We start from the raw sequence: 57,671 nt of genomic DNA on the forward strand, positions 1-57,671 counted from the left end.
TCGGTACGTATGCAAAACAGAGCAGACAGCCTCGCCCTTCTGGATACGATAGGAGCGGAAAGACAACGACGCATAGAGGCTCTGGAAGCACCGGTCGACACGACCCAACTGGCTCAACAAAACGACTCGGTGCAAAAAGCCCTTCCAAGCCCCGAAGTTCCCAAACGTTGGATTCCGAACTCGAACAAAACAGTATGGCTGGGCTTGGTTATTCCGGGAGCAGGGCAAATCTATAACCGCAAGTATTGGAAACTGCCCATCGTATATGGAGGTTTCGTAGGATGTGCATACGCCCTGACATGGAACGGCAAAATGTATAAAGATTATTCGCAAGCGTATCAAGACATCATGAGCGATAATCCGAACAACGACAGTTACATGGATTTCGTAGGAGCCGGAACGACTAAAGAAGACATACAAAACAATTTGTCGTTTTACCAAGAACGATTCAGGAGAGGTAAAGATACATACCGCCGCCAGCGCGACTTGAGTATCTTTGTGTTTATCGGAGTATATCTTTTATCGGTTATCGACGCTTATGTGGATGCCGAACTGTCGGACTTCGATATCTCGAAAGATTTAGGATTGAATTTTGAACCCACTATATTTAATGATGCTTACCGTAACCGTCCGCAAGGAATCGGCATACAGTGTAACATCAAATTTTAATACCGACATGAAGAAATTAGCCGTTACTCTATTAACCATTCTAAGCACGTCAATACTCCCGGCTCAAAACACCGTGGAAAGTATCACCGTAGAATCCGGAGCAGGAAAAGAAGAAGTGATAGGTCTGCCCGAAGGAATGCTTTCGGAAACAGACAGTCTGTATTTGGACTGGATTTCAAAAAACTATATCACGCCGAACGAGAACTGCACCATGACGGCGGAAAATCCGCAGATTAGCGACTCGCTTTACATCGACCGCTTACAGCGCATCCCTGCCATCATCGAAATGCCGTTTAACGACATTGTGAAAAAGTTTATCGAAATGTATGCTACCCGCCTGCGGCAAAAGGTTTCGTTCATGCTGAGTGCCAATAACTTCTACATGCCCATCTTTGAAGAAGCGCTCGACCTGAACGACCTCCCGCTTGAACTGAAATATCTTCCCGTGATAGAGTCCGGCTTAAACCCCACGGCTACTTCGCGACAGGGAGCTGTAGGATTGTGGCAATTCATGCTGCGCACAGGAAAGGTGTACGGACTGGAAACCACCACGCTGATAGACGAACGCCGCGACCCGATAAAATCAACACGGGCTGCCGCACGGTATCTGAAAGATTTATACGAAATATACCACGACTGGAACTTGGTTTTAGCTGCATATAACTGCGGACCGGGCACTATCAACAAAGCCATCCGCCGAGCAGGAGGTGAAACCGATTTCTGGACTATCTACAATTACCTGCCCAAAGAAACACGCGGATATGTACCTGCTTTCATCGCGGCTAACTATATCATGACCTACTATTGTGAACATAACATCAGTCCGATGGACATGACCATGCCCGAAGGCACAGATACCATCCACATCTCACGTTCACTCAATCTGAACCAAATAGCCGATGTATGTAAAATAAACATCGACAAGTTGCGCGCTTTGAATCCAGAATTCAAAAAAGATATTATCCCCGGCAATGAAAAGCCATACGCCCTGCGTTTGCCAAGCAATATGGTAAGCTATTTTATCGACCATGAGGATAGCATTTACAATTACAAACCGGAAGTATATCAAAAACGCCGCAGCACGGTAGATGTAAAAGACATTCCGGCAAGCAAAGCCGTATACCACCGCATCCGCAATGGAGAAACTTTAGGCGGAATAGCCCAACGTTACGGAGTAAGCGTAAATCAGCTTCGGCGGCTGAATGGAATCAGAGGAAGCAACATCCGTGCAGGAAAATCAATTCGCATCCGTTAAAAGTTAAGTATATTCTTGCATATTTCTTTATTTTCCCTATTTTTGCATTATTGATTATAGGAAAGGGAGAAGTATGACTGACGACGACAAACTTACACAGGAACAGGCAGATGAAAAACAAATAAACGAGGCCTTTCAAGAATTACTTGACAGATATTTAGAAAGTAAACATCGCAAGAAAGTTGAAATCATAACCAAAGCTTTCAACTTCGCCAAACAAGCTCACAAAGGAGTACGCAGACGTTCTGGAGAACCTTATATCCTGCATCCGATAGCAGTCGCACGTATTGCCTGCTGCGAAATAGGATTAGGCTCTACTTCCATTTGTTCTGCCCTGCTGCATGACGTCGTAGAGGATACTGACTATACCGTAGAAGACATCGAAAACCTGTTTGGACATAAAATTGCCCAAATCGTAGACGGACTGACCAAAATATCAGGTGGAATATTCGGCGATCGGGCTTCGGCACAGGCTGAAAACTTCAAAAAGCTGTTGCTGACCATGAATGACGATATCCGGGTTATCCTGATAAAGATAGCCGACCGTCTTCATAACATGCGTACGCTTGGCTCCATGCTGCCGAGCAAACAATATAAGATAGCCGGGGAAACCCTTTATATTTATGCACCTTTGGCGAACCGATTAGGGCTAAACCGCATCAAAACAGAATTAGAAGATTTAAGTTTCAAGTACGAACATCCGGAAACTTACCAGCAGATACAAAGCAAACTGCAAGCCACTCAAGCCGAACGCGAAAGTGTATTCGAAGAATTCACTGCCCCCATCCGTGCCCAATTAGACAAAATGGGTATATCGTACCGGATCATGGCACGAATCAAATCTCCCTATTCCATTTGGAATAAGATGCAGAATAAGCATATCACGTTCGAGGAAATCTACGATATCTTGGCGGTACGTATCATCTTCACTCCCCGCAACGAAGAAGAAGAGTTAAACGACTGTTTCGATATTTATGTAGCAATATCGAAAATATACAAGCCGCATCCCGACCGACTACGCGACTGGGTAAGCCATCCCAAAGCCAATGGTTATCAGGCACTCCACGTTACCCTTATGAGTAATAAAGGACAATGGATAGAGGTTCAAATCCGAAGCGAACGCATGAATGATGTTGCAGAACAAGGATTTGCCGCACATTGGAAATACAAAGAAGGTGGAGGAAGCGAAGACGAAGGCGAACTCAGCAAGTGGCTGAAGACCATTAAGGAAATATTGGACGACCCGCAACCCGACGCTTTGGATTTTCTCGATACCATCAAGTTAAATCTTTTTGCTTCGGAAATATTCGTATTTACCCCCAAAGGAGAAATCAAAACCATGCCACAAAACTGTACGGCATTAGACTTTGCGTTCTCTATCCATACGTTCTTGGGAAGTCACTGTATCGGTGCCAAAGTCAATCACAAACTGGTTCCGCTCAGCCATAAATTGCAAAGCGGAGACCAAGTGGAAATCTTAACTTCAAAGTCTCAGAAAGTTCAGCCCGCATGGATAAACTTTGCTACAACCGCTAAGGCCAAAGCAAAGATTTTATCTATACTGAAACGTGAACGCCGTGAGTTCCAGCAGCAAGGAGAAGATTTGTTGCACGACTTCTTCCAAAATGAAGGTATCGAAGCCAGCGAAGAAAACATTCAAAAGCTATGCAAACTCCACAATGTAAAATCAACGGAGGAATTGCATTACCAGATTGGACAGAAGATTATCACCTTAGGTGATGCCGACCGTAACGAACTGAAGGAAAAGCCCTCTCCTACCAGTTGGAAGAAATATATCTCTTTTGCTTTCGGAAACAATAAGACGAAAGGCACGGAACAGACATCAAGCGAACCTACACCGGAAATCGACAAGAAAAAAGTAGTAAAACTTACGCCCGATGCCATTCAGAAAAACTACATCATAGCCGATTGCTGCAAACCGATACCGGGCGATGACGTGTTAGGATATATCGACGATAACAACCGGATTATTATCCATAAACGCCAGTGTCCGATAGCCACGCAACTGAAAACCAGCTTCGGGAACCGCTTGCTTGCCGTACAGTGGGAAACAGGAAAAGCATTGTATTTTCCGGTTAATGTTTATTTGAAAGGGATTGACAGCATTGGTATATTAAACCAAGTTACTCAAATCATATCCCAACAGTTGAATGTGAATATTCATAAGTTGAATATTGAATCGAATGATGGCATTTTTGAAGGACGTATCCAACTATATGTCCACGACGTAGATGATGTCAATACCATTTGCTCGAATCTCAAAAAGATTGAAAATATCAAGAAAGTAACCCGCATCGAGAATTTCGAAGACCAAATAACGGATTAATCAGCAGCAATACAGGACAGATTATCAACGTTTGCTGCGAAAAAAATCTTTCATCAAGCGGGTACATTCATCAACTAAAACGCCTTTCACCACTTCTGTTTTGGGGTGTAAGGCGTTTGGTGCATATTTCTGATAGCCCCGCTTTTCATCGCCCGCTCCAAACACCAGACGGCGTGTCTGCGCCCACGCTATTGCTCCCGCACACATCACGCAAGGTTCTACTGTCACGTATAGCGTACAGTCGTTCAAGTATTTCCCACCCAACGCATTGGCAGCAGCCGTTATCGCCTGCATTTCGGCATGGGCTGTTACATCCGTCAGCGTCTCTGTAAGATTATGCGCACGGGCTATGATGCGGTCACGGCAAACCACCACCGCCCCTACCGGCACCTCACCTTCTTCAGCCGCTTTTTGTGCCTCCATCAGTGCCTGCTTCATATAATACGTATCGTCTGCCATAGCTTTATCTGCGCATATCGTGTTCTTTAAACAAAGTAGGATAATCTTCTTCCATTTTCTGATGAATAAACGCAAGAATCGTCTCCCGAAGCCAGCGAGCCTTGTTCGTTATCTGATATTTCTCCAGATAACGATCTACTATCTGTACTTCTTCTTCGCTCATCAGGCAAACCATCCGCTGCTTCCGTGGCGGAACCGATGAGGGTACTTTTTTTCTCTTTTTCCCGTTATTCACCATAATTGATACAAAATTAATGCACTTTTGTCAAATTCAAAGCACAAAAATGTCTATTTTTGCAGAAAAAGGGAATAATGGCGGAACACAATGAATTAGGCAAGAAAGGTGAAGACGAAGCTGTTGCTTACCTGCAAGACCGGGGATATACGATTATTCACCGAAACTGGCATTCGGGAAAGCGTGAGCTGGACATCGTGGCGGAAAAAGACCGTGAGCTAATAGTAGCGGAAGTGAAAACACGGCGCAACGAAAGATACGGATTGCCGGAAGATGCCGTTACCAACCAGAAAATCCGCAGCATTGTAGCCTCAACGGATGCCTATCTCAAAAAATTCCAAATAGACCTGCCTGTACGGTTCGATATCATCACGGTTGTCGGAACAGAACCTCCCTACCACATCGAACACATCAAAGAAGCCTTTTTCCCACCTATCTGGTAGTAATTAAAACAGCAACATTACATTATGGACATAGAAACAATACGAGAATATTGCTTGAAAAAGAAGGCGACCTTCGAGTGTTTTCCTTTCGATGAGGTCAACTTGGTTTTCAAGGTGGTAGACCGCATGTTTTTGCTAATCGACCTTGACAGACCGGAATGGATTTCCATGAAGTGCGATCCGGAATATGCCATCGAATTGCGTGAACATTACCGGGGGATTGAGCCGGCGTATCATTTCAATAAAAAATATTGGAATCAGGTGTCGTTAGAGGCTGATGTCCCAGACCATTTGATTCTGTCGCTAATAGACCATTCTTACGATGAGGTTATCAAGAAGTTTACAAGAAAACAAAGAGTTGCTTACAATGAATTATCCTGATCCTATCCGGCTGGAGGAAACAGTTTCCACCAATTCTTACCTTGCCGACTTATGCCGAAAAGCATCTGTTACGGAACTGACGAGTGTTTATACCGATTTTCAAACCGCAGGACGCGGACAACGGGGAAACAGTTGGGAGTCGGAGGCGGGAAAGAACCTGCTGTTCAGCTTTGTGGTATATCCTGATTTCTTGGAGGCACGCCGACAGTTTTTTCTTTCGCAGGTTACGGCTATCGCGCTTCAGGAGGTACTGTCGCAATACGCAAAAGACATAACCATCAAGTGGCCGAACGATATTTATTGGCGCGACAAAAAGCTCTGCGGAACGCTCATCGAAAATGACCTGACGGGGATGTATATCAGCCGCTCGATTTCGGGCACGGGCGTGAATCTGAATCAGGCACGCTTCACCAGCGACGCCCCTAATCCCGTCTCGCTTTTCCAGATTACCGGACAGCAATACGACCGGCAGGAGATACTCCGCCAGATAATGGAACGTATCGTTCACTATTATGCACTGCTGAAGTCCGGTGAAACCTCGGAGCTGACCACACGTTACCAAGCCGCGCTTTACCGCAAACACGGATTCCATGCGTATAAAGATAACAACGGAATATTCCGGGCGCGCTTCTGCGAAGTGGAACCTTCGGGAAGGCTCATACTTGAAGATGAAGCCGGGCAACAAAGAGCCTATATGTTTAAAGAAGTAACCTTCTTAATTCCTCCGTATGACACCGATAAATAAGCAAATCCTCCATATTGCCATCCCTTCTATCGTTTCAAACATCACCGTACCGCTGTTGGGACTGGTGGATGTTACCATTGTGGGACATTTAGGCTCGGCGTCGTATATCGGTGCCATTGCGGTGGGTGGCATGTTGTTCAGTATGATTTACTGGATATTCGGATTTCTGCGCATGGGTACAGGCGGACTGACGGCACAGGCATACGGAAGTCACAATCTGAAAGAAGCTACGCGCATCCTGCAACGCTCCATTGCCGTAAGCATGTTGCTTGCCCTCGCCCTGCTTATCCTGCAATACCCTATCCGTGTCATTGCTTTTCTAATTATCGATGCCAGTCCCGATGTGCGCCAACTGGCGGCAAGCTATTTCCACATCTGCATTTGGGGCGCCCCTGCCACGCTGGGACTGTACGGCTTTACCGGATGGTTTATCGGGATGCAGAACTCGCGGTTCCCGATGTTCATCGCTATTACTCAAAACATAGTCAACATAGCGGCAAGCCTGTTTTTTGTTTTCGCACTGGGTATGAAAGTCGAGGGTGTGGCATTGGGCACGCTCATCGCCCAATACGCCGGATTGCTGATGGCTTATTTGCTCTGGCTTCGTTATTATCGTCCGCTTCGCAAGCACCTCAGCCGGAAACACATCTTCGAGCGCGAGGCAATGGTTCGTTTCTTCCAAGTAAACCGCGACATTTTCCTGCGCACGCTTTGTTTAGTTGCTGTCACCGTATTTTTCACTTCTACCGGAGCGGCGTATGGCGACGTAACGCTGGCGGTCAACACCCTGCTCATGCAACTCTTTACGTTGTTTTCTTACATCATGGACGGATTTGCATACGCCGGAGAAGCGTTGAGCGGCAAACACATCGGGGCAAATAACCGTATTGCGTTACGCCTCACCGTGCGCAATCTTTTCGGATGGGGACTTGCACTTGCATTGATGTTCACCCTGCTCTACGGCATCGGAGGAAAAGGTTTCCTGCGACTGCTGACGAACGATGAGTCGGTGATTCTTGCCTCTGCCACCTATTTCTACTGGGTATTGGCCATCCCGCTGGTAGGATTTTCCGCTTTCCTGCTCGACGGGATTTGTATCGGAGCCACTGCCACACGCCTGATGCTACGCGCCATGATAGTGGCTTCCGCCAGCTTCTTCCTTGTGTACTACGGTTTCCGGTCTTCGTTAGGTAACCATGCGCTCTGGATGGCATTCATCCTGTATCTGTTGCTCCGAGGAGTCGTTCAGGCGATACTAAGCCGTCGGCTCATTAACAAATAAATTGTAGGGGCGTATCGCATACGCTCTGAATGCACCAACTTACCCACGAATATGCTTTCGCGCGTATGCGATACGCCCCTACATTGGTTAATTACGGACATGAATTACTAAACATCCCTAATAGAGTTTGGCGAAACGGAAGGCATGGGAAAACTTAGAGCTTGTCGTAATTTGCACGACAGGCTCTTAAACAGAATCGAAATCTTTGTTTCATACAGATGAATTTTCAGTCTCACAGAGCAGAAAAGACGGGTGTATCGGGTGAAATTCCAGCGGGGAATTTTATCTTTGCCGATACACATATTACCCAACAAGCTTAGAAACTGTATCCTATCCCGTCGGGAACTTGAAAAACGCTACCCATAGAACAGGTCAACACTATGGGTAGAACCGACCAACTCTACCGCATAAGATGACCAACACTAACGGTAGTGTTTTTCGGGAGATGCCATCGGGTGTTTTCTGCTTTTAAGCCGGCGGGTAATAATGTTTAAACAGCTTATAAAACAGAACTTTATGAACACGAAGAAACTTTTTATTACGTGCGTATGCTCGCTCTTCATGCTTGCTGCCCACGCGCAGACACAGGTCATCGCCCATCGCGGATTCTGGAAAGCCGAAGGCTCGGCGCAAAACTCTATCACCGCACTGAAAAAAGCTGCCGAAGCGGGAGTCTACGGCTCGGAGTTTGATGTGCAACTGACGGCTGACGGCGTGATAGTGGTAAACCACGATGAAACAATAGCAGGGCTGACTATCGGGAAAACTCCTTACAACAAGCTGAAGGACTTGAAACTGAAGAACGGAGAAACGCTGCCTACGCTTGCCGATTATCTGAAAGCGGGGAAACAGTTGCCCGACATCCGGCTCATCCTCGAAATCAAGCCGCATTCTACCCAAGCGCAGGAGGACGAGATAGCCGCTTCTGCCGTTAAAATGGTAAAAGAGTACGGGATGGAGAAACAGGTGGAATACATATCCTTCAGCATGAACATCTGCGAACAAATAGCACGGCTTGCACCGGACGCTGAAATCGCTTACTTGGAGGGAGACGTGACTCCCCAAGAAATCAAGGCAAAGGGACTGACGGGAATAGATTATCCGTACGATGCGTTCAACAAACATCCCGAATGGGTGAAAGAGGCTCATGAGTTAGGTTTGAAAGTCAACGCATGGACAGTAAACAAAGAGTCTGACATGCAAAAATTAATTGACCTGAAGGTAGACTATCTGACTACCGACCATCCGCTGAAAGCCAAAGCACTGACCGAAACTCAGGAAGCCTCCAATCGGACAAAATAAACTCCGTGATTTTTATCCCGTTTCTTGGGTTTTATTTTTACCTTTGCGATAAAACCAATAAAAGCAATGATTACTATGGCAAAATTTAAGCGCATTTTATTAAAACTCAGTGGCGAGAGCCTGATGGGAGAAAAGAAATACGGAATTGACGAAAAACGCCTCGGCGAGTATGCCCAACAGATTAAGGAGATTCACGACATGGGCGTACAGATAGGTATCGTTATCGGCGGCGGCAATATTTTCCGCGGACTGAGTGGGGCAGGTAAAGGTTTCGACCGCGTAAAAGGCGACCAAATGGGAATGCTCGCCACGGTTATCAACAGCCTCGGATTAAGCTCGGCGCTGGTGGCCGCGGGCGTAAAGGCGCGTGTGCTGACTGCCATCCGCATGGAGCCTATCGGTGAGTTTTATACGAAATGGAAAGCTATCGAAGCCATGGAAAACGGAGAAGTGGTTATCATGTCGGCAGGCACCGGTAATCCGTTCTTTACCACCGATACGGGTTCATCGCTTCGCGGTATCGAGATAGAGGCTGACGTGATGCTGAAAGGCACGAGAGTGGACGGCATTTATACTGCCGACCCGGAGAAAGACCCCACAGCAACGAAGTTTGATGACATTACGTATGATGAGGTTTTGGCACGCGGCTTGAAGGTTATGGACCTGACGGCTACCTGCATGTGTAAGGAAAATAACCTCCCCATCATCGTATTCGACATGGATACCGTGGGTAATCTGAAGAAAGTAATGTCGGGCGACAACATCGGCACATTGGTACATAATTAAACATACTAAAACAAGCGGCGCAATTCGCTATCCCTTCGTTCATGTAACGGAATTCGAATTGCGCCCTATTTGTTTAATATTGCAGTGCTGACCGCAACATTCCATCAGCCCTTCAATACGTCCTGTAATGCATCCGATACACGGGTCAAAGCATCTTTTCTTACCAATCCATCCACGTAACGAGTAGGAATATTACTATATCCAAACCTTGCCCCTAACAAACTTCCGGCTACAGCACCATTCGTATCAGCATCACCTCCGGCATTGACTACCTCTAATAATCCTTTTTCAAAGCTGTCGGCATGATAAACGCTCCATAATCCGGCTGCCATTGTTTTCAGGGTATATCCCATCGCTTCATCATCTAAATTAAGTACATTCAGCGTTTCACTCCGAACCATTAGCAAATACGGCTCTATCCGCTCATCGTATTGCCGACCTATTTCTATCAATTTCTCCAACGGCAAGAGTTCGTTTCGATAAACCAACGCATGAACCATCTGCGACACAATGACCGTCGAACCTACACATCGTGGGTCGGTATGAGTAAGTCGGCAAATATCAGCAGCATGTTCTTCTACCTCTCCGTTCAGCAATCCAATCACGGATGTACGCATCACTGCTCCGTTTGCCGCATTCCGCCTACCGGACATCTGCCAAACCAATTCGGCTGCCTGATGAGGGTTTTCCACATAATCGCCTAAGGACAATACATTATAAGTATGCCTGCCTATCCCCTTGGGGCAACCCAAAAACCATTTCTTGAAATTCTGTGCTACCGACTGCGGATTCAACTCTTTGTCTTTAATTACCGCCTCGGCAATACATAGCATCATGTCCGTATCGTCCGTCCAATCTCCCGGCTGCCAACGCGCCCGATGATAGTCCACCATCATTTGAGAATAGTTCTTCACTCCGTCAGGATACCAATGCCGTACCTCACCTTTTGTCATAAACTCCGTACAGAGTCCTAAAGCGTCACCTATCGCCTGACCAAACAGCACACCTTTAAATTTATCTGCATCCATATCTTAATCTATTAAGTTCTATATACAAAAATATAGCATCTTTGCTGCAAGATACGGGTATATTTTTACGCAACGTATGCGTATGAATCATTCTTTTTTATTCCAAACACTCATCAAGGTCGCGCACCAACTGCTCTTTGTCTAAGTGCTGACCGATGAAAACAATCTTTTCCATGCGGTCGCCGTACTTCGCATCCCAGTCGCGCATCAGTCCGGGTTCTTGCTGCATGAGCTTAATCAAGTCTTCCTCCGGAGCCGTGGCATACCACAAACCGGCTTCACGCAACTGTTTTTGTTTGCCTGCCTGTTCGAACAGGAACGACATGTCGCGGTTATGGCTGAAGTAACAAACGCCTTTCGCACGAATTACGTTCTTGGGCCATTTGGTTGCGATAAAGCGGTCGAACTTATGGATGTCGAACGCCGGACGGCGGTAATATACAAATGTACCGATGCCGTACTCCTCTACTTCGCCTCCCTCGTGATGGTGATGATGGTGGTGATGTTCATGCTCATCATGGTCGTGTTCCTCGTGATGCTCGTGGGCTTCGTGGTGATGTCCGTGTGCGTGAGCCTCCCGTTCCTCTTCCTCGGTAGCCTGCTGCTCGATGCCGCGAATCCATCCTGCCGACATTGCCACTTTTTCAAAATCAAACAGATGCGTGTTGATTATCTTATCCAAATCCACTTTCGAATAATCACATTCAATGATTTCAGCCCCCGGTTGCAACGTCCGTATTATCTGCTTGATGCGTTTCAGCTCTTCAGGCTCTACTTCCGAAGCCTTGTTCAGCAGAATGATATTGCAGAACTCGATTTGCTGGATAATCAGATTTTCAATATCTTCCTCATCAATGTTTTTGCGCGTCAGGTCATCGCCGCAGGCAAATTCGCTTTGCAGACGCAACGCATCGACTACGGTCACGATGCTATCCAAACGGCAAATACCATACTTGATGTATGCACCTCCCATCGTAGGGATAGAGCAAATGGTTTGTGCTATCGGTTCAGGTTCGCAGATGCCGCTTGCCTCGATTACGATATAGTCGAAACGCTGTAATTTCATCAAATCGAATATCTGTTCCACCAAGTCCATTTTCAGTGTGCAGCAGATACATCCGTTTTGCAGAGCCACAAGGCTGTCGTCTTTCTTGCCCACGATACCTCCTTTCTGAATCAGGTCGGCATCGATGTTCACCTCACCGATGTCGTTGACAATGACAGCAAACTTAATCCCCTGCTTGTTTGAAAGAATATGGTTTACTAAAGTAGTCTTTCCGCTGCCCAGATAACCGGTCAGGAGCAGCACCGGAATTTCTTTTGTTTTCATCTTACGCTCTAATTTTTGATGTTCAAGACAACCGATACGTTCAGATTATGAACGAATCGGCTACGTTGCAAAATTACAATTTATTTCCTTTTCGAAACCCATCATACAAGCTATAAAAATAAAAAGCAGCAAACCCGTTTCACTCTGAATCCGGATTTGCTGCCCAATCAGCTTATTTCCTCGTATCGCCTATCCGATTACCCGATGCCATCGAATGTTTAAAATCTGCATCTCACATCTATACCAACTTGTAACGGACGCCCCATTTGAGCGAATCCTCGTCCCATCGTTTCAAAATAAAATGCCTGATAATCTTTATTCAACGCATTGTTTATCCATAACGCCACCTGTCCGTTTCCTTTATTCAGGCTGATACGTCCGTTTAACGTGCCATACAAACACTGGCTGGCATTGTTTTTCTCTGTCCAATAAATACGTCCGGCAGCCCGATAATTGGCGTCAAGCGTAATATTGTCGAGGATGCGGGTATTACGAAGCGCAAATACGTACTGTCCGCCTACGGTAAAAGTATGCTTCGGAACGAAAGGCACGTAGTTACCGTTATAGCTTACCTCTGCCATTGTTCCGTCTGATGTTTTCTCGTTAGTAACATAATCGGTAAAGGTAGCATAGGTATAGCCGTAATTTCCATGCAGGCTGAACGCATCGGTTATTTGGGTGCGAAGAGCTGCCTCAGCACCTATACTCCGACTCTTTCCGGCATTGACAGTAATGCGGCCCATGCCTCTTTCAGAAAAACGAGACAACTGCTGGTCGTGAGTATCCATATAGAATGCCGCAAAATCCGCCTGAAGTTTGCCGTTGAACAGCGTTAAATGAGAACCTATTTCATAATTCCACGAATATTCCGGACGGTAAGAGGTAGTGCCCTTAATATCCGTTTCTGTTTTCGGTAACTTATCGCCTGCCATCTGAGTAACCATCCCATGTGATTTCTCATCAATGGCGGCAATCATCTGACCGGTCATTTCACCTTGTATCAAGTCGGAAAACATCTGTACGTTATAGCCTCCCGAACGATATCCCTTCGATACGCTGACATAAATGTTCGTATTGGGGGTAAAATCGTATTTCAATGCAACTTTCGGAAGCAACTGGAAGTTATCTGTATTTAATTTACCATCCAGCAAAGGATTGATTTGCATGTCGCGCAAAGGAATCTCCATCATCGGCAGCTTGACATTGAAATCGAAATTCATCTGCGTGCCTGAATTATAGGTCAGCCAATACTTCTCATACTCCAGACGCAAACCAGCTGTCAGTGAAAGCCCTTCCACAAACAAATCGTTAATGGTAGACTGGTGATAAATGGCGGTACTGGCTGTAGGAGTTTTGAAATGCCCGCTTACCGTAAACATCGGATCGGTTACATCGAGTTCCATGTCGGGCATACGCGGATTACTTGCTTTCAGCGAAGCAAAAACATTATTCACATTATCCTCAATCATACTCTTTACCCCGTCATTGCGGAAAGTGACAGGTCCGTCAGTAGAAAGCCACTGGTAAATACCGCTCACACCGGTAGTCCATTGCCAGCGTCGTCCGGGCAAGGATTTCATAATAATTTCTTCGGAAAGCGTTTTAGAGTTCTGTATCTGAGTCAAAGTGTAAATATCCCGCTCCGTAAAATCTTGGTCCATATCCATGTGGTCGCGCAGGTATTGGAATCCCGTAACACTGCTCAATATAAATGCATCAGTATGACGTTCAACATTCATTCCGGCATTCAGCAGATTACGCTTGTAACCACAGTCATTATTATAAGATATCTTCCCGATATACGCTTCACGGTCTTCCGTCCCTGAAACCCGGCCGGTATACTCGTACGGATATCCGCCCTGATTGTTATATTCGTAATTAACGGTAAAATCTAATTTCAGGTTCTCATGGGGCAAATAAATGGCCCGTATGCGTCCGCCAAACTCATCGTTGCGGTCAATGCGCTTATCTGTATACGTATTTTTGAAGAAGCCTCCCTCATGGCGGTAGAACAGACCCACAGAGAAAGCAAACTGTTCCGATATGCGGTGATAGTGGGTCAAAGAAGCGCGGTAGTCGTTATACGTTGCACCGCTCAACCGCAAATCAGTCCCCTGATAAGTAAAAGGCGACTTGGTATAAACACGAATCAGTCCGCCCATCGTATTACGCCCGTAAAGCGTTCCTTGCGGACCGCGCAACACGTCGATTCGTTCGATATCGGAATAATTAAAATCGAAAGCCGATTTGTCAATGAAAGGGATGTTATCGACGTACAGTCCTACTGCCGGCGTATTGATACGCGAACCGATACCACGCACGTAAACCGACGTGGTCAGTTTCGAGCCATAATCGGGTATAAACAAGTTAGGAACCAATCCTGAAAGAGATTTTACCGAAACCACCGAATTGCTTTGCATATCGCGTTGCGAAAACGAAGTGGCTGACACGGCTTGCTGCCTCAAACGGGCATTTTCTTTCGGTGTAGCTATCACAACTACTTCTTCAATGTCTATCACTTTCGTTGTATCTCCGGGCAAAATGTAGTGTTCCGCCTTAGCCTGCACCGAGCAAATCAGCATGGCAACGGCAGGCAGAACAAGCGCTGTACGTCTTTTCATCCTTTATATTATTAGGTTTAGTAATTCGGCTGCAAAGTAAAGGCATATCTCCGAAAAACACAATCCTAATTTATGAGGATTTTACCGGATATCAGATGCGGTCGACCTCTACATATCCGTGCATGACGGCGTATACAGCCAAACCCGACACCGATTTTATTCCTAATTTCTCGGTTATATTCTTGCGGTGCGAAATAACCGTAGTAAGACTGATATTCAGCTTCTCTGCTATTTCTTTATTGATGAGTCCTCTCGTTACAAGCACCAACACTTCTATTTCGCGGGGCGAAAGTTCATGCTCCATATCCTGAGCCGGAACATCAGACGGGTGAGACGAAGCGTGTCCGTAGCGGCGAAGCTCCATAATGGATTTCACCAGACGGTCTTGAGACTGACAAATGTTCAATGTCGGAATGCCATTCAGTTGCGGTTGTTCACCCGCAGCAAGAACAATGGTTTTCGGACGTCGCTCTATGAAAAAGGCTGTATGCTCAAAATAAATCTGTGCCGAAACAAAATAATGGGCATACATATCCGGCGTATCGGCTATCAATCCTCCAAACGATGGAAATGTACGGATAACTCCTTCGGGAATCAACTCTTCGAGTATGGTGCGCAGCCCCAAAGCCGTCAGCGTATTCGGTTCAAGAATTGCTATTTCAGGTGTATGGTTCGTCATTTACAGAATAGTTTAGTATATATAATATATAGGTATGCAAAGATACATATTTTCCCGGTTACGCCTATTTTTTTTCATGTTCTTCAATGAACCTCAGCAACAAAGGGAAAGCAGCCACAGGCATGTTTCCGTGGTCGTATCCGTCTAACTCGTAAAGGGTAACATCGGGATGTCCCAAAAGTTTAAACAGGCGGTAAAAGTATGCCGATTCTTCATAACGTCCGTAAAGTTCTTTTTCGCGGTCGCCGGAGATTATCAGCAAAGGCGGACAGTCTTTCCGGACGTGATAAAGCGGGGCCGTACGGTCAATCAGCGGCTGAAGCGGAGGCATCCCCATCCGGTTACGCGCTTCAAAATGAGTAATGACCTGCCCGCTGAACGGAATCAGTCCGGCTATCGTATCCGGATTCTTCCCGTATTTTGCCAACAGACTTTTATCCAAGCCTACCATGTCTATCAGATATCCTCCGGCAGAATGTCCGGAAAGATAAATCTTCTCCTTGCTTCCGCCATAATATTCCACGCTATCCATCGCCCAAGCCACGGCAGCCGCAGCATCGTCTAATATTTCCTGTATCGTAGCTTTTGGAGACAGGCGGTACTCCACGCCCACTACCACCAACTTGCCGTTCAGCAACGGTTCGGGCAGCTCCCTGCTTCCTCCCGTCAGCCCGCCGCCATGAAACCATACCACTACCGGCGCATGGGTTACTCCCTTCGGCACGGCAACGTCTAACCTGCATACGGAATCCGTGTACGCATCGCCGGAAGGCACCGCACGGTAAGGAATGTTTCTCCGGTAAGTATAATCGCCCGTTGCGGCACTCAATCCGCAAAAACAGCACAGAAGAATAAAGATAAAAAGTTGTTTCATAGTCTTTTCTTTTTTCGAATAATAGGTTTCACGGATGCAAAAGTAATGGTTTCCGCCCGATGAGAAAATATTCCGGGAAAAATATCTGCCTAAGTGAAAAACGCTACCGCATGAACAGGGTAACGCTACCGCATATTTTGAGTAAAACTAACCGAAAGACCGGAGTGTCTTCCGAATAGGATTTTTACCGGGAGGATGATACAAAAATCCGACGGAAACAACTTAACGTTGGCTTTTTTGTTATACTTTTGCATTATCAACTTATTAACAAAACATTATGGAACTAAAGATTGATTCATTGGAACATATTCGCGAAGCTGCGCGCACGTTTATCGCCGCAATGGGAGACAATACCGTTTTTGCTTTTTACGGAAAAATGGGCGCGGGCAAAACAACTTTCATCAAGGCAGTATGTGAAGAACTGGGCGTAACGGACGTGATCAACTCGCCTACGTTTGCCATCGTCAACGAATATCGTTCCGATACAACCGGTGAACTAATCTATCATTTTGATTTTTACCGCATCAAGAAGCTGGAAGAAGTGTATGACATGGGCTACGAAGATTACTTTTACAGCGGCGCACTTTGCTTCATCGAATGGCCGGAATTAATTGAAGACTTATTGCCGGGAAATACCGTAAACGTTTATATTGAAGAAACGGAGAACGGCAGCCGCATGATACGTTTCAACGACGCAGAAGAATAACTGCAATCATGGGAATACATTATTTCTTACAAGCCTTGTTCGTACTTGTGGGGGCTGTTGCCTTATTAGGAGCCGTCTTTAACTGGGACTGGCTTTTTACGGCACGCAACTCACAATTCATAGTAAGCAACGTAGGACGCAAACAGGCGCGCCTTTTCTATGCCGCCATCGGGTGCGTAATGATTGCCACAGGTATCTTTTTCTTTTTAAACACCATAAACCCTCCCGTTTCATGAAAGATAACAGTGAAGAAATGTTTCCCCTCGTAGACGAAGAAGGAAACATAACAGGAGCTGCCAGCCGAGGCGAATGTCATAACGGCAGCAAGCTGCTTCATCCGGTAGTCCACTTGCATGTGTTCAACAGCCGAGGCGAGCTTTACCTGCAAAAGCGTCCGGAGTGGAAAGACATCCAACCCGGAAAATGGGACACGGCAGTAGGCGGACACATCGACTTGGGAGAAAGCATAGAAATGGCATTGAAGCGGGAAGCACGCGAGGAATTAGGCATAGAGGATTTTACTCCCCAGCTTTTAACACATTATGTATTCGAGTCGGACCGGGAAAAAGAACTGGTATTCGCCCATAAAACCGTGTACGATGGCGTAATTACTCCCAGCGAAGAATTAGACGGAGGACGTTTCTGGACTTTAGACGAAATCCGCAACCATATCGGGCAAAACGTATTCACTCCCAACTTTGAAAGTGAATTTAAGAGCCTGTTTAAATTTTCCGATTAAGTATTTTTATCCGCCCCTTTTTGAGTTTGTTTCCGGTCTGTTTCCCCGTTTTTACTCGTCAGATAGCCCGCTATCATCCTCGTAAAAGCCGAAAAACATCCTCGAAAACAATTCTCAAACTGAGGCAGAGCAAAATTTAAACAGGCTCTAAGCGCCTTGCTTTCTGACGGATTGATTCAAATCAAGTTTTAGTGGCTTTCAGCGTATTTTTTCATCGTTTTGCGTACAAGCATGATAAGAAAAGCGTAATTTTGTGTTGTAAAACATAAAAACTAAAGGATAACACAAAATGAAAAAGATTAAAGACATTCTAAAACAGGGATTTATTATGGCCGGAAAAACCCATGCATGGGGTAACGTAACGAGATAAGCGACATTCGTCTTATCTCTTGACGCAGAACAAAAAACAGACCTGTTTCATGGGATCAAAAAAAAGTTTCATAAGACCAACAACATACTTGATCCTATGAAACATTTTTTTTTCTTTTCCAACCAAAGTAAAATGCTTTATGATGCAAACAACTTGCTGCGCGCCAAAAGCGCCGAACCGATAGCGTTTGCTTTATCCTGCAATTCTGAAAGAACAATATCTGCACTGGGATACATCAAATTCAAAGTATAACGGCGAACGGCCGAAATAATGGGTGGAAGCAGATAATTTCCCGCCCGCGACAACTCACCTCCGATAATAACCTGTTCGGGGTTAAATATATTTATCAAATCGCTGACATGACGTCCCAGCTTCGCTCCAATCTCTTCTACCAATTCGATGGCAAGCACATCTTCACGTTTTACCACTGAAATAATATCATCGACCGTTATCTCGTCGATGGGCTTTTCTTGGGTCAACACCGAATTTTCGCCTGCCCTCACTCGCTCAATAAATTTCCGATAAAGCGCCGAGCAGGAAACTTCAGTCTCAATACATCCTTTTTTCCCACATTCGCAAATCTGCTGGTTATCGTATCCGTAGTTATGTCCAAACTCTCCGGAGAATCCAGACATACCATCGTACATTTTACCGTCTACAATAATAGCCATGCCCAATCCCCAGTTTACATTAATAAATATCAGATTACGCGGACAGCCGTCACTACGCTTGATAAATTCGCCATACGCCATCGCCCGGCTATCATTATCTATACATACATTCAAATGCAGCCGCTCGGCAAGCAAAGCACTGATCGGATGTTCTTCCCCAAAATTCAGGCGCGTATAGTTACAACCTATATTGGGATTAACCCTGCCGCTCATCCCAACGCAAACATTCAGTATTTTATTAGTATCGACAGACAAAGAACTAATAAAACGCCGGATTTCTTCCGCCAGACGATCGACACAGTCCATCGTATTGTCTTGCTTAAAAGGCACTTTCATTTCAATGTTAATCACGTCTCCCTTGAAATTAATCAGAGCCATATTAAGCGAATCTTTCTTTAAATCCACTCCTACAAAATATCCGGAATCAGCATTTAACCCATATAAACTGGGATGACGTCCGCCAGCCGTTTCCAGTTTTCCACAATCGTTCACGTAACCATCCGCACAAAGTTCATCAATAAATTTGGTTACGGTAGGCACACTTAACCCCATACTTCTCGACAAATCTGTAATCGTTGTCGTTCCCTTATAAATAAGATGCGTGATGATGCGTTGCTTCATCAATGCAGTCTTTAATCCTTTCTGAATATCTGCCAATAACGCCTGTCCCATATTTACATTATTTATTGTAACTCCACAAAATTAATTATTTTATTTAATAACACAGGAATTATAATAGAAAAAAAACTTTTTATTTGTCTATATTCATAATCCTTAATATATTTGCAAGAGTAAAGAATGCTAATTAACCAATAAAATACATATAGCTATGAGAGTAATTATTGAACCTGATTACCAAGCCCTGTCAAACTGGGCTGCGAATTACGTCGCAAAAAAAATCAATGCTGCCCAACCGACAGAAGAAAAGCCTTTCGTTTTGGGACTTCCCACAGGGTCGTCTCCGCTTGGCATGTATAAAGCTCTAATCGAACTCAACCAAAAAGGAGTTGTTTCGTTCCGCAATGTGGTAACGTTCAATATGGACGAATACGTAGGACTGCCCGAGTCTCACCCGGAAAGCTATCATTCATTCATGTTCAATAACTTCTTTAACCACATCGACATCCGCAAAGAAAACATTCACATCCTTAACGGAAATGCAGCCGACTTGGAAGCCGAATGTGCCAACTACGAAAAGGAAATTGAAAAATTCGGAGGCATCGACCTGTTCTTAGGCGGTATCGGTCCTGACGGACACATCGCATTCAACGAACCGGGTTCGTCACTGTCTTCACGCACCCGCGTAAAAACATTGACCACCGACACAATCATTGCCAACTCTCGTTTCTTTGAGAATGACGTGAACAAGGTTCCCAAAACAGCTCTTACCGTAGGTGTAGGTACGGTATTGTCTGCACGTGAAGTATTGATAATCTGTAACGGACATAACAAGGCACGCGCCCTTCAACATGCCGTAGAGGGTGGCATCACGCAGATGTGGACCATCAGTGCATTGCAAATGCACCAACACGGAATCATCGTGTGCGATGAAGCTGCAACCGATGAACTTAAAGTTGGTACATACAAGTACTTTAAAGATATCGAAAAAAACAATCTCTAATAAAATTATAGGTACATTCATTAAATCATTATAACCATGAGAACGAATCTCAGCTCCCAAATCTCATTGAATCGCGTTTCTCCGCGCTACTATAAAGTGGAGAGTGCGGTTGAGCGTTCTGTATTAACCCGCTTGGAAAAGATACAGACAAACATTTTTGAAACAATGGAAGAAGGCACTCGCCAGATAGCTGACGAAATCATCGCCAAAATCCAAGACAGACAACGCGAAGGCAAATTCTGTACGATTGCTATCGGTACGGGTGCTTCGTTACGTCCTTTATTCAGCGAACTGGTACGCCGTCATAAGGAAGACGGTATCAGCTTCCGTAATGTCATTATCTTTAATCTTTATGAATATTACCCGCTGACTGAAGGAGCCGGAAGCAGTTTTAATCATCTGAACAAATTACTTCTCTCGCAAATAGATATTGATAAACAGAATGTGTTTACAATGGACGGCAGCATTCCGCAAGATGCCATCATCGACCATTGCCGCTTATACGAGCAACGCATCCAGACATACGGAGGTATTGACATCGCCGTAATGGGTATCGGAAGAGAAGGTAACATCGGTATGAACGAACCCGGTTCGCAAGTCAACTCTACTACCCGACTGATTCTTATCAATGCTACTTCGCGTGCCGAATCGGCTCGTAACATTGGTGTCGACAATCTGCCTCCTTGCTCTATCACAATGGGTATCAATACGATTCTCGGAGCACGCAAGGTATATGTCATTGCTTGGGGAGAAGATAAAGCTGATATCATCAAGAGTGCAGTAGAAGACAAAGTAAGCGATACGCTGCCGGCTTCTTACCTGCAACTTCATACCAATGCCACTGTTTGTATCGACTTGGCTGCTGCTGCCCATCTTACCCGCATCCAGCGTCCGTGGTTAGTAACCAACTGCGAATGGAACGACAAACTGATTCGAAGCGCTATCGCATGGCTGTGCAGCATTTTGAACAAGCCCATCCTGAAACTTACAAACAAAGATTATAACGAAAACGGATTGAGCGAACTGCTGGCTCTTTACGGTTCTGCATATAACGTAAATATCAAGGTATTCAACGATTTGCAGCACACCATCACAGGATGGCCGGGAGGAAAGCCCAATGCAGACGATACTTATCGTCCCGAACGTGCCAAACCGTTCCCGAAACGTGTCATTGTGTTCTCACCGCATCCGGATGACGATGTTATTTCAATGGGTGGAACTATCCGCCGCCTCGTTCAGCAGGGTCATGAAGTACACATTGCTTACGAAACCTCTGGAAACATTGCCGTAGGCGATGAAGAAGTAGTACGCTTCATGCACTTTATCAACGGATTCAACCAATTGTTCGAAGAAGGTGGCGACAAGGTTATCTGCGAAAAATATGCTGAAATCAAGAACTTCTTGCTCAACAAAAAAGAAGGCGATATCGACACACGCGATATCCTTACCATCAAGGGACTTATCCGACGTGGAGAAGCTCGTACGGCTTGTACCTATAATAAGATTCCGTTGAACCGCTGTCACTTCCTCGACCTTCCGTTCTATGAAACGGGTAGAATCGAAAAGAATCCTATCAGCGAAGCCGATGTGGAAATTGTACAGAACTTGCTGCGTGAAGTAAAACCGCATCAGATTTATGTAGCCGGCGACTTGGCTGACCCGCACGGAACACACCGCGTATGTACAGATGCCGTATTTGCTGCCATCGATGAAGAAAAGAATGCAAATGCAGAATGGCTGAACGACTGCCGCATCTGGATGTACCGTGGAGCATGGGCTGAATGGGAAATTGAAAACATCGAAATGGCTGTTCCTTTGAGTCCTGAAGAATTACGCGCTAAACGTAACTCTATCTTGAAACATCAGTCACAGATGGAAAGCGCTCCGTTCCTCGGAAACGACGAACGTCTGTTCTGGCAGCGCAGCGAAGACCGTAACCGTGGTACAGCATCATTGTACGACCACTTGGGATTAGCTTGCTACGAAGCAATGGAAGCATTCGTTGAGTACAAGCCTATCTGATACATACAGATAACTCAACCAAAAGATTAGGCCCGACCGCGCCTCGTCATCTATAAAACGAGACGCGGTCGTTCGCTTTTATAAGTAAAGGGTTATACTTATTTCTTTTATTACTACCTCTGTTCACAATTTTATTTACACATCTTCATCTTTATGACAAAGCACATTATTTTTCTCTCTGCAATTGTTATCACACTGATTCTTGCTGCTTGCTCTTCCGACCACTTTATTCAAGAGACTGACTACCGGGCTAAAGTGGAAGCCGATTTCGCTGAAAAGCAATCAACGCTGAACCGAGGCGATTTGTTTGCCATTTTCAATCAAGAGATGACTCAGACGGAACGGGAAGCTATGATGTTTCTGTACGCATACATGACTCCCGGAGACATTACCGATTATTCCGGAGAATTTTATCTTAACAATGTACGACAAGCATTAGAAACACGTCAATCGACCTCATGGGGAAAAAACATTCCCGACTTGATTTTCCGCCATTTTGTACTGCCCGTACGTATAAACAATGAAAACTTGGATAACGCTCGTGAGTTTTTTGCCAAAGAATTGCTTCCGCGCGTAAATGGTCTTTCGGCTTACGATGCAGTATTGGAAGTAAACCACTGGTGTCATGAGAAGGTGGTTTATACGCCTTCCGACAGCCGTACCAGTGCTCCGTTGGCTACCGTCAAAACGGCATACGGACGATGCGGAGAAGAATCGACTTTTCTCGTAGCTGCTCTGCGTGCGGTAGGTATTCCTGCCCGTCAGGTTTATACTCCCCGATGGGCACACACCGACGACAACCATGCGTGGGTAGAAGCATGGGTAGACGGAAAATGGTATTTTTTAGGTGCCTGTGAACCCGAACCGGTATTGAACTTAGGATGGTTTAACGCACCTGCAAGCCGGGGGATGCTGATGCACACCAAAGTATTCGGTGCGTATGACGGACCGGAAGAAGTCATGAAACAAACGGCAAACTATACTGAAATCAATATCATCGAAAATTACGGAGAAAACGCTCCCATTGAAATCTTAGTTAAAGACGATGGAAACCGTCCGGTTGCCGGAGCAAATGTAGAATTCAAAATCTACAATTATGCTGAGTTCTATACCGTAGCAAGCAAAATCAGCGATGAAAACGGACATGCCTCTTTGTCTGCCGGACTGGGAGATATGCTGATTTACGCATCGGCAAACGGCAAATTTGGTATCCAGAAAGCATCGTTCGGAAAAGACCAACAAGTAACCGTGGTTCTTGACCATCAGGAAGGCGATGACTTTACCGTTCCGTTCAACATTGTTCCGCCGGTAGAGAAAGCAAACATGCCTAAGGTAACCGACGAGCAACGTGCCGAAAATACACGTCGAATGAACGAAGAAGACTCGATACGAAATGCTTATGTAGGTACCTTCCCTACTCAGGAACAAGCTGAAGAATTTGCCGAAGCACAAGGCTTGGATAAAGAAAAAACAGTGGCATTCATCTTGAAATCAAGAGGAAACCACGCCGACATCATGTCATTCCTGAAAAACGCAACAGCCAAAAAGATGGGCGAACGCGCTTTGGAATTATTGTCTACCGTCTCTGAGAAAGACCTGCGCGACACACCTTGCGCCATCTTAGAAGACCACTTGTATAATACCGACCCGACAGCCGATATCAAAATGGTTCTTGCTCCGCGTATTGCCAGCGAAATACTGACTCCATACCGCGCCTACTTGCAAAAAAATATTCCCGCAGCATTGGCTGAACAGTTCCGCAACGACCCGCAACAATTGGTTAACTGGTGTAAAGACAGCCTCATCATCCGCAACGATTTGAATACAATCTTTACTACCACATCGCCCGAAGGCGTATGGAGAAGCCGTGTTACCGATACCGGCTCACGCGAGATTTTCTTTGTTGCAGCAGCCCGAAGCCTCGGCATACCTGCCCAGAAAGATGCCGTAAACGGAAATATTTATTATCTCAAAAATGGCGAAACCGTAAAGGTTGACTTTGAAACAGCTGTAAGTCAACGTCCGTCGGAAGGCACACTGAAAGCAACCTATAAGGCTATTCCACGCCTGAATAATCCGAAATATTATACGCATTTCACACTTTCTAAATACGATAACGGTATTTTCCGCCTGATGAGTTATCCCGAAGATGCAACATGGGAATCGCTTCTCAAGAACGGAACGAAGATGGAAACCGGCTACTACAAGCTGGTTACAGGTAGCCGTATGGCAGATGGAAGTGTATTGAGCAACGTTGCTTTCTTCACCATAGAGGAAGGAAAGACTACAACCATCGACCTCGTAATGCGTGAAAATACTGAAGAAATCCGTGTTATCGGTAACTTCGATTCAGAAGCGAAATACATGTCGGTTGAAAGCGGTGAAGAAACCAGCGTACTGGCTACCACGGGACGTGGATATTACATCATCGGCGTACTTGGAGTAGGTCAGGAGCCTACCAATCATGCGTTGAAGGACATCGAAATCAAGAAAAACGAATTCGAAAAATGGGGACGCACCGTTCTGCTGCTGTTTACCGACAAGGAAGCATACAGCAAGTTTAATCACAAGGACTTCCCCAACCTGCCTTCTACCGTGAAATTCGGTATCGACACCGATGGCAAAATCCGCCGCATGATAGCCGAAAACATGAAATTGGAACACGGCGGACAGTTGCCTGTATTCATTATCAGCGACACATTTAACCGCGTGGTATTCGAATCACACGGCTATACCATCGGCTTGGGCGAACAGATGATTCACATTATCCACGGATTATAATCCGCCACTCCGTTTCCCCGCGTGGATTCCAGCAGCGGGGAACACTTAAAAATTTATCCGCATATCTTTAAAAACATCAGTTGGTTTCTTTAAAGATATGCGGATATTTTTATACAGGCCGAAGTGTTTTCCTATAATACGGGCGTGAACAAATGGGCAAACCAGCCCACAAATCTTTTCCATCCCGAACGCTTTTTATATTCTTCGCGCGTCATAATCGTACTGTTCTGCTTGTCTGCCTTAAAGATATCGCCTAACTGAGCGGTTGTGGGGAGGTCGAAAATAAACGCATTGATTTCATAATCGTAACGCAGGCTGCGGCTGTTGAGATTCGTACTGCCTACGGTACAGAAACGGTCGTCTACAATCATGATTTTAGAATGATGAAACCCTCCATTAAAAACATAGATGTGTGCCCCCGCCTTACGCAGCTTGTTGGCGAAATAAAATCCGGCATCGGGCGTAAACGGGATGTCTGATTTTCCGGGAATCATGATTTCTACCCTCACCCCTCGCTTTGCTGCCCGCTTAATCGCTCTACGCACACTGACCGTAGGCGTAAAGTAGGGATTGATAATTTGTATTCTGTGCTCCGCCGCATCCATCGCAGCAATGTAAGCCTCACGCATAATATCGGGCGAAACCTTCGGAACGCGCTGAATGATTGCTACCTGATTTCCCAAATGGGGAGGCAGGCTATCCAGCGAATCGCGGTCAAAAGGAAAATATTCATCTCCCCCTATCTGCTGGCCAGACTCTTTGTTCCATACACTCAAAAATGCTTTCTGAAGCTGCTCCACTGCCGGGCCTTTAATGCAAACGTGCATGTCTCGCCACGGCCCGATTTCCGGTAGTCCGTTGATGTAATAATCCGCGATGTTCATTCCGCCCGTATAGCCCACCTTGCCGTCGATAACCACGATTTTCTGATGGTCGCGGCTAAAGATGTGGTTGACATAGGGGAAACGTATCGGGTCGAACTTAATGATTTCAATGCCGCGCTCGTTTAACATCTTCAGGTGTTCTTTGCGGAGCGGCCGGTTATTGGAAAGGTTCCCGAAGTCATCGAACATGGCACGCACCTTCACCCCTTCTTTGGCTTTTTCTGCCAACAGGGTAAACAGTTCTTTAGCAATAGAATCGCTCCGGAAATTAAAATATTCAAGATGAATATGATGTTTCGCTTTCTGTATCTCTTGAAACAAACTGCCGAACTTCAATCTCCCGCTCGGCAACAGTTCAAGTTCATTATGGGCGGTAAGCGGAATATTATGACGCGCTAAAAAGTGGGTAAAAACCGAATCGGCAGGCAACCATGACTGAACAGAATCTTCCATCTCTTCTGAAATCAAAAAAGATGCTGCCCGTCCGGGTGTCACGAGTCCTCCCAACACGATGAACAGCCCTGCCAAATATCCTACCCAATACCGTGTTATTTTCATATAGACAAAATTTTCCACGCAAAAGTAGAGAATATTTCAGAAAGCGACAATAATAGAGAGGATTTAAACCACAAAATCAACAGAATGCGCTATTTACTGACGCTATGAAATGAGAAAAAGAAAAGCATCAGAAAGTAGAAACTTCCCGATGCTCTCCCTGTTTAATTACTATATTAATCTGAAAAGATCATGTGTGTGCATTAGTTTTTATGAGCTTCCACCCACTTACGCGCATTGACAAAGGCTTCCATCCACGGTGTGATTTGGTCTTTATGCAGGCGTTCGGCAGGGTAATATGCGTTGTTCCACGGGAAGCAAGCACGCTCTAAGTGAGGCATCATTGCCAAATGGCGTCCGTCTTGGCTGGCAATACCTGCCACGCTGTAATCGGAACCGTTCGGATTTCCCGGATACTCATCGTAAGAATACTTCAAGACAACGTTATAGTGGTCTTCAGGGTAAGGCAGTGAGAACTTACCTTCGCCGTGAGCTACCCAAATGCCCAACTTCGATCCGCTGAGCGAACCGAACATCACGCTGCGGTTCATCGGTACGGTTACTCCGAGGAATGAAGATTCGAACTTATGAGAATCGTTATGCAACATCTTGCCTTGTTTTTCGTCTTCCGGAGTAATCAGTCCGAGTTCCATCATCAACTGGCAACCGTTGCAAACGCCCAATGACAGGGTATCTTTACGGGCATAGAAATTATCGAGCGCGGCTTTAGCCTTCGGGTTGAACAGGAATGTACCTGCCCATCCTTTTGCCGAACCTAACACGTCGGAATTAGAGAATCCGCCACAGAATACAATCATGCTGATGTCTTCCAGCGTTTCGCGTCCGCTGGCAAGGTCGGTCATCGTAACGTCTTTTACATCGAAGCCAGCCAAATAGAGCATGTATGCCATTTCACGCTCACCGTTCGTACCTTTTTCGCGAATGATGGCAGCCTTGATTCCACTCGGTGTACGACGGTCGGGGTCAAGTCCGAACTGCGACAGCTTACCGGTAAACGACTTGTCGAATACCACCTCCAACGGCTGTTGCTTATAGTTCTCGAAGCGTTTCTTCGCACATCCGTTCATGCTCTGCTTGCGGTCGAGCAGGTAAGAAGTAGAATACCATACATCACGCAGATAGTCTACACCAAACTGGTAAGTAGCATCGTGAAGCGTTACCAAGATATGACGTTCGTCGGCCGGCTTACCCAACTTGATATATCCTACGCCGGCATCTTCCAAAATCTTCTTAACTTCTGATTTATGCTTATCGGCAATCTGAATAACGATACCCGGATTTTCGGCAAACAGTATCTTGACTATGTCGTCACACTTAAACTTATCTAAAGCGATTTCCATACCGCCTTCCGTATTGGCAAAACACATTTCGAGCAAGGTTGTTATCAAACCTCCTGCCGAGATGTCGTGACCGGCCAAAATCAAACCTTTATTAACCAGCTCCTGAACGGCAAGGAAGGCATCGCGGAAATATTCTGCATCGCGAACGGTAGGAACATCGTCGCCCACTTTATTCAGTGATTGAGCAAAGGCAGAACCTCCCAAACGCAGTTCATCGAAACTGAAGTCGATATGATAGAACGTAGATTTTTCATCGTTAACCATTACCGGAGATACTACTTTCTTGATATCCGATACCTCTCCTCCGGCAGAAACGATAACCGTTCCCGGACTGATAATCTTTTCTCCGTTCGGATATTTCTGAGTCATTGACAAAGAGTCTTTTCCGGTAGGAACATTGATTTGCAGTTCACAGCAGAAATCAGACAACGCCTTAACTGCCGTATAGAGGCGGGCGTCTTCTCCTTCCTGTGAACGGCAAGGCCACATCCAGTTAGCCGACAGTGATACGCTGTCCAGCCCTTCGGCAAGCGGAGCCCATACGATATTGGTCAGTGCTTCGGATACAGCCAGTACAGAACCTGCTGCCGGATTAGCCAAAGCTGCCTGCGGAGCGTGACCCAAAGCCGTAGCGATACCTTTCTCACCACGATAATCGAGGGCTACCACACCACAGTCGCTCAACGGCAACTGCAATTCGCCCTGACACTGCTGACGCGCAATCTTGCCTGTAACGGAGCGGTCTACCTTGTTTGTCAACCAGTCTTTACAAGCTACAGCCTCCAACTGAAGCACGCGGCCTACGTATTCATTCAGTTTGGTTACGTCGTAAGACACATTTTCATAGTGGCGTTCTACGGTTTTATCTACCATGTAAGTTTTAGGAGAAGAACCGAACATCTGGCTCACTGCCAAATCGAACGGACGAACGCCGTCTGCCTGTTCGAAAGCAAAACGATGGTCGCCGGTTGTTTCGCCCACTACGTACATCGGAGCACGTTCGCGTTCGGCTATCTTGCGCACGTGATCGATTGACTTTTCTTCTATCAGCAAGCCCATACGTTCTTGCGATTCATTGGCTATGATTTCTTTTGCCGACAGGGTTTCATCGCCGATGGGGAGTTTATCCATGTGAATCAAACCGCCGCACTCTTCCACCAACTCCGACAAACAGTTTACGTGACCAGCCGAACCGTGGTCGTGGATAGACACAATCGGGTTCTGTTCTTCCTCACACAAAGCGCGAACCACGTTATAGGCACGTTTCTGCATCTCGGCATTCGCACGCTGTACAGCGTTCAGTTCGATACCCGAAGAGTAACGTCCGGTTTCTACCGACGAAACAGAACCTCCGCCCAAACCGATGCGATAGTTATCACCTCCTAACACTACGATTTCGTCGCCTGCTTCGGGAGTACCTTTCAAGCAGTCGCGTTTCGTTCCGTAACCTACGCCTCCGGCAAGCATGATTACTTTATCGTAAGCATATTTTTCGCCGTTTTCCTGATGTTCGAACGTAAGCACCGAACCGCAAATCAGCGGCTGACCGAACTTGTTACCGAAGTCGGAAGCACCGTTTGAGGCTTTAATCAGAATCTGTTCCGGAGTTTGATACAACCATTTGCGGACAGGAAGCACATCTTCCCACTCGCGTCCTTCTTCCGTACGGGGATAAGATGTCATGTAAACAGCCGTTCCGGCGATGGGCCATGAACCTTTTCCACCTCCCATACGGTCGCGGATTTCTCCTCCCGTACCGGTCGACGCACCGTTAAACGGTTCTACCGTGGTAGGGAAGTTATGGGTTTCGGCTTTCAGCGAGATAACCGTTTTGATGTCTTTGATAATGAAATAGTCGGAAGTAGAATGGTCTACCGGAGCAAACTGTTCCACTACCGGACCTTCGGCAAACGCCACATTGTCTTTATAGGCAGATATAATTTTGTTCGGGTTTTCGTTGGTAGTCTTCTTAATCATTTGGAACAAGGAAGATTCCATTTCCTGACCGTCGATGATGAATGTTCCGCCGAAAATTTTGTGGCGGCAGTGTTCCGAGTTGATTTGAGCGAAACCAAACACTTCCGAGTCGGTCAGCTTGCGTCCCAAGTCTTTTTCTACTTTCAGCAGGTAGTCCATTTCCTCGCGCGACAGAGCTAACCCTTCCTTTTCGTTATACTCTTCCAGATTGTCGATATAAATAATCGGTTGGGGTTTGATGTCTACCGTAAATATATCTTGGTCTAACCCATGATACATGCGTTGCAACATCGGGTCATGGTCGGCATTCTCATCCTTTACCGGGAAATATTCTTCGATGCGGCGGATGCCTTTCAACCCCATGTTTTGCGTAATTTCAACAGCATTCGTACTCCACGGAGTTATCATTTCGCGGCGAGGTCCGATAAACCAACCTTTCAAATTTTCTTCTTTTTCTACCGTTGCATTGCTGTACAGCCAGCTGAGTTTGCGAATGTCTTCTTCATTCATTTCGCTGCTGCATTGAGTAGCAATCACACTTTGACCGGGTGTTCTGAAAAATAGAATCATAGCACTTGTTTAAAATGAATTTTCGATAAAACTTAAATCACGTGCAAAGTTACGAAATTCGTTGAAATAAGCGAACAAGAGCTTGTTTAAATTTTGCCGGATTCCGGTTTGAGACATCGAAAATTTCTATTCGAAGAACGACCGAGTCCTATGGGTAGAACGGGGCAACTCTTCCGTTAGAAATGACCAACACTAACGGTTGCGTTTTACGGGAGTGAACGATAGCTGAAAATGAGAATATTATCTTTAAACGGAATGGATAAAACAGAGATGAATGCCTGTTATCTGGCAATGTAGGGTGAAATGCGGAATACACAGTCTCTAAACAAAAAAAACATGCCCGCACCCCAACAGCGGGATGCAAGCATGTCTGTTTATACACAACCACAAATTGATGTCGGAAGATTACTTCCCGACAGAGGATTTTACTTTAAAGGTCAGTGTTCCGGCTTTTACCAAATCGTTATGATTGATACGGTATCCGCAACGCTTGTCGCCCATCTGAACGGTATCGATGAATCCGAATCCCGAACCACCGTCTTCATGGACTTTCTCGATAACCAACCGGTCGCGGCTGTAGTATTTCGGATCGAGTTTGATGGTGATTTTATCAAACGTCGGGGTGGTCAATGTATATTCAGGCACCCCCGGACAGTCGGGATAAAAGCCCATCATACTGAAGATTGCCCATGACGACATGGTTCCTGTATCTTCATTGCCCGGCAACCCGTCGGGTTTGGTGGTAAAATGTTTTGCCAACAGTTCGTTTACAAGTTTTTGCGTGCGCCATTCTTCTCCCTTGAAATAGCTGAACAAATACGGATAAGCGATGTCCGGTTCGTTTGCAGGGTCGTACAGTCCTTCGTCGAACACCATCTGAAGTTTGTCGACAAACTTTTTCTTTCCGCCCATCAGTTTCACCAATCCCATCACGTCGTGAGGAACATAAAACGTATAGTTCCATGCACTACCTTCATGGAAACCGGGGTTCGGTTCGAAATTCTCACCCTGACGCGGGTTGAATGGAGAGTAGAAAGTACCGTCGGGAAGGATGGGACGAAGCGTTCCAAACTCTTTACAATAATAATGTTTATAGCCCATCGAACGGTCGTAAAACAGTTTTGCGTCTTCTTTCTTTCCCAATGCCTTAGCCAGCGTAGATAAAGAATAATCGGCAATATAGTATTCCAAAGCGTGCGATACAGAGTTATCGTACTGCTCTCTCAGCGGAACATACCCGCGCGACATGTAGTCGTCATTATCCGGACGCATCAGGTTATCCTTGCCCGCAGTAGTAGCAGATTTATACATAGCTTCGTATGCCAGATTGATATCGAAATCACGCAAGCCTTTCATCCACGTATCTACAATAACGGGCAGGCTGGGGTCGCCTTCCATCGTCAAGGTTTCACGTCCGTAAAGTTCCCATTTCGGCAGCCAGCCGTGTTCTTTATACATGTCGAGCATGGTATGAATCATGTCCATCTGACGTTCGGGATAAACCAGCGTCATCAACTGGTGCAAATTGCGGTACGTGTCCCACAATGAAAATACCGTATAGCGGTCGCCTTCGGTTGTCAAGATTTTATCTCCTTCCATCTGCGGATACTGTCCGTTTACGTCCTGCAGGATATTGGGATGGATAAGCGCATGATAAAGTCCGGTGTAGAACACGGTTTTCTGTTCTTTCGTTCCGCCCTCTACTTGGATTCTGCCCAAGTCATCGTTCCAACGCTGGCGGGCTTCCTGATGAATAGCCTCAAAGTGGCGTCCGTGTTGCTCTTTATCCAGATTTTCGCGCGCATTCTCTATGCTTACAAAAGAAACACCCATAGCTACTTCTATCTGTTCGCCCTCTTCGGTATCGAAAGTAAACCATGCACCGATGTCGTCACCGGCAATGTCTCTGTTGTATTTCGTATAAAGTTTATATTTTCCCTGATCTTTGTCCCATTCAGCTTCTACCCCCTGCATCGGACGTTGCTTTTTCCAATATCCTGTGGTTTTCGGAGCTTTATTGACACGCATCACAAAGTAGATAGGGAACACCGCCTGCGGATTATAACAGAACGTACCCAATACCTTCATGCCTTCTACCTCGCGGTCGCTCACACGGCGCATGAAAGCTCCGCTTTCGTTTGTCAAACCTTCGCCCAAGTTTAACAAGATATTGCTTTCCCCCTTCGGGAAAGTGAACCGTGCAAGTCCAGTACGGGGAGTAGCCGTAGCTTCTGCCAGAATATTATACTTGGTAAGTGAGATGGTATAATAACCCGGCGATGCGTTTTCTTTTTCGTACTTGCTACCGTAATGATGATAGTCTACATCCAACTTACCGGTAGTGGGCATCAGCAAAAGCGAACCGAGGTCGGGACATCCCACTCCACTTAAATTAACATGAGAAAAACCGGTAAAGAAACTGTTGGTATACTCATACGGCGTAGACCACCAGCGCGCATCTTTATCGTACGTGTTATCTGCCGACCCCATCACATTAAAGGGTACAACAGACATCATTCCATTCGGGCAAACAGCTCCGGGGTTACATGTTCCGAAATTAGTTGTCCCAATAAAGGGATTCACATAGTCTGCCGGCTCTTGCGCCTGTAAGAACTGAAAAGCAAAAAAGCCCGCCAATAATGTTATCAGAGTCTTTTTCATAGGTGAATGATTGAGAGTAGAATAATAGAATGTTGAACAATAAAAAAACAAAGATGGAGAACCGGCTATTGAGAATCAGCGTAACGTTTCTCCTCAACGACCCATTCTCCATCTTTTTATCTATCAGATAGAATGTGTCTTTACAAAATCGATAATCTCAGAGATATAGCCAAATGCCATACCTACCACCGTATCTGCCGCACCATAATACACTGCCACCCGTTCTCCGTCTTGAAGAGCTGCACACGGGAACACTACATTAGGAACATCTCCTGCCAACTCATACGGAGCCGCCGGCGCAAGCAGGTAATCGCGCGTACGATATAATACTTTTTCCGGATTGTCTTTATCCAAGATGGCTGCACCCATTGAGTAACGGTAGCCGCAACACGTCGTAATTACACCGTGATAAAACATCAACCAGCCGGCTTCGGTAAGGAACGGCACTGAACCTGCGCCGATCTTCGTACACTGCCATGCGCTTTCGGGGAACGGAGTCACTTTCATTACACAACGGTGTTCGCCCCAGTATTTCATATCCGGACTGTAGCTGATATAAATATCGCCAAACGGAGTATGACCGTTGTCGCTCGGACGGCTTAACATGGCATACTTGCCGTTTATCTTCTGCGGGAACAGCACGCCGTTACGGTTGAAAGGCAAGAAAGCATTTTCACACTGGAAGAACTCTTTGAAATCGAACGTATAGCCCAATCCGATAGTAGGTCCGTGATAACCGTTGCACCACGTAATCCAGTAACGGTCTTCAATCCACGTAACACGCGGGTCGTATTTATATTCCGATTCAATCATGTCGGTATTTCCAGCCTTAAACACAATCGGTTCGTGGTTGATTTCCCAATTGATTCCATCTTTACTGAATCCTGCAAATATATTCATTTGAACCGCTTTGTTATCGCAACGGAACACACCGGCAAATCCATCCTTAAACGGAACCACAGCACTGTTGAAAATGCTGTTTGACGTCGGGATATGATAGCGTCCGATAACCGGATTTTGTGAATAACGCCACATTACATCTGTACATCCTGCCGGGCGATCTTCCCACGGCATCATTGTTTTTTCTGTCATAAGTTTTTTAGTTTATATGTTTTTGAGTTTGTCTGTCCCACTCTATTTGTAAAGAGTTTCCCACCTGTATTTATTCTTTTTCTCCTTTTACCAAAGAACCGTCCGGATTGTATTTGAACGGAACGAAATAAGTTATCAGGAACGCCGGGATAGTAGCAAATAATACAAAGATAAAGAACGGCTCATATCCTCCCGGTCTATTAAACCACTCGCCCAATGTCTCGCATACCCATCCGCTCAGCATACCCGGAAGCATAACTCCCAAATTCATGATGCCCGACGCAAATGCGTAATGTGCCATCTGATGAGGACCGGGAGCCACCTGCTGCATCATAAAAAGCGTAAGTCCTACAAAGCCAAACCCGTAACCAAAGTATTCGAAAACGATGCCGCTGCAAATGATTATTCCGCTTTCGGGTTGGAAAAATGCAAAAAAGGCATACACCACGAAAGGCAGGTTGAATATACAACATAATGAAAACAAGGTTTTACGCAACCCGCGAGACGAAATATAATATCCAGCCAGCAACGAACCTAACACGAAAGCCGCAGCCCCATACGATCCGTAATACAATCCGATTTCTTTTTCGCTCAGTCCGAGGCCTCCCATCGCCCGGTCTGCTTTCAGGAAAAGCGGAACAATCTTCATTACAAAACCTTCGGCAAAGCGGTATAGAATGATGAAAAACAGATAGTAAACGATGTGACTTTTCTTAAAAAACGCCAACAACACATTTCCCAGTTCGGTCATCACCTGTCCTGCCGTACGCTGCTCTTTCTGCTCATGTTTCTTGCCTGAAGGAAGCATAAAAATATGGTAAATACCCAACAGTACCATAACAGCACAAAGGACTGACATAATTATCATCCACGCTTTACGGCTTGCCAATATTGTAGCTTCGGCATCAGCACCTGACCCGCCGCCATACTTTTCTATCAATACGCCAGCCAGATACACCAGTCCTCCGGTAGCCACGATTTTGGCAATGTTATAAAAAGCCCCCTGCCAACCGATATACTTAGCTTGTTCTGAGGGAGTCAACTCACTCATATACACACCGTCGCACACAATATCGTGGGTGGCACCGCTGAAAGCAATAATAGCTAACAGCGCAATGGCAACACTGAAGAAATGAGGAAGATTCAGCGAGAAAGCCACCAAGCCAAACGTTACCCCCGTTACCAACTGGGTAAGTACAACAAAGAATTTTTTGGTTTTAAACAGTTCGAGGAACGGACTCCAAAGCGGTTTCAGCGTCCACGGCAACAAAATAAGGGAAGTCCAAAACGTAATTAACTTGTCTTCCACACCTAATCCTTTAAACATCAACACCGTTACCATGTTGAGTACCACAAAGGGTAACCCCATCGCAAAGTAGGCCGTAGGCACCCACGCTATAGGGCTTCTTTTATGCATCCGTTTCTTTTCTTCTTCTAATTCCATAGTATTAATTTACTATTTAAACTTTCAGCCGCTAATATAGTAATTAAAAAAGAAATAACACTTATCATTCAAAATATTTTTATTAAATTACGATACAAAACCAGCTGGATAGCGCTATGGAGTGGACAGATGAGTCGGTCGAACAGAATTTTTAAAACATCTTTATACATAGACAAGAAAAAGCCCATATTTTTCTAAGAAATACGGGCTGATTTTTCGGGAAGCATCAAACGGCTTACACCAGAATATTTTTACTTGAACAATTTCTCCAAATCTTCTTCTTTCAAGACGGCAAGCACAGATTTTCCATCGGGTGTATAATTGGGAGTAGAAACAGCAAACAAACCATCGACCAAATTATTCATTTCTTCATTGGTCAATACCTGTCCGGGCACTATCGCAGCCGCTTTCGCCAACGCAAGGGCAAGCGTACTCTGTATTTCTTCTTTCACTTTACATCCTTTTTCAATGGCAGTCTGTACCATGTTGGTTATCAATGTTTCCGGATTCAGTCCTTCAATACCTGCCGGAACACCGTTTATAGCATAGGTTCCTCCTCCCAGACTACTCAAATCGAAGCCTAAAGCGGAAAGGTCGTCCATGATACTTTCTAACACAGGTATCTCGGAAGACGCAAAATGAACCATATCCGGAAAGAGCATTCGCTGAGAAACATGCTGACGGTTTTCCATCTGCGTCATATACTGGTCGTACAGAATACGGATATGCGCCCGCTGCTGGTCGATAATCATCAATCCCGACTTTACCGAAGTAAGAATATAACATCCTTTGTATTGATAATGCTGGGTAGCTTTTTCGAGTGGCTTTTCTTCGGGATGTGCATCGTACAACGTGGGAGACGCCTCAAACTCCTGCTCCGGAAGCGGCTCTTCTACAAACGGTTCTCCCCCGTCTTGTGAACTTCCCGAATGCTCTTTCTCCAATCCCTGAAACAAAGGTTCCCAGTCTGTATGCCGACGGGGAGTGTACGACCCACCGGTATTAAAAGGATTATAAGAAGGGTCGTAAGAAGTCTTCGGAGGTTGAACCAACGAGTATGGTGAATTTTCAAAAGCAGGAATATCAGGCATCCCTTCGGTATCAAAATCAATCGAAGGAACTGCATTGAAACGCCCTAAAGTCTCCTTAACGGCAGCCGAGAGAATTTGCCAAATAGCCTGTTCGTTTTCAAACTTTATTTCTGTTTTGGTCGGATGGATATTTACATCAATATTGGCAGGATCTACCTCGAAATAAATGAAATAAGATACCTGTTCACCTGCCGGAATCAGATTTTCGTACGCATCTGCCACTGCCTTATGGAAATAAGGATGACGCATATATCTACCGTTAACGAAAAAGAACTGACGCGCCCCTTTTTTCCGGGCCGTTTCCGGACGTCCAATAAACCCATGCAACTTAACCATCGTAGTCTGAACATCCAACGAAAGAAGTTCTTGGTTCAGCTTTTTCCCGAATACACCCATGATTCGCTGGCGCAACTGAATGGCAGGAAGATTAAGCATTTCGGTACCGTTATGATGAAGCGTAAAAGACACATCAGGATTGACCAATGCGATACGCTCGAACTCGGTCAGGATATTACTCAATTCCGTTTGGTTTGATTTCAGGAACTTACGACGCGCCGGAACATTGAAGAAAAGGTTTTTCACAGCAAAATTACTACCTTTCGGACAGGCTATGGGTTCTTGTTTCTCTACCTTCGAACCGGATATCGTAATCGAAGTACCGAGCTGCGCATCGTCGGTACACGTACGCAACTCCACTTGGGCTACCGCTGCTATCGAGGCAAGTGCCTCACCGCGAAATCCCATCGTATGCAAAGCAAACAAATCAGAGGCCTCGCGGATTTTTGACGTAGCATGACGTTCAAAAGCCATACGCGCATCTGTATCCGACATCCCCTTTCCGTCATCGATAACCTGAATACATGTTTTCCCAGCATCCGTAACCAACACATCGACATGATGTGCACCGGCGTCAATCGCATTTTCGACCAACTCCTTTACCACAGATGCCGGCCTCTGAATAACTTCGCCCGCCGCAATCTGATTAGCCACGGAATCGGGCAACAAACGGATGATATCGCTCATAGTGTAAACTCCCCGGTAACAAGATAATGCAATATAAATAACAAGATACAAATAGCAGCAAACAAGAAACCATAAGTAAGCGGTTTTCGCCCGCTCTCTTTACGGCGTTTCAAGTGGGTGGTTCCTTCAATAAATTTACCCCGAATATCTTCGGGAGAAAATTCTTTGGGAGGAATCATACCTAAATCACGCTTGGCGCTTTCTTCTATTTTCTGTAATTTTTCTTTGCGCTCGTCTACATAGATATACTCATGGTGATATCCACGTGGCTTTCTCATTGAAAACAGTCCCATAAGCTACTTCTTTTTTTCTTCAAACAAATGTTGGTTCGGCAATTCTACCGGCGGACGGGTATTCTTCTTCAACTGGTCTTCCGCTTTTTTTGCACGCCAATTAAATATATCTGCTTTATTCAACGGACGAATATAATCAAACCATACGAAATTTTGCAACCTATCTGTCCCTTTCGGTATTTGACTCATCGGATAAAGTGTTCCATTCGATTTCGGACTCATCACCATCCGTTCCAGTTTTTGGTCTTTCAAATAAATATCCAACTGACTGGTTTCAGAAACATTCATACCGATAAGTGTGCTGTCGGAATCCATCGGATAGTAAACAACACGTACCGAGCCGATAACCTCAGTTTTCCACATCTGCCCGTCGCGAAAATAAGATTTCATTTCCTTTCCCGTAACCTGATTGTATAACACGGAGTCGATTTGTTCGACCGATAATGCCTGATTAATAATATGTGCCCAATCAATCGTACTGTCGTTCATATAAATCTTGACCTGTTCGCCTACTAATTGTTGGTTTTTATTCCACAAAATGGGGTCTTTATACATCGTCAGACAACTATCTACCGTTGAAAACACCAACGAATCTGCTACCCCTTGTACGTCTGTCCGATAAAAACGAACCTTATGAAAAGCCCTCATTTCACGATACATGGAGTCCGTGTTCAAATTAAACGTTTCCAACATCAGTGTATCTCCATGAAGAAATAAGCTATCTCCTTGTGAATAATCAATAGCTACCGCTTTACGAGTGGCAAAAGCATATTTTATTTTTTCATTGTAAAAACCATAATCGCCGGTCATCATGTTTTTATTGACGGTGTCATTCATCACCATATTATGAAAAGCCTCTCCGATACCGGCGTTTCTATCGTAAAACAAAGTGTCGCCGGTTAATTGCTTTCCTTCGTTAGTCAACACCGAACGATCATACAAGTCAGCCTTCCCTGTTACTGTATTATAATAACCACGCTCAGAATAAATATGATTGGCATCGCTTACAATATCCGAAGGTCCTACGATATTAGCTATTTTTGTTGCTGTATTATAACGCAGTGTATCCGAAGTCAATGTAAATTGCGGATTCACCAACTTCACATTATAATTAAAAACAGACTGTTTGGTACTCGGATTATACTCACCCCACTCCGATGTCAAAACGTTTTGTTCATCCATCAGCGTTCCACCGTCGAAGAAATATCCCAAATTATACACGCGGTCATAATTCAAACTGTCAGTCAGCAACGTCGTATTACGATTCTCCATACGTACATTCATACGCATTTCGGCTATCTGGGTCATACCGTCGTAATAAAGGTGATCACCATAAAGAAACAAAGTGTCCCCTTGTTCCATCCGCACATTGCTGAACGCTTCGAACGAGCTGATTTGGTCGTAATAATACGCACTGTCACAATACATATATACACTATCGTGACGAAAGACCACGTTTCCCACCACCACCTGTGCATCCGGATGACGCGAATCTTTACGCAATAAGTCGGAATGCAACAAAAAGACCTTACTTTTCTGTTTAGGCTGCGTATCTTTTTTAACTGTTTCTTGAGCCAAAAGACAAAAGGCAAACAGGCATAGAACACCTAATCCAAGTATTCTATGCCCGCTCAGAGAATTATGTTTTTTCTTTCTTTCAAACATATTATTGCTTCAAACGAAAACTCTATTTATCAGTTTTTAATCCATCCCGGATATTTGAAATCACACTTTCTCCAACTCGGATTGATACGGACATACGTATTCTTCTGTTTTTCCACAATCCATTTTTGAAGTTTTTCTTCACTCCGCTTTGCTGTTACAATATCTTTCAGACGTTGATAATCTTCCGAAATCGTTGCTTTATGCCCGTCTATTCTATTTTTCAGTTTAACGATGGCACAAACATCTTTACCTTTGTTTGTCATCATTCTAAAAGGTTTTGAAACTTCACCGATTTGCATGTTTTCTACCACCTTAGCTACATCTTGTGAGATAAATCCCGCTAATTCTTGCATTTCAAATCTGGACGTACTACTTTGCGGATTTGCCAACAATCCGTGATTGTTTCGTGTATCTTTATCTTGAGACACCCAAATTGCAGCTTCATCGAATGACACTTTTCCCTTACGAATATCATTGGCAAGCGTATCCAGCCGGTTTAACTCCACTTGCACTTCTTCTTCATCGATACGGGGTTTCAGCAAAATGTGTCGGTAACTGATGCGGTCTCCACGTTTTTCTATTAATTGGGCAATATGATAACCATATTCCGTTTGAAACACTTTCGAAATTTTCTTCGGATCAGTCAAATTAAATACCACGTTTGCAAATTCCGGAGTAAGCTCTCCGCGTCCGGTAAATCCGTATTCACCACCTCGACGTGCCGAACCGGGGTCTTCCGAATACAAACGCGCCAATGTAGAGAATGTGGTCTCTCCTTTATTGATACGCTCTGTAAAATCACGCAATTCTTTTTTCACCCGTTCTATTTCCTCTTCTTTTACTTTCGGTTCGCGAGTGATGATTTGCACTTCCACTTGTGTAGGCACAAACGGAATACTGTCTTGAGGTAATTTACTAAAATAATTACGAACCTCAGCCGGCGTCAATTTGATATCTCCTACGATTTTCTTCTGCATTTCTTGCATTGTCAACCCGTCGCGCACATTTTCACGCAGCATTTCCCTGATTTGAGTAGAAGTTTTATTGTAATATTCTTCCATCTTTTCCTTCGAGCCGATTTGTTCTATCAGCCATGCAGTACGACGCTCTACATCCTGAATCACCTGCTGTTCCGATACTTCCACACTGTCTATTTCCGCTTGATGAAGGTACAATTTCTGTACAGCCAATTCTTCCGGAATCACACAATAAGGATCTCCGTCAAAACGACGCCCTTCGTATTGAGCATTCAAGCGTTCGTTTTCCACATCCGACTTCAGAATAGCCTCATCACCTACTACCCATACCACTTCATCAATTACATTATTTTGCGCATGAGCAATAAACACACCTGCCAAACACAAGTACAAGCATACGTATAACCTTGTCAAATTCATTGTTTTCATCTGAATTTTCTTTCTGAATTTACTTATAATATACTATATCATTATCCTCCGAAGCCTCCTTATATAAATCTTGCTTCATCCGGTTTATAAAATCAACTCGCTTCAAGTTTATCAAAATTTCTTTTATCTCGCTTCTGGCATATTCCAGCGGCAGCTGCTCTCCCTCCGGCAAAAAGTTTTCCACATGAAGGAAATAACAGAATGCTGTATCACGCACTTCCACGTTACGATTCCGATTCAGATAATCCCGATCGGTATCCAATGCTTTTAAAGGCAGCTTTACAGCGATATCCGATAGCGGTATCCAGCGGTCGTAGAAATATTCATAACTCACCGCATTGCCTATACCGTATTTGCTCAAGTTGTCAATGGCATCCTGCGTATTCCGCTTGTACCATCCACGCACTTTCGACAGTTGGGAAGCAGTTAAAGGTACTTTCATAAACAATCCCTGTATATAGGGCTGTCCTGCACGGAACATTCCGGAATTCTGACGATAGTATGCCTCTACTTCTTCATCGCTAACCGTATTTCCGAGCTCTTGATTCACCAGTTCCTCTTCATACATGTGCATAACCAACGCTTTGCGGAAAGCTGCCACCCGTTCATCTATTTTTACATTATCAGGAATGTTTCCTTCTGCTTTCTGATACAAAAGTTCATCTTCCGCCCAATTACGAATATATTCGTCTGCAAAAGCCGTACTGTCTTTTTGCGAAAGTCCGATAGGCATAACCGCCTGCAGATCTTCCTTATACAGAAAATTGCCTGCAACCTCCACCAAAGGAGTCTTTCCTTTATGGTCGACCGACGGTGTGCATCCCGCCAACAACAAAACGGCTACCAGTATGTTCCATCTCCTCTTCTGCCTCATGAATATCGAATTGGTGAACGAAGATACAGCTTAATTAGTTATTTCCGACATAATTAACTGTTTTTAAAACCTCTTCATTAATTTCTACCGTGAAATAACGTTGCAAATAAGCCATTTTTTCCCTTTTCTTCATCTGCAAACAGTCTCTTACGACCTCTTCTTTTACATCCTCATACCCCTCCGGCTTTTTCTTCAGTTTTTTGCCGATAACGAATGTATATGGATAATCTTTCAGCGGAACGTATGTTCCGCACTTAAAAGCGAGTTTATCTACATATACGTTTTTACCTATCTGAAAAAGTCCGGTCTCTACCTTTGCCCGCAGATTCGGATTTTCCGACGATAACCGTTGTATTGCTGCATTCCACTCCGACGGATGTAACTTTTTCAGACGTTTTTTCAGTTTCGATGCCGCTTTCTTGTTCAGGCAATGAACGACACCTCCTTTAAAGTGTGGAAATTCCCATACATAGTCATCTTTATGAGCTTTAAAATATTGCTCTAATTCTGCCGGCGATGCAACAACAGGCGATGAATGTTTTTCATCCCAGTAGATAGCCAACAAGCCGTCGTATGCTTGGCGGAAAGGCAACCAATGTTCCAGACTTCCATTTTGCCATTGTTCATATAAACTGCGGTTCAGCATCGGTGACGATGCATCTATCTGCTCTACATACCGTTCTAAAGTTTGCGAAAAATCGCTCGTTTCTATTCCGTTCCGCCTGTCTATCAACCGGGCAATATGAACACCTAAAGGTGAATGAAAGGGTTTTGAAAATTCTCCTTTTCCCAAATTTTGCAGACCTGCCGCAAATTCATCGGACAACAACCCTATCGGCCTCCATTCCGGTTCACTGCTTTTCTTTTCGGAATACTTTTCCGACAGTTCCGAAAACGATGCCCCCGTTTTTAAGGCGCTATAAATGGAATCGATTCGCCTGTCGGCATCTCTTCTTTCAACGTCTGTGGCATATTGAGGAAGCAATAGCGTTATTTCTTCAACACGCACTTCGTCTGTTCTCTTAAAACGGTTTCGTCTTTTTTCACTCATCGAACGCTTCAATGCTTCCATTCCCGCTTTATCAAGTAAAACCGACTTCAACAAGTTTGCCTGAATACGTGCATATTGCTTCTTAAATTCCGGCAGAGTATCCATGCGAAGCCTGCGGGCATCTGCCACTTTCAGCTTATAGGTTACAAAATTAGAGAAATAGTGTTGGGGCGATTCCTTTGTCTGAGATGCGATTTGGCGATAATAGTATTCAAACTCCGCAAGCGAGGTTTCTTTACCGTTTATTTTCAGCAAAGACTTATCAACATCCGCCCCCCAGAGTAAAGCGGAAAAGAGTAACCCGAAACAGACAAGCAAACTATTTTTCATTCTTATAAAAATAAGCGCGGATTACACCGATTACACGTTTTCACTCGCTGTTTGTTTCGAATGTGTAATCAGCGTAATCCGCGCATTAATGGTTTATCTTTTTCCAACCGGAAAGACCACTATTATTGAGGACGGCTGTAATTAGGAGCCTCGCTTGTAATGGTTACATCGTGAGGATGACTTTCCAATACTCCGGCATTGGTGATACGGGTAAACTTGGCATTATGCAACTCCATGATGTTATGCGCTCCGCAGTAACCCATACCCGCACGCAATCCGCCTACCAACTGGTAGATAACTTCGTACAGCAAGCCTTTGTAAGGAACGCGGGCTGCAATACCTTCGGGAACCAGTTTCTTCACATCCGCCGTTCCGCTTTGGAAATAACGGTCTTTCGAACCGTTCTCCATAGCTTCGAGCGAACCCATACCGCGGTACGATTTAAACTTACGTCCGTTAAAGATAATCGTATCGCCCGGAGACTCTTCTGTTCCGGCTACCAGCGAACCAATCATTACGCTGTATCCTCCGGCAGCAAGTGCCTTCACCACGTCGCCTGAATAACGCAAGCCGCCGTCAGCAATCAAAGGTACGCCTGTGCCTTCCAAAGCCTTCGCCACATCATATACAGCAGACAACTGAGGAACACCCACACCGGCTACCACACGGGTAGTACAGATTGAACCCGGACCGATACCTACTTTCACAGCATCTGCTCCGGCTTCTACCAACATCTTGGCAGCTTCGCCCGTAGCCACATTTCCTACTACAATATCAATTTCGGGGAATTTTTGTTTTGCTTCTTTCAGCTTCTCGATAACATATTTAGAATGTCCGTGAGCCGTATCAATCACAATGGCATCTGCACCGGCGTTAACCAATGCCTCCATGCGCTGAATCGTGTCGACAGTAACGCCCACACCGGCAGCCACGCGCAACCGACCTTTTGCGTCTTTACAAGCCATCGGTTTGTCTTTTGCTTTCGTAATGTCTTTATAAGTAATCAAGCCTACCAACTTACCGTTTTTATCCACAACCGGCAGTTTTTCAATCTTGTTTTCCTGCAAGATGCGCGAAGCCGTTTCCATGTCGGTAGCCTGTTCGGTGGTAACGATGTTTTCTTTCGTCATCACCTCGTCGATACGTTTCGACATGTCTTTTTCGAAACGCAAGTCACGGTTTGTTACAATACCTACCAGATAATTTTCGTCATCTACCACCGGAATACCGCCGATTTTATATTCAGCCATGATAGCCAACGCATCTTTTACGGTTGAGCCGCGCTTAATGGTTACCGGGTCGTAAATCATACCGTTTTCTGCACGTTTTACGATTGCTACCTGACGTGCCTGCTCTTCAATAGACATGTTTTTGTGAATAACTCCGATACCTCCCTCGCGAGCTATGGCAATAGCCATTTGCGCTTCGGTAACCGTATCCATAGCGGCAGTTACAAACGGGATTTTCAACTCAATGTTGCGTGAAAACTTAGTCGTGAGTTCGACTGATTTGGGTAATACTTCAGAATAGGCAGGAATTAACAGTACATCATCGTAAGTCAATCCGTCCATCACTACTTTGTCTGCAATAAATGACATAGGCTTTTATGCTTTAGAATTTATTGCGTGCAAATATACGAATTTTATTCACAGCCTCACGTGTGTTTAACATATTTTTTCGGGACGACATACTGATTTTTTTCTTTCATCCCCACAGCCGGACCATCCACCGGCAATACCTTCGGAATCCGATGCCACAAAACAAGAAAACAAGCCCTTGCTTACAGCAAAACACAGGCTTGTTTTCTTAGAGTCTGTTTTGAATTTATCGTGCGATGATTCGGGATGAAAACAGTTTCTCAATTTTCCCACACACAAGAATGCGGTATAATAGGTATATCAGAACTCTGAAGTAAAATGGAACTTGATATGCTTGAAGTCGGCTTGAGCCATCTGGAGAACATAACCACTATCGGCAAGGAATACGTCTCGTCCCTCACGGTCTTTGGCGATGTACTGATACTTGCGCTTCTTGAATGCTTCCAATTCAGCGGGGTCGTCGCTCTCTATCCAGCAGGCTTTATAAAGGCTTACCGGCTCCCAACGACACTTGGCGTTGTATTCATTTTCCAAACGATACTGAATTACTTCGAACTGAAGCTGACCTACCGTACCGATAATTTTGCGTCCGTTAAACTGGTTGACGAACAACTGTGCCACACCTTCGTCCATCAGTTGGTCGATACCTTTGTTCAACTGCTTCGCTTTCATCGGGTCGGCATTTTCTATATATTTGAACATTTCGGGAGAGAAACTCGGCAGTCCTTTGAAATGCAAGTTTTCGCCTTCGGTCAATGTATCGCCGATTTTAAATGTCCCGTTGTCCGGCAAACCGATGATGTCTCCAGCCCAAGCCTCATCTACCGTGGTTTTCCGCTGAGCCATAAACTGGGTGGGCGAAGAAAACCGCATGGTTTTGTTATGACGCACGTGCAGATAAGGCGTATTGCGGGTAAATTTTCCGGAACAGATTTTACAGAAAGCTACACACGAACGGTGGTTGGGGTCGATGTTCGCCGTAATCTTAAAGATAAAGCCGGTAAACTTGGGCTCATCGGGCTTAACGATGCGTTCTTCTGCCTGCACCGGACGCGGACTGGGAGCTATTTCCACAAAACAATCCAGCAACTCCTGCACGCCGAAGTTGTTCAGCGCCGATCCGAAGAATACCGGAGCCAACTCGCCTTTCAGATAATCGTCAACGCTGAACTCCGGGTATACCCCTTCAATCAGTTCCAACTCGCTGCGCAGTTTTTCCGCCAACGGTGTACCGATGTGGTTATCCAGTTCTTCGGTATGGATATCTACTTCCACCTTCTCGGTCACCACCTGTTTAGAGGGTTGGAAAAGGTTCAGCTTTTGTTCGTAAATATTATATACACCCTTAAAGCGTGGGCCGCTCTCGATAGGCCATGTAAGCGGACGCACGTTAATGGCAAGTTCTTCTTCCAGTTCATCCAACAAATCAAACGGGTCTTTCGCCTCGCGGTCCATCTTGTTGACAAAGATAATCACAGGCGTATTGCGCATACGGCACACCTCCATCAGCTTCCGTGTCTGAGTTTCCACACCCTTTGCTCCGTCTACCACAATGATTACGCTATCCACCGCCGTCAGCGTACGGTAAGTATCTTCCGCAAAGTCTTGGTGTCCCGGCGTATCAAGGATATTAACCTTATAGTCATGGTAATCGAACTCCATAACCGAAGTAGTAACCGATATTCCACGTTGCTTTTCGATATCCATCCAGTCGGAAGTCGCAGTTTTCTTGATTTTGTTCGATTTTACCGCCCCTGCCACCTGAATCTGTCCTCCGAACAGCAACAGTTTTTCTGTCAGTGAGGTTTTACCGGCATCCGGATGAGCGATAATCGCAAATGTACGTCGTCTTTCTATTTCGTTCATAAAATGAAATTATTATTCTAATCAGTCATTTCAGTTGTTAGCACCCTGAAGAAGGTCGATACACTCCTTCAAGCTGTCTACCCAGTAAGGAATCTCCAAACCGTATGTTTCTTTTATTTTTGTTTTATCGAGTACGGAGTAATGCGGACGATTGGCTTTCGCCGGATATTCTTCGGAGTGAAGCGGTTTCAGTTTACAATCGGTAATGCCCGCTATCCGGTGAATCATCTGCGTAAAATCATACCACGAGCAAACCCCTTCGTTGCTGAAATGGTAAATTCCGGGAACTATCCCCTGACGAATGGCCGCAAACAAGGCTTCTGCCAAATCGCGGGCATACGTCGGTGTACCCACTTGGTCGAATACCACTCCAAGCGAATCGCGCTCATGTCCTAACCGCAGCATGGTTTTCACAAAATTGTTACCGAAAGACGAATAAAGCCAAGCCGTGCGGACAACCATCGTTTCCGGGCAGTATTTCATCGCCTCTTGCTCGCCTGCCAGTTTGGTAGAACCGTATACCGAGTTAGGAGAAGTGGGATGCGTTTCGCGGTAAGGAACATGCGCAGTTCCGTCGAACACGTAATCGGTCGAAACCTGAATCAGTTGTCCGCCTCGTTTTTGTATAGCCTTAGCCAAATACCCCGGCGCAAACCGATTCAGCCGTTCGCACAATGCTACATTATCTTCCGCCTTATCTACCGCCGTATATGCGGCACAATTCACAATAATATCTACTTGATGTTCTGCCACAAAAGCGTCGACCGCCTGTTCATCACAGATATCCAATTCGGCAATATCGGTAAAACAGTAATTATACCCTTGATATTTTTCTGCCAGCAAACGCATTTCGTTACCCAACTGTCCGTTTGCCCCTGTTACAAGAATTGTTTTCATGATTAATATATTTGCAAAACGCTAAATCCGCTTCCAAGTAAGAGCCTGTTTAAATTTTCCGATTAAGTATTTTTATCCGCACTTTTTTGAGTTTGTTTCCGGTCTGTTTCCCCGTTTTCACTCGTCAGATAGCCCGCTATCATCCTCGAAAACAATTCTCAAACCGCAGGCAGAGCAAAATTTAAACAGCATCTAAAATTCAATCTTCTATTTCCAGCTCTCCCTTTTTATCTTTGTGGTAATATCCGGCAAGCATAGCCAGCAAATCGCCGATCACCTTGATAGCTTTTTGGGTTTCGTCGCTGATTTCCTTTTTTTGTAATTTAAGCATCAGCACCCCGTACATGGCGTCGAAACAAGTCTCCAGTTCGGGTGCCTCCTTGTCGGCTCCCTTCGCACGAAGTTCAACGATAAAAGGCAACGCTTTATAATATGCCGCACTATAATAAGGAAACTTAGGCGAACGGAGCAAACGCAAATGCAGGTCGGTAAGCCAGATTATGATGTTCTTGTTAATCTGGAGATGACCTTTTTCCATCACTCCTTCATCGTGCATCATGTTGATGAGGTCTTCATACCACACCGCCAATGCCTTTTTTTGTTCTTCAGCGATAGGATACGGCTCGATGACGGACTTCCGAATCTTTTCCATATCAAAGCCGTTGGCACGAATCAAATCTTCTATCTGCCACATATACAGCAGATATTCAGCAATATTCTGTTGTTTTAACTGTTGAGAAATATACATAACTTCACGCGAATGATTTTCCGGTAGCCGCCAAAACGAACCCCACCAGTGCGGCAATCATAACCACCACCCCGATGATCCGGTTCAATACCCAGATGCCTCGGACATTAAAATGCGAACGGACCTTGTTTACAAAATAAGTAATGCTGAACCACCATGCCACAGCTCCCAAAATGATGGCAAGATACCCAACCAACTGGAAACCGATAGGGCTACCGGGCATAACAAACGAGAAACGGGCAAAAAGTCCGATGAACAGAAAAATAATAAGCGGATTGGAAAAAGTAACAAAAAATGCCGTAACGAAATTATGCAGGTAAGTTCCCCGCTTTCCCGATGAGGGACGGAGCGCTTTCACCGGATTACTGCGAAACGTATAGATACCAAAAGCAAGCAGCATGATGCTACCAACCACTTGCAAAAATGTCTGGTGTTTTACTATCAACTCATCCATAAAGCTCATACCATATCCCGTAATCAGCGCATAACAGATATCGCTCAACGCTGCGCCCAGTCCGGTAACAAAACCGAACCAACGCCCTTTGTTTAATGTCCGCTGAATACAAAGCACACCGACCGGGCCTAACGGCGCAGATACGACAATCCCCACGATAAGCCCTTTTATCAATAACTCCAATACGGTTACTTGTTCTATCCAATTCATGTTGCAAAGATGCTACTTTTTTACGAGACTACCTACTTTTTTATACGCTATTATTAGAGCCTGCTAAAATCCCGGTATTAAGGCATGAAAATTCTACCCGACAAACTCCTTCGTCCTATGGGTAGAACCAATAAACTTATCCGCAAGAAATAAAGAAAACTACCCGTAGTATTTTTATCCTATGAATCAACACTTTAACAAACAGCCTATGTAGGAATCCACCTCAACAGCCGAACCATCCTTTTAAATCTTTTTACATAAAAAAGAGCAGTATTTTAAGAAAAAGGCATTATCTTTATGAAAAACTATAAAACCAAATAACGTTATGAAGAAGAAAATAGTTACAATCGGACTATTGGCGTTGTTTTTCAGTTTTTTCTCTTTACCGCAATATGCACAAACGTATGCGGACTTATGGAAAAAGGCTGAAACATACCAGCAAAAAGATTTACCTAAGTCCGTTATTGAGATAGCAAACAAGATTTATGGCAAGGCGCAGAAAGAAAAAAATCCTCCGCAGATGATGAAGGCGTACCTTACCCGGGCCGAGTATCGGGTAAGCGTTACGCCCGATAGCCTTCAGGCGGAAATAGAAGGGCTGAAAGCGTGGGCGCAACAGGAGCAAGACCCGGTGGCACGAGGCGTACTGAACAGTATCGTGGGGTATTATAATTTAGACATCATGCCCGAAAATGTTGACAGCGCTTTATATTACTTCCGCCTTTCGCTGAAAGACAAGGAGGCACTGGCAGGAGTAACGGCAAAAGAGTACGAACCGCTGACCAAAAGCCGGGAGTTGAGCGAAAAGTATTTCGGCGACACAATGCTTGACTTACTGACGCGCCAAGCCATCAACCGGCTGGACGGTTACGGCGTTTCGATGACAAATCCCGATGTACAAAAAACGATAATGGAACTTTACGATGACCTGATAGGCTATTATGTGAACACGGGAAACCGGGCGGCAGAATTGCTGACCCGCATCAGCCAACTCAGCTACCTTCAAGGAAACAATATGAAATATCCGTTGAAGAAAACCAATGAGGAAGTTATCGCCCAACTAAATAAATGGGCGGAAGAATATGCCGACCTCGACGTATGTGCGGGTGTATATGCGTATCTTGCCGAAATATACGGACGCTACGAACATGATTACGTGCGCGAACTGGCTGCGGCAGAAGAAGGCTTGAAGCGGTATCCCAAATCGGAATTTGCCAAAGAACTGAAAGAGCGCAAACGTGCCGTACTGCTGCCTTCGCTCTCTATCAGCAGCGAATGGATGTATCCGGGCGAAACCAGCACTTTCTCTGCTACCTGCCGTAACCTGAAAGGGGTAACGCTGGAGCTTTACCGGCTGAACATCAAGGCATCATCGTCTGCGTTTGCCAAAGGCTCGGAAGGGAGTGCGCTGATAAAACAATACGGCAAACTGTACAGCAAACAGCATTTCGACCTGCCTGCCACGCCTACTTACCGCGACACTACGATAACATTCACATTCCAAATGCCCGAAGCAGGTATCTACGTATTGAAATCGAGACCGGACGGACAATCGGATAAAACTGCAGCATACGAAATCATCCATCTTTCTCCTCTGCAAGCGTTGAGCTTCCCATTGCCGGAGGGAGAACGAGAGTATTACGTAGTCGACCGCCGGAGCGGACAACCCGTTCCGGGAGCCGAGATTGCATTCTACTCCATCCCGGTACCCGGAAACTATACACCGTATCGCTCGTTCCGGACAGACGGCGAGGGGCGTGTGGTGGTTCCTAAAATGAATGAATCCATGTTGTGGATGAATGCACGCAAAGGGGAGGATGATTTTATGCGCATCTCGTATGTATCCGGAAATACGCTGCCTAATGTTGTGAGAAATGAAAAAGAAACTCAATTCATTGAATTGTTTACCGACCGAATCATTTACCGTCCCGGACAAACGGTCTATGTTTCCGGCGTAGCTTACAAACAGTCCGGTGATGAGGTTAACGCATCCGAAGGCAGGAGTTTCGACATCACTTTACGCGATGCCAATAACCGCGAAATATCCAAGAAGCAAGTAACCTCTGATGATTTCGGAGGATTCAGCATCGAATTTCAGATACCCCAACAGACGCTCCCAGGAGATTTCCGCATCAGCACGGAAAACAGTTCGCTGTATGTCCGCGTGGAAGAGTACAAACGTCCTACGTTCGATGTTACTTTCACGCCCTACGAAAAGACTTACAACGCAGGCGATACGGTAACGCTGGAAGGAACGGCCTTGAACTTTTCGGGTGTTCCCGTACGTTCGGCAAAGGTAAAATATACAATAACTCGCTCTACCGCGTGGTTCTGGAGGGCAAGCGGAAATGCTACGGAAATAGGAAAAGGTGAAACCACTACCGATTCGGATGGTCATTTTCGCATACAGGCTTTCTTGGAAGAAGAGCTTTCAGAAACAAATCAACCGTGGGAGAGTTACTTGATTTATAAGGTAAATGCCGAAATAACCGGCGGAAACGGTGAAACGCAGTCGGGCGACATTTCACTGCCCGTAGGTAAACAGTCCATCGGCTTACAAATACAGGGACTGCAGGCAAGAGTGGCGCGCGAAAAGCAGGAACGTATCTGCATACAGGCATTAAACCTGAACCGCCAGCCTGTAAACACGAAAGTGACGTGCGAGATATACGCCGCAGGCGATAAAGAAGTGCTGAAACTAACCCAAACGGTGGATGCACAGAAACCTTTCGTCCCGACCGAACTTTACAGCCTGCCTTCCGGCAAGTACCGCATAAAGGTATCAGCAACTGACGAACAAGGACGCATCAGCAAGGCGGAACAAGAGTTTACGTTATTCTCTCTTGATGAAACCGTACCTCCTATCGAAACTCCGGAATGGTTCTACCAAGACGGAACTGAATTTACGGCGTCGACTCCCGTTACCTTGTACGTAGGAAGCAGCGAAAAAGACGTATGCTTATTCTATAATATATATAGTGGGAACAAACGGATTCACAGCGAACGCATCACATTGAACAATGAAATCCGTAAATTCTCTTATATCTACAAGCCGGAGTACGGCGATGGCATTACGGTTAGTTTTGCTTTCATGCGCGACGGCAAACTGTATACGAAACAAGTATCATTAAGACGCCCTGAGCCCGAAAAGGAATTAACCTTAAAGTGGGATGTATTCCGCGACAAGTTGACTCCGGGAACGGAAGAGACATGGAGCCTGACTGTCTTCGATAAAGACGGGAAACCTGCCGACAGCCGTTTGATAGCAACGCTTTACGATGCCTCGCTCGACCGCCTGCTGGAAAACCAATGGAATTTCAACCTGAACTTCTATCGCTATACGCCTTCGGTTTACGTGAGTGGATTGAACATAAATACCCATCTCTATTTATATAATTTCTTTGGGCCGAGCGGCGAATGGTTGGGCATAGCGGGTTATCATAATTTGAGCCAATACAGCTATTTGCAGCTGCCTTCATTCCGAGGTTACAGCCAGAATTCTTACGGAGACAGAATCATGGTACGCGGATTGGCATCGTCAAGACTGATGAAAACTGCCGCACCTGCTGCCGTTGCTGCTGATGGCTCATTCGCACAGTCTAACGGAATAGAGCAAGGATTTGACATCGCTGAAGAAAGTATGATATCAATATCTGATTTACAATCACAAGTAACAGAGCCTTCAACGCCTTACGTCCCGCTGCGGGAAAATTTCGCTGAAACGGCTTTCTTCTATCCCGACTTGAGAACGGATTCGGCCGGAAGGGTACGCATCGTATTCACCATGCCCGATGCCCTGACGGAATGGAAGTTCATCGGATTCGCGCATACGCAACAGATGGACTACGGAATGATTACGGCGAAGGCCAAAACCAGCAAACCGTTTATGGTGCAACCCAATATGCCTCGGTTTGTCCGTGTGGGTGACCGTTCGGTTATCACCGCATCGCTCAATAATCTTTCGATGGAAACGATTAGCGGCAAGGCGCGGATGGAGTTGCTGAACCCGACGGACGAACAGGTAGTTTACCAATCCGAACAGCCGTTTACGGTAAAAGAAGGTGAGAACGGAACAGTAAGTTTCGAGTTTGAAGCCGACGAACGTTTCGATGTTCTGATTTGCCGGATAGTTGCCGAAGCCGGAAAGTTCAGCGACGGAGAGCAGCATTACCTGCCGGTACTCACCAACAAACAGCGGGTAACGGAAACAATTCCGGTACAGCTGAGCGGCGAACAAACGCTTTCACTCCCGACAGACGAATTGTTTAACGGACAGAGCAAGACGGCTACCGACAAGCGTCTGACAATAGAACTGACAGCAAACCCTGAATGGTACGTCGTACAGGCGCTTCCCGTCGTAGGAAACCCGACTGATGACAACGCGATTTCATGGGTTACCTCGTATTACGCTAATGCAATATCGGCGGAAATCGTCAGAAAGAATCCGGCAGTTGAAAAAGTTTTCAACAGTTGGATGGCGCAGGGCGGAAGCAAAGAAACGTTACTCAGTAACTTGGAGCGGAATCAGGACTTGAAAAACATCTTACTGGCTGAAACGCCGTGGTTGGCAGAGGCTACTGATGAAACTGAGCAGAAACGCCGAATTGCCTTGCTGTTCGACCTGAATACGGTGAGCCAACGTTCTGCACAAGCGGTTAAGAAACTGGCCTCGCTGCAGAATACAGACGGTAGCTGGAGTTGGTACAAAGGCATGGCGGGCAACCGCATCGTGACTACACAGGCGGTAGAGCTGTTGGCACGCCTGAAAGCGATGAATATCATGCTCGACGCACAACTGAATACGCTTTATGTAAAAGCCACTCAGTATCTGACGGCTACTATGGAACTGGTATATGAGCAGATGAAGCAGCGCGAAGCAAAAGGCGAAAAGAACGTATTGCCGGACGCTTTGTCGGTTCGTTACCTCTATGTCTGTGCAATCGACAGCTACGTAGCAAGCAAAGCGAATCCGAAAATAATCGCTTACCTGACCGGGAAGTTGGAAAACCGTTCTGCCGAATATTCCATCTACGAAAAGGCTCTGACGGCTGCCATCATGCAGGCTAACGGCAAGCCCCGTGAGGCATCGGAACTGGTTCAGTCGATAAAAGAATACACGATTTATACGCCCGAAATGGGACGATACTTCGATACGCCGAAAGCATCTTACAGTTGGAGCAGTTACCGGATACCGACACAGGTGGCGGCTATGGAGGCAATCCATCGCATCAGTCCCGATAAGCAGATGATGGAAGAAATGAAACTGTGGCTGCTCAAACAGAAACAGACGCAGGCTTGGAATACGCCGATAGCCACAGCGGACGCGATTTATGCGTTCCTTTGCACCAGCGGAAATACCTTCGCCGCCAATCGGGACAAGATTACGGCAAGCGTAGGAACAACCCGCATCCAGACACCGGACAATGCGTTAGACTATACCCGCCACACGTTCAGCGGCAGCGATACGGAAGTTCCGGAAATCCGCTTCGAAAAGTCGGGCGACGGAATCAGTTGGGGAGCGGTTTATGCCCAATACAGCGAAGACATGGACAAGATAGAGACAGCCAAAGGCAAAGACCTTTCTATCAAACGCGAATATTGGCTGGGTGACAAGAAAGTTTCGCCGAAAACGTTATTGAACACGGGTGATAAACTGACGGTACGACTGACTATCAAGGCAGACCGCGACATGGATTTCGTACAGATAAAAGACAGCAGGGCGGCATGTATGGAGCCTACCGAACAACTTTCGGGCTACCGTATGGGTAATGGCATTGGGTATTATCAAGTAAACCGGGATGCCTCAACGGAATTCTTCATCGACAAGCTCCGCAAAGGCACGCACATGATTGAGTATACGGTGTACGTAGACAGAAGCGGAACTTATCAGGCGGGAACTGCCACGGTGCAGTCGGCATACGCTCCCGAATTTGGCGGACACAGCGAAAGTATGGAACTGAACGTGGGAGAAAATAAATAATAAGAAAGAGGCTCTTAAAGCTTGTTTAAATTTTACTCTGCCTAAGTTTTAAACAGGCTCTTATTTCCAGCCGGGGAATTAGTCGATTCCCCGGCTATTTTTTTATTGATATATTATTCTACTGAAAAAGTAGTTACTTTCATTCGTTTTTTTGTATTCTCATTGTCGGGATCACCAATTACGATTCCATATTCACCCGGCTGCAAATTTTCTAATACAATTAAATAAGAACTTTCACCGTATTTTTTAGCTTTATAATCAATGTTAGAAAGGTTGTTTGTTTCAGTCTTTCATGACAGACGTTTCTTAATTTTCATTATTAAGCCATCTCCTTTATTCACTTATTTCGTTTTTTCTCCCTATCTTTGCTCACTCAACAAACAAAGATGGTAATAATGAAACGCTTATTCTTATTGACATACATACTATCAGCAGCGGCCTTATGGGTACAGGCGCAGCCTAAAATAACGTTCGATACTCCGGAAAAAGACTTGGGATACATACTGTGGCGGAATCCTGCCACGGTTACTTACAGTTTCACCAATACAGGCGACAAGCCTTTGGTCATCTCTAACGTAACAACCTCGTGCGGATGTATCGAAGCCAAGTGGACGGAAGACCCTGTCCCGGCAGGCGGAAAAGGGGAAGTCACTGCCGTATTCGACGCTGAAGCCATCGGGCATTTCTATAAAGAGGTAGGCGTGTACTGCAACGCCGCTTCCGCCCCAATTTACCTGCAATTCAACGGTGAGGTTACCGCCGACCCCAAAAACTTTACATTCACTCATCCCGTGGGCTTTGGAGCTATCCGTCTGAACCAAGATGAAATCAACTTCGATGCAGTAAACAAGGGAGACAAACCGACGATTGAACTGATGGTTGCCAATACATCCAACAAGGGTTACTCGCCTGTGCTGATGCACTTGCCCCCATACTTGAGTGCGGAAGCCATTCCCGAAAAGTTGGGACGAGGCAAGGCGGGAAAAATCATCGTGACGCTCGACACGGAGAAACTGCCCAAGTTAGGCATTACCCGCGCATCGGTTTACCTGTCTCGCTTCCCCGGCGATAAAGTGGGCAGCGAAAACGAAATCCCCGTATCGGTTTCACTGTTGCCCGACTTCTCGAACCTGACAGAACAACAAAAGAACAACCCGCCCGTGGTCAGCCTGTCGGCGCATCAGTTAGAGTTTGTTGCGCTGAAACCAACCCAAAAGAAGTCGCAAAACATTGTCATCACCAACACCGGGCGGTCGGATTTGCAGATACAAGACATGCAGGTGTTCAGTATCGCGCTTGCCGTCAAGCTGAAAAAGCATACACTGAAACCGGGCGAATCCACCAAGCTGAAAGTAACCGTACTGGCGGAAAATCTTCCCCGCGTAAAGGGTACTCCGCGTATCTTGATGATAACTAACGACCCGCAACATCCGATGATTAACATCCGCGTAAAAGCAAGCGTAAAACAATAACACGCCCTGTCGGGCAGAACGTAAACGCCGGAATAACAGACCGATACGGACACACGTCCCCTCGCTGTTATTCCGGCGTTTTTTCGTTCGGTTTCCACCCCAAAATTCATCCGCATGAGTTACCCATTTCTACCCATAGAATTGCTTCGTCCTATGGGTAGAACGTTCCTGCCTTTCGAATAGAAATTATAACACCTACCAAAACAGAAATCAGGCAACACAGGAGGGAGGTTTTTATAAAGCCCGACTTGATTTATTCATTTCTTTTTCGTACTTTAGCAAATAAATCATACTGCAAAAAGTTACAAACCTTTAATATCTTGAAATCATGCAGCACCCCGAAAATGATGAAGCATACAAGGGACTTACCGTTAATAAAGGTATCGACCAACCTACGACTGTCAATCCGTATCTGAAACTGAGGAAAAAGACCAAACGCCGCCAGTTTACCGTAGACGAATACGTGGACGGAATCGTAAAAGGCGACGTAACGGTACTGAGTCAGGCAGTTACGCTGGTAGAGAGTTTGCGCCCCGAACATCAGGCGCTGGCGCAAGAGGTCATCGAGAAATGCCTGCCGTATTCGGGCAACTCGCTGCGTGTGGGGATTAGCGGTGTGCCGGGCGCGGGGAAAAGTACCTCGATAGATGCGTTCGGGCTGCATGTGTTGAGTGAATATGGCGGAAAACTGGCTGTGCTTGCCATCGACCCAAGCAGCGAACGTTCGAAAGGGAGTATCTTAGGCGACAAGACGCGCATGGAAAAACTGTCGGTTCACCCCGATGCGTTTATCCGTCCCAGTCCGGCAGCTGGCTCGTTGGGA

The 57,671-nt window shown here is 45.5% G+C and carries 42 protein-coding genes (2 of these 42 running past the window's edge); 18 read left to right on the plus strand and 24 right to left on the minus strand.

The window, feature by feature from the left end:
• The 3 genes from M3085_RS03150 to M3085_RS03160 form a co-directional block, all read left to right on the plus strand.
• A protein-coding gene (locus tag M3085_RS03150) for a DUF5683 domain-containing protein (protein ID WP_249052254.1) crosses the window boundary here: on the plus strand, positions 1-669 show its 3' portion. Its footprint begins 126 nt before the window's first position; the window shows 669 of its 795 coding nt (coding positions 127-795); its start codon lies beyond the left edge, outside the window; the stop codon is at positions 667-669.
• Between the two features lie 7 nt (positions 670-676).
• The gene (locus tag M3085_RS03155) at positions 677-1,924 is read left to right on the plus strand and encodes a lytic transglycosylase domain-containing protein (RefSeq protein ID WP_178257627.1); all 1,248 of its coding nucleotides are present in this window, start codon (positions 677-679) and stop codon (positions 1,922-1,924) included.
• 73 nt (positions 1,925-1,997) lie between these two features.
• Positions 1,998-4,271, plus strand: coding sequence for a RelA/SpoT family protein (locus tag M3085_RS03160; protein WP_178257626.1), 2,274 nt, complete (start codon positions 1,998-2,000; stop codon positions 4,269-4,271).
• A 24-nt stretch (positions 4,272-4,295) separates the two neighbouring features.
• Here M3085_RS03160 and M3085_RS03165 read toward each other — a convergent pair whose 3' ends face one another.
• Positions 4,296-4,730 carry a nucleoside deaminase gene (locus tag M3085_RS03165; protein ID WP_178257625.1) on the minus strand — a complete coding sequence of 145 codons (435 nt, stop codon included), beginning with the start codon at positions 4,728-4,730 and terminating at the stop codon, positions 4,296-4,298.
• Between the two features lie 4 nt (positions 4,731-4,734).
• The gene (locus M3085_RS03170) at positions 4,735-4,968 is read right to left on the minus strand and encodes a hypothetical protein (protein ID WP_178257624.1); all 234 of its coding nucleotides are present in this window, start codon (positions 4,966-4,968) and stop codon (positions 4,735-4,737) included.
• A gap of 74 nt (positions 4,969-5,042) precedes the next feature.
• Here M3085_RS03170 and M3085_RS03175 point away from each other — a divergent pair, with 74 nt between their 5' ends.
• The 6 genes from M3085_RS03175 (at position 5,043) to pyrH (ending at position 9,904) form a co-directional block, all read left to right on the plus strand.
• Positions 5,043-5,408 (plus strand): YraN family protein, encoded by a 366-nt coding sequence (locus M3085_RS03175; RefSeq protein ID WP_191710511.1) that lies wholly within the window; start codon positions 5,043-5,045, stop codon positions 5,406-5,408.
• A gap of 24 nt (positions 5,409-5,432) precedes the next feature.
• Positions 5,433-5,789, plus strand: a complete 357-nt coding sequence (locus M3085_RS03180; RefSeq protein WP_191710510.1) for an MmcQ/YjbR family DNA-binding protein — start codon at positions 5,433-5,435, stop codon at positions 5,787-5,789.
• Positions 5,776-6,534, plus strand: a complete 759-nt coding sequence (locus M3085_RS03185) for a biotin--[acetyl-CoA-carboxylase] ligase (protein ID WP_249052255.1) — start codon at positions 5,776-5,778, stop codon at positions 6,532-6,534. The genes M3085_RS03180 and M3085_RS03185 overlap by 14 nt, the downstream gene beginning before the upstream one ends.
• A complete protein-coding gene (locus M3085_RS03190; RefSeq protein WP_249052256.1) occupies positions 6,518-7,816 on the plus strand; it encodes an MATE family efflux transporter in 1,299 nt (432 codons plus the stop codon). Before M3085_RS03185 ends, M3085_RS03190 begins: the two co-directional genes overlap by 17 nt.
• Positions 7,817-8,332: 516 nt before the next feature.
• Entirely contained in the window at positions 8,333-9,118 is a 786-nt protein-coding gene (locus tag M3085_RS03195; RefSeq protein WP_249052257.1) for a glycerophosphodiester phosphodiesterase, read from the plus strand.
• Between the two features lie 75 nt (positions 9,119-9,193).
• Positions 9,194-9,904: a UMP kinase gene (gene pyrH, locus M3085_RS03200; protein WP_178257618.1), complete on the plus strand. Its 711-nt coding sequence runs from the start codon at positions 9,194-9,196 to the stop codon at positions 9,902-9,904.
• A gap of 104 nt (positions 9,905-10,008) precedes the next feature.
• Here pyrH and M3085_RS03205 read toward each other — a convergent pair whose 3' ends face one another.
• The 5 genes from M3085_RS03205 to M3085_RS03225 all read right to left on the minus strand — a co-directional run bounded on the left by M3085_RS03205 (position 10,009) and on the right by M3085_RS03225 (position 16,436).
• Positions 10,009-10,932 (minus strand): ADP-ribosylglycohydrolase family protein, encoded by a 924-nt coding sequence (locus tag M3085_RS03205; protein WP_249052258.1) that lies wholly within the window; start codon positions 10,930-10,932, stop codon positions 10,009-10,011.
• Between the two features lie 97 nt (positions 10,933-11,029).
• A complete protein-coding gene (locus M3085_RS03210) occupies positions 11,030-12,262 on the minus strand; it encodes a GTP-binding protein (RefSeq protein WP_249052259.1) in 1,233 nt (410 codons plus the stop codon).
• A 218-nt stretch (positions 12,263-12,480) separates the two neighbouring features.
• The gene (locus M3085_RS03215) at positions 12,481-14,883 is read right to left on the minus strand and encodes a TonB-dependent receptor (RefSeq protein ID WP_249052260.1); all 2,403 of its coding nucleotides are present in this window, start codon (positions 14,881-14,883) and stop codon (positions 12,481-12,483) included.
• A gap of 91 nt (positions 14,884-14,974) precedes the next feature.
• Positions 14,975-15,562, minus strand: a complete 588-nt coding sequence (locus M3085_RS03220; RefSeq protein ID WP_178257615.1) for a helix-turn-helix transcriptional regulator — start codon at positions 15,560-15,562, stop codon at positions 14,975-14,977.
• Positions 15,563-15,626: 64 nt separating this feature from the next.
• Entirely contained in the window at positions 15,627-16,436 is an 810-nt protein-coding gene (locus tag M3085_RS03225) for an alpha/beta hydrolase (RefSeq protein ID WP_191710505.1), read from the minus strand.
• 277 nt (positions 16,437-16,713) lie between these two features.
• Here M3085_RS03225 and tsaE point away from each other — a divergent pair, with 277 nt between their 5' ends.
• The 3 genes from tsaE to M3085_RS03240 are packed head-to-tail and all read left to right on the plus strand — an operon-like array spanning position 16,714 to position 17,881.
• Complete coding sequence (tsaE, locus tag M3085_RS03230; protein ID WP_178257613.1) at positions 16,714-17,142, plus strand: tRNA (adenosine(37)-N6)-threonylcarbamoyltransferase complex ATPase subunit type 1 TsaE; 429 nt, start codon at positions 16,714-16,716, stop codon at positions 17,140-17,142.
• Positions 17,143-17,150: 8 nt separating this feature from the next.
• On the plus strand, positions 17,151-17,378 hold the full coding sequence (locus M3085_RS03235; protein WP_178257612.1) for an immunity 17 family protein: 228 nt from the start codon (positions 17,151-17,153) through the stop codon (positions 17,376-17,378).
• Positions 17,375-17,881 (plus strand): NUDIX hydrolase, encoded by a 507-nt coding sequence (locus M3085_RS03240; RefSeq protein ID WP_249052261.1) that lies wholly within the window; start codon positions 17,375-17,377, stop codon positions 17,879-17,881. Before M3085_RS03235 ends, M3085_RS03240 begins: the two co-directional genes overlap by 4 nt.
• Before the next feature lie 507 nt (positions 17,882-18,388).
• Here the strand turns inward: M3085_RS03240 and M3085_RS03245 are convergent.
• Positions 18,389-19,594, minus strand: coding sequence for an ROK family transcriptional regulator (locus M3085_RS03245; RefSeq protein WP_178255563.1), 1,206 nt, complete (start codon positions 19,592-19,594; stop codon positions 18,389-18,391).
• A gap of 157 nt (positions 19,595-19,751) precedes the next feature.
• On the opposite strand from M3085_RS03245, the gene nagB reads away from it, so the two are divergent.
• The 3 genes from nagB to M3085_RS03260 all read left to right on the plus strand — a co-directional run bounded on the left by nagB (position 19,752) and on the right by M3085_RS03260 (position 25,346).
• Positions 19,752-20,543, plus strand: a complete 792-nt coding sequence (gene nagB, locus M3085_RS03250; RefSeq protein ID WP_178255564.1) for a glucosamine-6-phosphate deaminase — start codon at positions 19,752-19,754, stop codon at positions 20,541-20,543.
• Positions 20,544-20,579: 36 nt separating this feature from the next.
• A complete protein-coding gene (locus M3085_RS03255; RefSeq protein ID WP_178255565.1) occupies positions 20,580-22,565 on the plus strand; it encodes a glucosamine-6-phosphate deaminase in 1,986 nt (661 codons plus the stop codon).
• Between the two features lie 153 nt (positions 22,566-22,718).
• Entirely contained in the window at positions 22,719-25,346 is a 2,628-nt protein-coding gene (locus tag M3085_RS03260; protein ID WP_249052262.1) for a transglutaminase-like domain-containing protein, read from the plus strand.
• Positions 25,347-25,477: 131 nt separating this feature from the next.
• Here the strand turns inward: M3085_RS03260 and cls are convergent, their stop codons facing one another.
• The 16 genes from cls to M3085_RS03340 form a co-directional block, all read right to left on the minus strand.
• The gene (cls, locus tag M3085_RS03265) at positions 25,478-26,788 is read right to left on the minus strand and encodes a cardiolipin synthase (protein ID WP_204501130.1); all 1,311 of its coding nucleotides are present in this window, start codon (positions 26,786-26,788) and stop codon (positions 25,478-25,480) included.
• Between the two features lie 200 nt (positions 26,789-26,988).
• Positions 26,989-30,693, minus strand: coding sequence for a phosphoribosylformylglycinamidine synthase (gene purL / locus M3085_RS03270; protein ID WP_178256489.1), 3,705 nt, complete (start codon positions 30,691-30,693; stop codon positions 26,989-26,991).
• Between the two features lie 405 nt (positions 30,694-31,098).
• A complete protein-coding gene (locus M3085_RS03275; RefSeq protein ID WP_178256488.1) occupies positions 31,099-33,354 on the minus strand; it encodes a GH92 family glycosyl hydrolase in 2,256 nt (751 codons plus the stop codon).
• Positions 33,355-33,477: 123 nt separating this feature from the next.
• Positions 33,478-34,446, minus strand: coding sequence for a glycoside hydrolase family 130 protein (locus tag M3085_RS03280; protein ID WP_178256487.1), 969 nt, complete (start codon positions 34,444-34,446; stop codon positions 33,478-33,480).
• 70 nt (positions 34,447-34,516) lie between these two features.
• Positions 34,517-35,890, minus strand: coding sequence for an MFS transporter (locus M3085_RS03285; protein ID WP_410554113.1), 1,374 nt, complete (start codon positions 35,888-35,890; stop codon positions 34,517-34,519).
• Positions 35,891-36,141: 251 nt separating this feature from the next.
• Positions 36,142-38,004 (minus strand): DNA mismatch repair endonuclease MutL, encoded by a 1,863-nt coding sequence (mutL, locus tag M3085_RS03290; protein ID WP_249052263.1) that lies wholly within the window; start codon positions 38,002-38,004, stop codon positions 36,142-36,144.
• Complete coding sequence (locus M3085_RS03295) at positions 38,001-38,297, minus strand: hypothetical protein (RefSeq protein ID WP_178256485.1); 297 nt, start codon at positions 38,295-38,297, stop codon at positions 38,001-38,003. Before M3085_RS03295 ends, mutL begins: the two co-directional genes overlap by 4 nt.
• Before the next feature lie 3 nt (positions 38,298-38,300).
• Positions 38,301-39,962 carry an OstA-like protein gene (locus M3085_RS03300; protein ID WP_249052264.1) on the minus strand — a complete coding sequence of 554 codons (1,662 nt, stop codon included), beginning with the start codon at positions 39,960-39,962 and terminating at the stop codon, positions 38,301-38,303.
• A gap of 29 nt (positions 39,963-39,991) precedes the next feature.
• A complete protein-coding gene (locus tag M3085_RS03305; RefSeq protein ID WP_410554116.1) occupies positions 39,992-41,368 on the minus strand; it encodes a peptidylprolyl isomerase in 1,377 nt (458 codons plus the stop codon).
• Positions 41,369-41,387: 19 nt separating this feature from the next.
• Positions 41,388-42,242 (minus strand): peptidyl-prolyl cis-trans isomerase, encoded by an 855-nt coding sequence (locus tag M3085_RS03310; RefSeq protein WP_178256483.1) that lies wholly within the window; start codon positions 42,240-42,242, stop codon positions 41,388-41,390.
• Positions 42,243-42,276: 34 nt separating this feature from the next.
• Complete coding sequence (locus M3085_RS03315; RefSeq protein ID WP_249052265.1) at positions 42,277-43,623, minus strand: peptidylprolyl isomerase; 1,347 nt, start codon at positions 43,621-43,623, stop codon at positions 42,277-42,279.
• 122 nt (positions 43,624-43,745) lie between these two features.
• Positions 43,746-45,221: an IMP dehydrogenase gene (gene guaB, locus M3085_RS03320; protein WP_178256481.1), complete on the minus strand. Its 1,476-nt coding sequence runs from the start codon at positions 45,219-45,221 to the stop codon at positions 43,746-43,748.
• 300 nt (positions 45,222-45,521) lie between these two features.
• Positions 45,522-47,087 (minus strand): peptide chain release factor 3, encoded by a 1,566-nt coding sequence (locus M3085_RS03325; protein ID WP_178256480.1) that lies wholly within the window; start codon positions 47,085-47,087, stop codon positions 45,522-45,524.
• A 30-nt stretch (positions 47,088-47,117) separates the two neighbouring features.
• Complete coding sequence (rfbD, locus tag M3085_RS03330; protein ID WP_178256479.1) at positions 47,118-47,984, minus strand: dTDP-4-dehydrorhamnose reductase; 867 nt, start codon at positions 47,982-47,984, stop codon at positions 47,118-47,120.
• A gap of 199 nt (positions 47,985-48,183) precedes the next feature.
• Positions 48,184-48,732: a DUF4924 family protein gene (locus M3085_RS03335; RefSeq protein ID WP_178256478.1), complete on the minus strand. Its 549-nt coding sequence runs from the start codon at positions 48,730-48,732 to the stop codon at positions 48,184-48,186.
• A gap of 4 nt (positions 48,733-48,736) precedes the next feature.
• A complete protein-coding gene (locus M3085_RS03340; protein WP_178256477.1) occupies positions 48,737-49,396 on the minus strand; it encodes a LysE family translocator in 660 nt (219 codons plus the stop codon).
• A gap of 325 nt (positions 49,397-49,721) precedes the next feature.
• On the opposite strand from M3085_RS03340, the gene M3085_RS03345 reads away from it, so the two are divergent.
• From M3085_RS03345 to meaB, 3 genes are all read left to right on the plus strand, one after another.
• Entirely contained in the window at positions 49,722-55,376 is a 5,655-nt protein-coding gene (locus tag M3085_RS03345; RefSeq protein ID WP_249052266.1) for an alpha-2-macroglobulin family protein, read from the plus strand.
• Between the two features lie 395 nt (positions 55,377-55,771).
• Positions 55,772-56,848 carry a DUF1573 domain-containing protein gene (locus tag M3085_RS03350; protein WP_249052267.1) on the plus strand — a complete coding sequence of 359 codons (1,077 nt, stop codon included), beginning with the start codon at positions 55,772-55,774 and terminating at the stop codon, positions 56,846-56,848.
• Positions 56,849-57,176: 328 nt separating this feature from the next.
• Positions 57,177-57,671 carry the 5' portion of a methylmalonyl Co-A mutase-associated GTPase MeaB gene (gene meaB / locus M3085_RS03355; RefSeq protein ID WP_191710497.1) on the plus strand. The gene runs 621 nt beyond the window's last position, so only the first 495 of its 1,116 coding nucleotides appear in the window; its start codon is at positions 57,177-57,179; the stop codon falls past the right edge of the window.

The organism is Bacteroides caecicola, from assembly GCF_023337095.1.
Taxonomy (GTDB): Bacteria; Bacteroidota; Bacteroidia; order Bacteroidales; family Bacteroidaceae; genus Phocaeicola; species Phocaeicola gallinarum.

Coding starts and splice junctions, on each gene's coding strand:
- guaB (WP_178256481.1), bottom strand. CDS start 45,221: ATGTCATTTATTGCAGACAAAGTAGTGATGGACGGATTGACTTACGAT.
- M3085_RS03280 (WP_178256487.1), bottom strand. CDS start 34,446: ATGACAGAAAAAACAATGATGCCGTGGGAAGATCGCCCGGCAGGATGT.
- M3085_RS03245 (WP_178255563.1), bottom strand. CDS start 19,594: ATGGGACAGGCGTTATTGGCAGATATTCAGAAAGGATTAAAGACTGCA.
- M3085_RS03340 (WP_178256477.1), bottom strand. CDS start 49,396: ATGAATTGGATAGAACAAGTAACCGTATTGGAGTTATTGATAAAAGGG.
- M3085_RS03335 (WP_178256478.1), bottom strand. CDS start 48,732: ATGTATATTTCTCAACAGTTAAAACAACAGAATATTGCTGAATATCTG.
- M3085_RS03175 (WP_191710511.1), top strand. CDS start 5,043: ATGGCGGAACACAATGAATTAGGCAAGAAAGGTGAAGACGAAGCTGTT.
- M3085_RS03285 (WP_410554113.1), bottom strand. CDS start 35,890: ATGGAATTAGAAGAAGAAAAGAAACGGATGCATAAAAGAAGCCCTATA.
- M3085_RS03345 (WP_249052266.1), top strand. CDS start 49,722: ATGAAGAAGAAAATAGTTACAATCGGACTATTGGCGTTGTTTTTCAGT.
- M3085_RS03160 (WP_178257626.1), top strand. CDS start 1,998: ATGACTGACGACGACAAACTTACACAGGAACAGGCAGATGAAAAACAA.
- nagB (WP_178255564.1), top strand. CDS start 19,752: ATGAGAGTAATTATTGAACCTGATTACCAAGCCCTGTCAAACTGGGCT.
- M3085_RS03170 (WP_178257624.1), bottom strand. CDS start 4,968: ATGGTGAATAACGGGAAAAAGAGAAAAAAAGTACCCTCATCGGTTCCG.
- M3085_RS03190 (WP_249052256.1), top strand. CDS start 6,518: ATGACACCGATAAATAAGCAAATCCTCCATATTGCCATCCCTTCTATC.
- cls (WP_204501130.1), bottom strand. CDS start 26,788: ATGAAAATAACACGGTATTGGGTAGGATATTTGGCAGGGCTGTTCATC.
- M3085_RS03215 (WP_249052260.1), bottom strand. CDS start 14,883: ATGAAAAGACGTACAGCGCTTGTTCTGCCTGCCGTTGCCATGCTGATT.
- M3085_RS03255 (WP_178255565.1), top strand. CDS start 20,580: ATGAGAACGAATCTCAGCTCCCAAATCTCATTGAATCGCGTTTCTCCG.
- M3085_RS03220 (WP_178257615.1), bottom strand. CDS start 15,562: ATGACGAACCATACACCTGAAATAGCAATTCTTGAACCGAATACGCTG.
- tsaE (WP_178257613.1), top strand. CDS start 16,714: ATGGAACTAAAGATTGATTCATTGGAACATATTCGCGAAGCTGCGCGC.
- M3085_RS03300 (WP_249052264.1), bottom strand. CDS start 39,962: ATGTTTGAAAGAAAGAAAAAACATAATTCTCTGAGCGGGCATAGAATA.
- rfbD (WP_178256479.1), bottom strand. CDS start 47,984: ATGAAAACAATTCTTGTAACAGGGGCAAACGGACAGTTGGGTAACGAA.
- M3085_RS03295 (WP_178256485.1), bottom strand. CDS start 38,297: ATGGGACTGTTTTCAATGAGAAAGCCACGTGGATATCACCATGAGTAT.
- M3085_RS03315 (WP_249052265.1), bottom strand. CDS start 43,623: ATGAAAAATAGTTTGCTTGTCTGTTTCGGGTTACTCTTTTCCGCTTTA.
- M3085_RS03260 (WP_249052262.1), top strand. CDS start 22,719: ATGACAAAGCACATTATTTTTCTCTCTGCAATTGTTATCACACTGATT.
- mutL (WP_249052263.1), bottom strand. CDS start 38,004: ATGAGCGATATCATCCGTTTGTTGCCCGATTCCGTGGCTAATCAGATT.
- M3085_RS03205 (WP_249052258.1), bottom strand. CDS start 10,932: ATGGATGCAGATAAATTTAAAGGTGTGCTGTTTGGTCAGGCGATAGGT.
- M3085_RS03235 (WP_178257612.1), top strand. CDS start 17,151: ATGGGAATACATTATTTCTTACAAGCCTTGTTCGTACTTGTGGGGGCT.
- M3085_RS03155 (WP_178257627.1), top strand. CDS start 677: ATGAAGAAATTAGCCGTTACTCTATTAACCATTCTAAGCACGTCAATA.
- M3085_RS03240 (WP_249052261.1), top strand. CDS start 17,375: ATGAAAGATAACAGTGAAGAAATGTTTCCCCTCGTAGACGAAGAAGGA.
- M3085_RS03180 (WP_191710510.1), top strand. CDS start 5,433: ATGGACATAGAAACAATACGAGAATATTGCTTGAAAAAGAAGGCGACC.
- pyrH (WP_178257618.1), top strand. CDS start 9,194: ATGGCAAAATTTAAGCGCATTTTATTAAAACTCAGTGGCGAGAGCCTG.
- M3085_RS03350 (WP_249052267.1), top strand. CDS start 55,772: ATGAAACGCTTATTCTTATTGACATACATACTATCAGCAGCGGCCTTA.
- M3085_RS03305 (WP_410554116.1), bottom strand. CDS start 41,368: ATGAAAACAATGAATTTGACAAGGTTATACGTATGCTTGTACTTGTGT.
- M3085_RS03165 (WP_178257625.1), bottom strand. CDS start 4,730: ATGGCAGACGATACGTATTATATGAAGCAGGCACTGATGGAGGCACAA.
- M3085_RS03185 (WP_249052255.1), top strand. CDS start 5,776: ATGAATTATCCTGATCCTATCCGGCTGGAGGAAACAGTTTCCACCAAT.
- M3085_RS03210 (WP_249052259.1), bottom strand. CDS start 12,262: ATGAAAACAAAAGAAATTCCGGTGCTGCTCCTGACCGGTTATCTGGGC.
- M3085_RS03325 (WP_178256480.1), bottom strand. CDS start 47,087: ATGAACGAAATAGAAAGACGACGTACATTTGCGATTATCGCTCATCCG.
- M3085_RS03195 (WP_249052257.1), top strand. CDS start 8,333: ATGAACACGAAGAAACTTTTTATTACGTGCGTATGCTCGCTCTTCATG.
- M3085_RS03310 (WP_178256483.1), bottom strand. CDS start 42,242: ATGAGGCAGAAGAGGAGATGGAACATACTGGTAGCCGTTTTGTTGTTG.
- M3085_RS03225 (WP_191710505.1), bottom strand. CDS start 16,436: ATGAAACAACTTTTTATCTTTATTCTTCTGTGCTGTTTTTGCGGATTG.
- M3085_RS03275 (WP_178256488.1), bottom strand. CDS start 33,354: ATGAAAAAGACTCTGATAACATTATTGGCGGGCTTTTTTGCTTTTCAG.
- purL (WP_178256489.1), bottom strand. CDS start 30,693: ATGATTCTATTTTTCAGAACACCCGGTCAAAGTGTGATTGCTACTCAA.